This is a genomic window from Nitrospina gracilis Nb-211, assembly GCF_021845525.1.
Lineage (GTDB): Bacteria > Nitrospinota > Nitrospinia > Nitrospinales > Nitrospinaceae > Nitrospina > Nitrospina gracilis_A.
This window is the reverse complement of the sequence record NZ_JAKJKD010000001.1, coordinates 748400-805856: the sequence shown is the minus strand read 5'-3', so window position 1 is coordinate 805856 and position 57457 is coordinate 748400. Positions and strand designations below refer to the sequence as shown.

At 56.2% G+C, this 57457-nt stretch carries 53 protein-coding genes and 2 tRNA genes (2 of these 55 cut by a window edge); 30 read left to right on the top strand and 25 right to left on the bottom strand.

The window, feature by feature from the left end:
* Positions 1-277 carry the 3' portion of an EAL domain-containing protein gene (locus J2S31_RS03795; protein ID WP_237097733.1) on the top strand. 1862 nt of this gene lie to the left of the window's left edge, so 277 of the gene's 2139 nt are visible here — the last part of the coding sequence; its start codon lies off the left edge, out of view; the stop codon is at positions 275-277.
* On the opposite strand, the gene J2S31_RS03790 is transcribed toward J2S31_RS03795, so the two are convergent.
* Positions 270-887, bottom strand: coding sequence for a hypothetical protein (locus J2S31_RS03790; RefSeq protein ID WP_237097732.1), 618 nt, complete (start codon positions 885-887; stop codon positions 270-272). The two genes, J2S31_RS03795 and J2S31_RS03790, sit on opposite strands and share 8 nt — an antisense overlap.
* 342 nt (positions 888-1229) lie before the next feature.
* On the opposite strand from J2S31_RS03790, the gene J2S31_RS03785 reads away from it, so the two are divergent.
* The gene (locus J2S31_RS03785) at positions 1230-1592 is read left to right on the top strand and encodes a cupin domain-containing protein (protein ID WP_237097731.1); all 363 of its coding nucleotides are present in this window, start codon (positions 1230-1232) and stop codon (positions 1590-1592) included.
* 113 nt (positions 1593-1705) lie between these two features.
* Here the strand turns inward: J2S31_RS03785 and J2S31_RS03780 are convergent, their stop codons facing one another.
* From J2S31_RS03780 to J2S31_RS03770, 3 genes are all read right to left on the bottom strand, one after another.
* Positions 1706-2188: a hypothetical protein gene (locus J2S31_RS03780; protein WP_237097730.1), complete on the bottom strand. Its 483-nt coding sequence runs from the start codon at positions 2186-2188 to the stop codon at positions 1706-1708.
* A gap of 290 nt (positions 2189-2478) precedes the next feature.
* A tRNA-Glu gene (locus J2S31_RS03775) sits at positions 2479-2556 on the bottom strand.
* A gap of 28 nt (positions 2557-2584) precedes the next feature.
* Positions 2585-2657: transfer RNA gene (locus J2S31_RS03770), tRNA-Lys, on the bottom strand.
* Positions 2658-2788: 131 nt separating this feature from the next.
* On the opposite strand from J2S31_RS03770, the gene J2S31_RS03765 reads away from it, so the two are divergent.
* From J2S31_RS03765 to J2S31_RS03740, 6 genes are all read left to right on the top strand, one after another.
* Positions 2789-3706 (top strand): branched-chain amino acid transaminase, encoded by a 918-nt coding sequence (locus J2S31_RS03765; protein ID WP_237097729.1) that lies wholly within the window; start codon positions 2789-2791, stop codon positions 3704-3706.
* A 692-nt stretch (positions 3707-4398) separates the two neighbouring features.
* The gene (locus tag J2S31_RS03760) at positions 4399-4812 is read left to right on the top strand and encodes an FmdB family zinc ribbon protein (protein ID WP_237097728.1); all 414 of its coding nucleotides are present in this window, start codon (positions 4399-4401) and stop codon (positions 4810-4812) included.
* Between the two features lie 14 nt (positions 4813-4826).
* Positions 4827-5915 carry a two-component system sensor histidine kinase NtrB gene (locus J2S31_RS03755; protein ID WP_237097727.1) on the top strand — a complete coding sequence of 363 codons (1089 nt, stop codon included), beginning with the start codon at positions 4827-4829 and terminating at the stop codon, positions 5913-5915.
* Positions 5912-7387: a sigma-54-dependent transcriptional regulator gene (locus J2S31_RS03750; protein WP_237097726.1), complete on the top strand. Its 1476-nt coding sequence runs from the start codon at positions 5912-5914 to the stop codon at positions 7385-7387. The genes J2S31_RS03755 and J2S31_RS03750 overlap by 4 nt, the downstream gene beginning before the upstream one ends.
* Before the next feature lie 12 nt (positions 7388-7399).
* Positions 7400-8362, top strand: coding sequence for a M14 family metallopeptidase (locus J2S31_RS03745; RefSeq protein WP_237097725.1), 963 nt, complete (start codon positions 7400-7402; stop codon positions 8360-8362).
* Entirely contained in the window at positions 8359-9330 is a 972-nt protein-coding gene (locus tag J2S31_RS03740) for a succinylglutamate desuccinylase/aspartoacylase family protein (protein ID WP_237097724.1), read from the top strand. The genes J2S31_RS03745 and J2S31_RS03740 overlap by 4 nt, the downstream gene beginning before the upstream one ends.
* 10 nt (positions 9331-9340) lie before the next feature.
* Here J2S31_RS03740 and J2S31_RS03735 read toward each other — a convergent pair whose 3' ends face one another.
* Positions 9341-9607 carry a hypothetical protein gene (locus J2S31_RS03735; RefSeq protein WP_237097723.1) on the bottom strand — a complete coding sequence of 89 codons (267 nt, stop codon included), beginning with the start codon at positions 9605-9607 and terminating at the stop codon, positions 9341-9343.
* 185 nt (positions 9608-9792) lie between these two features.
* On the opposite strand from J2S31_RS03735, the gene J2S31_RS03730 reads away from it, so the two are divergent.
* Both J2S31_RS03730 and miaA read left to right on the top strand, forming a co-directional pair.
* The gene (locus tag J2S31_RS03730) at positions 9793-10524 is read left to right on the top strand and encodes a tRNA1(Val) (adenine(37)-N6)-methyltransferase (protein WP_237097722.1); all 732 of its coding nucleotides are present in this window, start codon (positions 9793-9795) and stop codon (positions 10522-10524) included.
* Entirely contained in the window at positions 10475-13651 is a 3177-nt protein-coding gene (miaA, locus tag J2S31_RS03725; protein ID WP_237097721.1) for a tRNA (adenosine(37)-N6)-dimethylallyltransferase MiaA, read from the top strand. Before J2S31_RS03730 ends, miaA begins: the two co-directional genes overlap by 50 nt.
* A gap of 67 nt (positions 13652-13718) precedes the next feature.
* On the opposite strand, the gene J2S31_RS03720 is transcribed toward miaA, so the two are convergent.
* Positions 13719-14021: an ArsR/SmtB family transcription factor gene (locus J2S31_RS03720; RefSeq protein ID WP_237097720.1), complete on the bottom strand. Its 303-nt coding sequence runs from the start codon at positions 14019-14021 to the stop codon at positions 13719-13721.
* Between the two features lie 68 nt (positions 14022-14089).
* Between J2S31_RS03720 and J2S31_RS03715 the strand changes: the two genes are divergently transcribed.
* The 5 genes from J2S31_RS03715 to J2S31_RS03695 all read left to right on the top strand — a co-directional run bounded on the left by J2S31_RS03715 (position 14090) and on the right by J2S31_RS03695 (position 18081).
* Complete coding sequence (locus tag J2S31_RS03715) at positions 14090-14656, top strand: sigma-70 family RNA polymerase sigma factor (RefSeq protein WP_237097719.1); 567 nt, start codon at positions 14090-14092, stop codon at positions 14654-14656.
* A 43-nt stretch (positions 14657-14699) separates the two neighbouring features.
* Positions 14700-14981, top strand: a complete 282-nt coding sequence (locus J2S31_RS03710; protein ID WP_237097718.1) for a hypothetical protein — start codon at positions 14700-14702, stop codon at positions 14979-14981.
* Between the two features lie 44 nt (positions 14982-15025).
* Entirely contained in the window at positions 15026-16000 is a 975-nt protein-coding gene (locus J2S31_RS03705; protein WP_237097717.1) for a methyltransferase domain-containing protein, read from the top strand.
* Between the two features lie 84 nt (positions 16001-16084).
* Positions 16085-17008 (top strand): hypothetical protein, encoded by a 924-nt coding sequence (locus tag J2S31_RS03700; RefSeq protein WP_237097716.1) that lies wholly within the window; start codon positions 16085-16087, stop codon positions 17006-17008.
* 23 nt (positions 17009-17031) lie between these two features.
* Complete coding sequence (locus J2S31_RS03695) at positions 17032-18081, top strand: molybdopterin-dependent oxidoreductase (RefSeq protein WP_237097715.1); 1050 nt, start codon at positions 17032-17034, stop codon at positions 18079-18081.
* Between the two features lie 36 nt (positions 18082-18117).
* Here the strand turns inward: J2S31_RS03695 and pgl are convergent, their stop codons facing one another.
* From pgl to gnd, 3 genes are all read right to left on the bottom strand, one after another.
* On the bottom strand, positions 18118-18858 hold the full coding sequence (pgl, locus tag J2S31_RS03690) for a 6-phosphogluconolactonase (protein ID WP_237097714.1): 741 nt from the start codon (positions 18856-18858) through the stop codon (positions 18118-18120).
* 6 nt (positions 18859-18864) lie between these two features.
* The gene (gene zwf / locus J2S31_RS03685; protein ID WP_237097713.1) at positions 18865-20397 is read right to left on the bottom strand and encodes a glucose-6-phosphate dehydrogenase; all 1533 of its coding nucleotides are present in this window, start codon (positions 20395-20397) and stop codon (positions 18865-18867) included.
* Positions 20398-20496: 99 nt separating this feature from the next.
* Positions 20497-21393: a phosphogluconate dehydrogenase (NAD(+)-dependent, decarboxylating) gene (gnd, locus tag J2S31_RS03680; protein WP_237097712.1), complete on the bottom strand. Its 897-nt coding sequence runs from the start codon at positions 21391-21393 to the stop codon at positions 20497-20499.
* Between the two features lie 212 nt (positions 21394-21605).
* Between gnd and J2S31_RS03675 the strand changes: the two genes are divergently transcribed.
* Positions 21606-22535 carry a hypothetical protein gene (locus J2S31_RS03675; RefSeq protein WP_237097711.1) on the top strand — a complete coding sequence of 310 codons (930 nt, stop codon included), beginning with the start codon at positions 21606-21608 and terminating at the stop codon, positions 22533-22535.
* Between the two features lie 34 nt (positions 22536-22569).
* On the opposite strand, the gene J2S31_RS03670 is transcribed toward J2S31_RS03675, so the two are convergent.
* From J2S31_RS03670 to J2S31_RS03640, 7 genes are all read right to left on the bottom strand, one after another.
* On the bottom strand, positions 22570-23286 hold the full coding sequence (locus J2S31_RS03670) for a TVP38/TMEM64 family protein (protein ID WP_237097710.1): 717 nt from the start codon (positions 23284-23286) through the stop codon (positions 22570-22572).
* Positions 23287-23444: 158 nt separating this feature from the next.
* Positions 23445-24659: a hypothetical protein gene (locus J2S31_RS03665; protein ID WP_237097709.1), complete on the bottom strand. Its 1215-nt coding sequence runs from the start codon at positions 24657-24659 to the stop codon at positions 23445-23447.
* Positions 24660-24740: 81 nt separating this feature from the next.
* The gene (locus tag J2S31_RS03660) at positions 24741-26315 is read right to left on the bottom strand and encodes a tetratricopeptide repeat protein (protein WP_237097708.1); all 1575 of its coding nucleotides are present in this window, start codon (positions 26313-26315) and stop codon (positions 24741-24743) included.
* Between the two features lie 122 nt (positions 26316-26437).
* Positions 26438-27142, bottom strand: coding sequence for a phosphate ABC transporter ATP-binding protein (locus J2S31_RS03655; RefSeq protein WP_237097707.1), 705 nt, complete (start codon positions 27140-27142; stop codon positions 26438-26440).
* Complete coding sequence (gene pstA / locus J2S31_RS03650) at positions 27139-27987, bottom strand: phosphate ABC transporter permease PstA (RefSeq protein WP_237097706.1); 849 nt, start codon at positions 27985-27987, stop codon at positions 27139-27141. The genes J2S31_RS03655 and pstA overlap by 4 nt, the downstream gene beginning before the upstream one ends.
* Positions 27984-28871 (bottom strand): phosphate ABC transporter permease subunit PstC, encoded by an 888-nt coding sequence (pstC, locus tag J2S31_RS03645; protein ID WP_237097705.1) that lies wholly within the window; start codon positions 28869-28871, stop codon positions 27984-27986. The genes pstA and pstC overlap by 4 nt, the downstream gene beginning before the upstream one ends.
* Positions 28872-28896: 25 nt before the next feature.
* On the bottom strand, positions 28897-29790 hold the full coding sequence (locus J2S31_RS03640) for a phosphate ABC transporter substrate-binding protein (RefSeq protein WP_237097704.1): 894 nt from the start codon (positions 29788-29790) through the stop codon (positions 28897-28899).
* A gap of 214 nt (positions 29791-30004) precedes the next feature.
* On the opposite strand from J2S31_RS03640, the gene J2S31_RS03635 reads away from it, so the two are divergent.
* Entirely contained in the window at positions 30005-30850 is an 846-nt protein-coding gene (locus J2S31_RS03635; RefSeq protein WP_237097703.1) for a class I SAM-dependent methyltransferase, read from the top strand.
* Here J2S31_RS03635 and J2S31_RS03630 read toward each other — a convergent pair.
* Complete coding sequence (locus J2S31_RS03630) at positions 30829-32178, bottom strand: hypothetical protein (RefSeq protein ID WP_237097702.1); 1350 nt, start codon at positions 32176-32178, stop codon at positions 30829-30831. The two genes, J2S31_RS03635 and J2S31_RS03630, sit on opposite strands and share 22 nt — an antisense overlap.
* A 178-nt stretch (positions 32179-32356) precedes the next feature.
* Between J2S31_RS03630 and J2S31_RS03625 the strand changes: the two genes are divergently transcribed.
* Positions 32357-32779, top strand: coding sequence for a tetratricopeptide repeat protein (locus tag J2S31_RS03625; protein WP_237097701.1), 423 nt, complete (start codon positions 32357-32359; stop codon positions 32777-32779).
* Positions 32776-33759, top strand: a complete 984-nt coding sequence (locus tag J2S31_RS03620) for a formylglycine-generating enzyme family protein (RefSeq protein ID WP_237097700.1) — start codon at positions 32776-32778, stop codon at positions 33757-33759. Before J2S31_RS03625 ends, J2S31_RS03620 begins: the two co-directional genes overlap by 4 nt.
* Positions 33760-33874: 115 nt before the next feature.
* Here J2S31_RS03620 and J2S31_RS03615 read toward each other — a convergent pair whose 3' ends face one another.
* Entirely contained in the window at positions 33875-37492 is a 3618-nt protein-coding gene (locus J2S31_RS03615; RefSeq protein ID WP_237097699.1) for a vitamin B12-dependent ribonucleotide reductase, read from the bottom strand.
* 445 nt (positions 37493-37937) lie between these two features.
* The gene (locus J2S31_RS03610; protein WP_237097698.1) at positions 37938-39380 is read right to left on the bottom strand and encodes a transglutaminase-like domain-containing protein; all 1443 of its coding nucleotides are present in this window, start codon (positions 39378-39380) and stop codon (positions 37938-37940) included.
* Positions 39381-39580: 200 nt separating this feature from the next.
* Here J2S31_RS03610 and guaB point away from each other — a divergent pair, with 200 nt between their 5' ends.
* The 3 genes from guaB (at position 39581) to J2S31_RS03595 (ending at position 44185) form a co-directional block, all read left to right on the top strand.
* Positions 39581-41050 (top strand): IMP dehydrogenase, encoded by a 1470-nt coding sequence (guaB, locus tag J2S31_RS03605; RefSeq protein ID WP_237097697.1) that lies wholly within the window; start codon positions 39581-39583, stop codon positions 41048-41050.
* 190 nt (positions 41051-41240) lie between these two features.
* Entirely contained in the window at positions 41241-42800 is a 1560-nt protein-coding gene (gene guaA, locus J2S31_RS03600; RefSeq protein WP_237097696.1) for a glutamine-hydrolyzing GMP synthase, read from the top strand.
* A 131-nt stretch (positions 42801-42931) separates the two neighbouring features.
* Positions 42932-44185 carry a tyrosine-type recombinase/integrase gene (locus J2S31_RS03595; RefSeq protein WP_237097695.1) on the top strand — a complete coding sequence of 418 codons (1254 nt, stop codon included), beginning with the start codon at positions 42932-42934 and terminating at the stop codon, positions 44183-44185.
* 52 nt (positions 44186-44237) lie between these two features.
* Here J2S31_RS03595 and J2S31_RS03590 read toward each other — a convergent pair whose 3' ends face one another.
* Positions 44238-44738, bottom strand: a complete 501-nt coding sequence (locus tag J2S31_RS03590) for a hypothetical protein (protein ID WP_237097694.1) — start codon at positions 44736-44738, stop codon at positions 44238-44240.
* Positions 44739-44954: 216 nt separating this feature from the next.
* On the opposite strand from J2S31_RS03590, the gene J2S31_RS03585 reads away from it, so the two are divergent.
* Together J2S31_RS03585 and J2S31_RS03580 are read left to right on the top strand one after the other, a co-directional pair.
* Positions 44955-45569 (top strand): tyrosine-type recombinase/integrase, encoded by a 615-nt coding sequence (locus J2S31_RS03585; RefSeq protein WP_237097693.1) that lies wholly within the window; start codon positions 44955-44957, stop codon positions 45567-45569.
* 947 nt (positions 45570-46516) lie between these two features.
* A complete protein-coding gene (locus J2S31_RS03580; protein ID WP_237097692.1) occupies positions 46517-46663 on the top strand; it encodes a hypothetical protein in 147 nt (48 codons plus the stop codon).
* Between the two features lie 513 nt (positions 46664-47176).
* On the opposite strand, the gene J2S31_RS03575 is transcribed toward J2S31_RS03580, so the two are convergent.
* Positions 47177-47761 (bottom strand): hypothetical protein, encoded by a 585-nt coding sequence (locus J2S31_RS03575; protein WP_237097691.1) that lies wholly within the window; start codon positions 47759-47761, stop codon positions 47177-47179.
* Between the two features lie 2 nt (positions 47762-47763).
* Positions 47764-48486, bottom strand: a complete 723-nt coding sequence (locus J2S31_RS03570) for an HNH endonuclease (protein WP_237097690.1) — start codon at positions 48484-48486, stop codon at positions 47764-47766.
* Between the two features lie 178 nt (positions 48487-48664).
* Between J2S31_RS03570 and J2S31_RS03565 the strand changes: the two genes are divergently transcribed.
* Positions 48665-49366, top strand: a complete 702-nt coding sequence (locus tag J2S31_RS03565; protein ID WP_237097689.1) for a hypothetical protein — start codon at positions 48665-48667, stop codon at positions 49364-49366.
* A 7-nt stretch (positions 49367-49373) separates the two neighbouring features.
* On the opposite strand, the gene J2S31_RS03560 is transcribed toward J2S31_RS03565, so the two are convergent.
* On the bottom strand, positions 49374-50159 hold the full coding sequence (locus J2S31_RS03560; protein WP_237097688.1) for an endonuclease I family protein: 786 nt from the start codon (positions 50157-50159) through the stop codon (positions 49374-49376).
* Positions 50160-50545: 386 nt separating this feature from the next.
* Between J2S31_RS03560 and J2S31_RS03555 the strand changes: the two genes are divergently transcribed.
* The 5 genes from J2S31_RS03555 to lpdA all read left to right on the top strand — a co-directional run bounded on the left by J2S31_RS03555 (position 50546) and on the right by lpdA (position 56911).
* A complete protein-coding gene (locus J2S31_RS03555) occupies positions 50546-51112 on the top strand; it encodes a formylglycine-generating enzyme family protein (protein WP_237097687.1) in 567 nt (188 codons plus the stop codon).
* Complete coding sequence (locus tag J2S31_RS03550; protein WP_237097686.1) at positions 51091-51828, top strand: molybdopterin-dependent oxidoreductase; 738 nt, start codon at positions 51091-51093, stop codon at positions 51826-51828. Before J2S31_RS03555 ends, J2S31_RS03550 begins: the two co-directional genes overlap by 22 nt.
* A gap of 118 nt (positions 51829-51946) precedes the next feature.
* Complete coding sequence (locus tag J2S31_RS03545; RefSeq protein WP_237097685.1) at positions 51947-53125, top strand: acyltransferase family protein; 1179 nt, start codon at positions 51947-51949, stop codon at positions 53123-53125.
* 116 nt (positions 53126-53241) lie between these two features.
* Positions 53242-55368: a pentapeptide repeat-containing protein gene (locus J2S31_RS03540; protein ID WP_237097684.1), complete on the top strand. Its 2127-nt coding sequence runs from the start codon at positions 53242-53244 to the stop codon at positions 55366-55368.
* Between the two features lie 100 nt (positions 55369-55468).
* Complete coding sequence (gene lpdA / locus J2S31_RS03535; RefSeq protein ID WP_237097683.1) at positions 55469-56911, top strand: dihydrolipoyl dehydrogenase; 1443 nt, start codon at positions 55469-55471, stop codon at positions 56909-56911.
* A 33-nt stretch (positions 56912-56944) separates the two neighbouring features.
* Here the strand turns inward: lpdA and J2S31_RS03530 are convergent, their stop codons facing one another.
* The gene (locus tag J2S31_RS03530; protein ID WP_237097682.1) at positions 56945-57268 is read right to left on the bottom strand and encodes a Rieske (2Fe-2S) protein; all 324 of its coding nucleotides are present in this window, start codon (positions 57266-57268) and stop codon (positions 56945-56947) included.
* An 8-nt stretch (positions 57269-57276) separates the two neighbouring features.
* Positions 57277-57457, bottom strand: partial view of a hypothetical protein gene (locus J2S31_RS03525; RefSeq protein ID WP_237097681.1) — the 3' portion only. The gene runs 92 nt beyond the window's last position; the window shows 181 of its 273 coding nt (coding positions 93-273); its start codon lies off the right edge, out of view — the gene reads right to left on this strand; it ends in the stop codon at positions 57277-57279.

The window sequence follows — 57457 nt, the reverse complement described above, 5'->3', positions numbered from 1 at the left end:
CAGTTACCTGAAAAACATGCCGATCGATTACCTCAAGGTCGACCAGTCCTTCATTCGCGACCTGACCGATCCCACGAACGAAGCCATCACGCGTGCGGTCGTGGCCCTGGCGCAGAGTCTGGGAATGAAAACCATCGCGGAAGGCGTGGAGACGAACGAGCAGAAAAATTTTCTGCAAATGATTCATTGCGACGAGGGGCAGGGTTACCTGTTCAGCAAACCTTTGGAGGCCCACCGGGCGGAAGAATTGTTGAAGAAGGGATTTCAGGTCAATTGAAGCGGGAGGTCAACTGCTTGATGACTTTGTCCCAATCCGTGTTGGCCGCTTCCTTGCCGGTGATGGGACCCATGCCCTGAAATTTTTCCCGCTCGTCGCCGGTCAGTTCCAGATCCTCCTCGAACAACGCCACTTCCTCCTCCTGCAACATCTCCTCGGCATCGTCTATTTCCAGAAGTGATTCGAACTCTTCCTGCGACAGGGTTTCGCGGGAGGCGGATTCCATCTCCTCCTTGCGGTGGCGGGCGCCTTCGTGCAGGGCGTCCAGATACTCCCGGCGCACGTTGTAATGCACAAAACGGTAGGCACTGATTTCGCTGGCCTGCACGAAATCTTCGGAAGCGAGGCGGAACTGCTTTTCGCGCAGATAAATCCGGCCGCGGTACACGCGGGCGAGGAAGTGGTCCGGCTTCAGGCTGAGCACCATGTTCAGGTTCATCAACCCCCCGGCCAGGTTGTGCCGCTCGAGGTTCTTGATGGCCTGCTCAAAGTGCTTGCGCACCTGCGGGCGCAGGTTCTCCATCAGGATGCACACCGGTTCCACGACCGGAAACACCCATCTTCCAAGATGAAATCGAACCGCTTTCACAAACTCCAGGGTCCTTTCCATGCGCGACCTCGGCGGACCCTCTGCCTGCCGGGGCCCGGGGGACATGCGGGCGCGATACGCCCCTAAATTTTTCTCAAACGGATACTCAATCATAACCAAAATCCCTCATACCGTCAAACACAAACCCCGTTTGTGGTGCCTTGTGGAAAGCCCGCGCAAACCTCTCCCATTAAAGGGCTTTTGCGGGGCGGACCCGGTCCGCCCACAAGCCCTTGGAGGCGCGCGTTTCTTGACCTCTTGAGCGTAAGTCTTTATCGTTAACTTTTTTCAATACTTGAGCCCCCTGCCGCAGGCTTTTACAGGCCTCGCAAACGGGCTCCTTCACCCGGAGGACACGCGCGCATGGCCCGATTCATCGACAAACCCACCCTGGTGGAAGCCGCCGGCACCAAGCCGAAAATCATCAAGGAATACATCGGCAACGTCAATTCGAAGACAAAGGATGTGAGCATCGCCTACATGACCAGTCCCGAAGGCTGGGAAGAGCCGGGACAGACGCCGGAGTTCGACGAATACACTCTGGTCCTGCAGGGCATGCTGAAAGTGGAGACGAAAGAAGAGACGTTCGAGGTGAGCGCGGGGCAGGCGGTCATCACGCCGAAAGGCGAGTGGGTGCGCTACAGCACGCCGCGTTCCGGCGGGGCCCAGTACATCGCCGTGTGTCTGCCCGCATTTTCTCCGGACACCGTCCACCGCGACGAGTGATTGCTTACCTGCCAGTCTCGCAATCCAGATTGAGAAGACCGGGCGCGCCAAAAATAAAAAAGGGCGGGGCGAAACGCCCCGCCCTCTTTCGCACCTGAATTTGGTTCCGGCGCTCAACGCTTTTTGGAAAACGCATCCGAGGCCTCATCGAACGCCTTGCCCAGCCGCGAGGTGGCATCGGAGAAGCCGTCGGTGATGTCCCCCCACGCGTCTCTGGAACTGCGCTTCATCTCACCCAGCCACTTCTGCACCTCGTCGCGTTCGCGTTTAAGCGCCTTCAGTTTTTCATTCAACTCCTTTTGTGCCTCGGCGCTCATAGACTTCATTTTATGGTCGGCCTTGTTCTGCAACGCGTCGATGCGGCGGTCGAGATAATCGAGATTGCTCTCCACCTCGGCGACCGCCTCCTCTTTTTCCTGCGCCGAGTAGTTTTTGATCGACTCGGTCAGCGCATCAAACCTTTTGCCGATGTCTTCGGTGGTGGTTTTGTCCTTCGCTTTGGATTCAGCAAGCGATGGCGCGGCGACACCCAGCGCGAAAAACAGAATGGAAAGAATGGATATATATGAAATGCGGGCTTTGAACTGCGTGGACATGGTTCGCTCCTTTCTCTTTTGCGGGTTCCGAAATGCGCAAGCGCGGAACCCTCGATTCAAAAGAAGTCCCCTTCAATCTTAAAAATCGCTCTTTATGTTGAGACAGGAAAGAGGCGGGATCGATTCACTTTCGAGCGCACAAAAACCGGGCACTGATTGTAATTGCGGATTTGGGAGGGGTTTTTAAAGGTACAAATTCAAAATTTGTTTTTGGTAATTGAATAATACCGACAACTTTTCCTGATTTAGGATCAGAATTAGTAAAAGGATGGAGGAAAGGGAGGAAAACTTGGCGTCCCCAGGGGGATTCGAACCCCCGTCGCCGGCGTGAAAGGCCGGTGTCCTGGGCCTGGCTAGACGATGGGGACGCCCTGTTTGTTCTTTGTGGACAAAAAGTGAGCCGCGAAGGGCTCGAACCTTCGACCCACGGCTTAAAAGGCCGTTGCTCTACCAACTGAGCTAGCGGCTCTCGTTCACAAAGGTGTAAGATTTACCAAATGCATTGTATCATGTCAATTGATTTTATTAGGCTTGATTTTGCCCAAGCCGCTACATACAATTATTAGCTTTATTCACCCCCCTTTACCTGGCAGGCAACACGTGGAAAAATCAGAACAAATCTGGATGGACGGCAGGCTGGTCCCGTGGGCGGAGGCCAATGTCCACGTCCTAACACACACGCTCCACTACGGCTACGGCGTCTTCGAAGGCATCCGCTGTTACCGTTCGGGCAAAAAAAAATCCGCCATCTTCCGCCTGCAGGAACACGTCAAACGGCTGTTTGACGGCGCGAAAATACTCGACATCGAAATTCCATACAACGAAAAGCAGATCACGCAGGCCATCATTCAGACCGTGCAGGCGAACAAGCTCGAGGAATGCTACATCCGCCCCATCGTCTTCCTGGGCGACAACAAAATGGGATTGAACCCGACCGGCGTGCACGTGCGCGTCGCCATTGCCGCCTGGCCGTGGGGCACGTACCTGGGCGACGACGGCCTGGAAAAAGGCATCCGCGTCCGCATCTCGTCCTTCAACCGCCACCACATCAACGTCATCATGACCAAGGCCAAAGCCTGCGGCTACTACATCAACTCCATCTTCGCCAAGGCGGAGGCGGTGCGCGACGGCTACGACGAGGCTCTCCTTCTGGACACCAACGGCTACGTCACCGAAGGCTCCGGCGAAAACATCTTCATCTACCACAAGGGCATGCTGATGACGCCGCCGCTATCGACGGGCATCCTAGACGGCATCACGCGCAACGCGGTGGTGCAGATCGCGAAACACCTCAAGATCCCGCTGGAAGAAACCGTCCTCACCCGCGACGAGTTGTACATCGCCAACGAGATCTTCCTCACCGGCACCGCGGCGGAGGTCACCCCGGTGCGCGAGGTGGACAACCGCATCATCGGCGACGGCAAACGCGGCAAGATCACCAAACAGATCCAGGATATGTTCTTCCAGGTCGTCGCCGGCAAACAGGCGAAATTCAAGCACTGGCTCACCGAAGTCTAACCCCGCCTCGCGGGGAGGGAGACTGGGCAATGCTCCCCCTTGAAGACGATGGTCTGCGGGCTCCATTCCGAATTCACCATGTTGGCTCCGGATTCAGCCCGGCCCCTCCACGAGGGGAGGGAAGCTGGGTACTGCCCGGTGGACGAACGATGATCCGTGGGCGCCGTCCTGAATCCACCACGTTGGCTCCGGGCTCAGCCCGGCCCCGCCTCGCGGGGAGGGAGACTGGGCAATGCTCCCCCGTGAAGACGATGGTCTGCGGGCTCCATTCCGAATTCACCCGCGTTGGCTCCGGATTCAGCCCGGCCCCTCCACGAGGGGAGGGAAGCTGGGTACTGCCCGGTGGACGAACGATGATCCGTGGGCGCAATCCTGAATCCACGACGTTGGCTCCGGATTCAGCCCGGCCCCCTCCACGAGGGGAGGGAAGCTGGGTACTGCCCGGTGGACGAACGATGATCCGTGGGCGCCGTCCTGAATCCACGACGTTGGCTCCGGGCTGAGCCCGGCCCGCCACAAACCCATTAAACAAATTGGATTTACCGGCAAGAATGCATTAAAATGCGGCATACAACTTGCCAAGTGCAAATGGGCATCTTATTCCTGAACAGGTTTTGCCGCCACGGCGGCGGGGAGGTGGCCTCCCCACCGAGCCAGGCCATAGATCCCATATAATTCAAGGAGTTATGTAAATGCCCATTTACGAATACGAATGCGAAACCTGCGGCACCACGTTTGAGCTGATGCAGTCCATCAACGCCAAGGCGCCCAAACAGTGCGAAGTGCCGAAATGCAAAGGCAAGCCGCGGCGTAAAATATCCGCCTCCGGCTTCATCCTGAAAGGCAGTGGCTGGTACGCGACGGATTACCCCTCCGAGTCGCGCAAGAAAGGTTGGCAGCAGGAGAGCGGCCAGGGTGCCGGCGCCGAAGCTCCGGCAGCAACTCCCGCGGCAGGCGGCGAGAGCTGTTCCAGCCCCGGTTGCTCCAATCCGGCCACCACCACAGCCCCCAAACCGAAATCGAACCCGGTCGCGGAAGGCAACAAAAACCCGTACTCCGGGGGCAAGAAGAAAGCCAAGAAATCCGGGGCCAAATCCACAAACTGAGGTCCCGCGTTTTTATGGGGGATGCAAACCCTGTTTTCAAAAATATCATCGCCTCCATCGTCGATGGCATCATCCTGATATCCCGGGAGGGGACCCTCCTCCAGGCCAACCTGGCGACGGAGGAGATGTTCCAGCAGTCCCGGGATCATTTTTTGAACCGGCCGGTGGCCGATCTGTTTCCCGGCCAGCCGGAGTTGCAGAAGAAAATCGAAGACACCCTGCACAACGGGGTGGCGTATCACCAGATTGAAGGACAGGGTCACCGCCGCGCCCATTCCACGACGTTTCCCGTGAGCATCACCGTATCGCCTTACATCAACGACCAGAACCAGCCGGAAGGCGCGGTGCTCTACGTGCGCGACTGCACGCTGGCGCAGGAGTTGGAACAGATCAGCCGCCCGTTCGACGCCATCTCCCACCTGGGCACGTTGTCGCTCGGCATGGCGCACGAGATCAAGAATCCACTCGTCTCCATTTCCGGCTCGGCGCAACTGCTCCGCAAAAAACTGCCGGAGGAGCACCACAAATTCCTCGACGTGGTTATCAAGGAATCGGAGCGCATCAACCGCATGATCGACCGCATGCTGAACTTCGCGCGGCCTTTGGAACTGGACCTCGAAACCATCAACATCCACCAGATCCTGGAAGAAATCCTTCTGTTGGAGAAGCAGTCGCACGAAGACGTCATTCGCTTTGAAGCCATTTACGATCCCAGCCTGCCCCCGGTCGAAGGCGACGGCGACCAGTTGAAGCAGGTGTTCCTGAACCTTATCCAGAACGCCATTGAGGCCATGCCGGAAGGCGGCACGCTCAAGGTGCTGACGCGCTATCATACCGATTACGCCGTACGGTCGCAGGCCCGCACCGACCGGCGCAAAACCATCCTGGTCGAGATCGTGGACACGGGCCTCGGCATCACGCCCGAAAACATGAAGCACCTGTTCACCCCCTTCCACACCACCAAAAGCCAGGGCAACGGGCTCGGCCTGCCACTGTCGCTCAAGATCGTCGAGAACCACAACGGCAAACTCAAGGTCATATCCGAACCGGGTTCCGGCACCCGGGTGCAGATTTACCTGCCGGTCAAACAGGAGAATGCATGAACGGTTCGAAAGACATCCTCATCGTGGACGACGAGGAGAACATCCGCTGGCTGTTCACGCAGGCGCTGGAGGATTCGTCCTACAACGTGGACACCGCATGCAGTGGCGAGGAAGCCCTGCAGAAAATCCGCAGTCAGTCCTACTTCATGGTGTTCACCGACATCTTCATGGAAGGCATCAGCGGCCTCGAACTTCTGCAGAAAGTGCGCGACACCGACCACCGCCCGCACATCGTCGTTATGACGGCGCAGGACACGATGAACAACACCATCGAGGCCATGCGTCACGGCGCGTACGATTACATCAGCAAACCGTTCGACTTCGACGAGATTTTGAAGCTCATCGACAAAGTGGAAAAAAGCCGCGGCGTGCAGGCGCCGGAACCCAAGGTGGAACAGAAAACGGAACAAGGACAGGATGACTTTTCGCTGGAAGCCATCATCGGCAAAAACCGGCGCATGCAGGATATCTTCAAAGTCATCGGCAAAGCCGCGTCCACGCAGTTTCCGGTGCTCATCACCGGCGAGAGCGGCACCGGGAAGGAACTCGTCGCACGCGCGCTTCATCATTATTCCGACCGCTCGCACAAACCGTTCATCTTCATCAACTGCGCCGCCATCTCCCGCGAGCTTTTGGAAAGCGAACTGTTCGGTCACGAAAAAGGATCGTTCACCGGCGCGGTGGAAACCAAGAAGGGCAAATTCGAACTCGCCGACGGCGGCACCCTCATGCTCGACGAGATCGGCGACATGGAACTGCCGCTTCAGGCCAAGATCCTGCGCGTCCTCCAGAACAACGAGTTCTACCGCGTCGGCGGCAAGGACTCGATCCGCGTGGACGTGCGCATCATCGCCGCCACCAACCAGCGCCTGCCCGAACTCATGAAGGCAGAGAGGTTTCGCGAGGACCTGTATCACCGCCTCAACGTTATCAACATCCACCTGCCGCCCCTGCGCGACCGCACGGAGGACATCCCCCTGCTTGCCGAGTTCTTCCTGAAAAAATACGGCAAGACTTCGGGGCAGGACCGCATCTACCTCGCGCCGGAAACGGCGGAACTGCTCATGCAGTATCCCTGGCCGGGCAACATCCGCGAGCTGGAAAACATCATCAAACGTTGCCTCGTGCTGGTGGCGCGCGGACCGGTTCTGCCGGATCACCTGCCCGACCCGCTCCTCACCGAAGCCCGTAAGACCCCCAAGGCCGGCAAAACGTGGGAGACGCACCTGGGCAACGTGGTACGCGACTTCCTCACCAAAAACCAGGAAAGCGCCGACGGCCAGCTCTACGACCTGCTCATCCAGGCGGTGGAGAAACACCTGTTCGAGCAGTTGCTGGAAAGCAGGCGCGGCAACCAGGTGGCCACGTCGAAATCGCTGGGCATCAACCGCAACACGCTCAAGCGCAAGATCGACGCCATGGGCATCGAGCCCAAAAAGAAAAACAACGATTCCAACCCTCCCTCGCACTAGAAAGTCCGCACCGTGAAAACGGAAGCCATCGTTTCCATCAAAAATGCACTGGGCGGGCGGCTGGAGATCGTCCGGCAATCCTTCCCCGCCCACAACGGCAAACCCACAAAGCGCATTTCGTTCGTGGCGGGACTGCACGGCGACGAACTGGCGGGACTGTACCTGTGCCACCGCCTGATCCACGCACTTCGCGAACTGGAGGACACACGGCCGGAAGTGTTTCTCGGCGAGATCAATATTTACCCCGCCGCCAACCCCGCCGGAGTTCACAGCGCCAACCGCCTGTGGCCATATTACGGGCTCGACATGAACCGCGTCATCGGCCAGGAAAACGGCCACACCGTCGGCACCCGCGCCGCCTCACTGCTGTACAAGGACCTGCTCAACAACAGCGAATACGCGGTGGACATCCACGCCAGCAACCTGCACCTGCTGGAATTGCCGCAGATCCGCGTGATCGAGGAATTCGCCGTCGACCTGCTTCCTCTCGCGAGCGAAGCCAACGCCGACCTCATCTGGGTGCACCCCATGGCGGGTTTGTTCGAATCGACTCTCGGCTACAATCTCAATCAGGAAAAAATTCCGACCCTCGTCATCGAAACCGGTATCTGCCAGCGCATCCACACGCACCTGATCGATCCGCTGTTTGAAGGCATGATGCATTACCTGCGCCACCTGGGAATCCTGGACGCCAACTACCTGTCGCCGGAGAGTGTGCGCTCGCCGCGCGTGCTGTACCCGAAGCAGGTCATGCAGACGACGGCAAAACATTCCGGCCTGTTTGTCAGCTCGGCGCACCCCGGTGAGTCCGTCCAGCAGGGCCAACTGCTGGGACAGATCGTGGACGTGGTGGAAGGAGATGTGTTGGAAAATGTCACCGCTCCCGCGGCGGGACTGCTGTTCACCCTGCGCGAGCACCCGCTGGTTCACGCCGGCGCCCTGCTGGTGCGCATCGCGTTGGATCCGGAATCGTGAAACAGGAAATTTTTTCCAGCCCCACGCCGCTCGGCGACACCCTCACCCTCTACAAAAATTTGTGGAAGGGACCTGAGGACGGGCAGACGCTGTCCATCGTCGCGGGCATTCAGGGCGACCGGTTGAACGGTGTGCTCGCCGCAGGCCGTATCGCGAAATTCTTGCAAAGCGTCGCCGACGGCAACGAACCCGGCTTGAAACTGTCCGGAACCGTGCAGGTGTTCCCGGTGGTCAACCACCGCGCGCTCGAATCCGGCTCCGCCACGTGGTCGTACGACAACCTCGACGCCGATCTCGCTTTCCCCGGCAGTGAGGAGGGCGACCTCACCGAAACCCTGTGCAACCGCCTGCTTCATGAAACCGCCGGGTCCGATTACGGCATCATCCTGCAAACCGGCTCGACGCATTTCGAAGACGCCCCGCACGTGCGCGCCTACCGTCCCAGCCTCACCATGCGCAAGGCCAGCCGCCGTTTCAATCTGGCGGTGATCCGCGAGGTGCCGGACATCCCGTCGGTCAACCTGCAACTCAGCCGCCAGTGGCACGACATGGACATCCAGACCTTCACCCTGTCCGCCGGGCGGCCACAGGTGTGCGATCCTTCAGCCATCGACGCCCTCTACAAATCAGTGGTGCATTTTCTGCGCGAAATGGAGTTTATTTCCTGCGAAAACGAGGAAGATGCCACCATGACGGAGGCAATGTTCTACAAATCCAAAAACGAAGTGTGGGTGAACACGAAACAGGCGGGATTGTATCTGCCCTGCGGCAAGGTGGGCGTGACGGTCGAGGCGGGACAAAAACTGGGAGAAGTGTTTGACCTGTACGGCGGCCAGTTGCTGGAAACCGTGATCGCGCCGCAGGCCGGTTACCTGGTCAGTCAACGCGTGCATCCGATGGCGCATGAACAGGAACCCGTGGCCATCCTCCTTTCCGGCGGTCACTCGAAATGGTTCTGGCCTTTCTGATCCGCGGACATCACTTCATCGTGGAAAAATGGATGACCAGGATGATGAATCCCCACAGCGAAAACCCCGCTCCCGCCAGCGCCATGAGGGTGCCGCGGATCGAACGCTTTTTCACTTCATCCTTTTTTTGACCGTCCAGAAAGCCCCATTTTTCGCGGGGATCGGTGCGGGCAATGTATTCCTTGTGTTCAATGCGGTTGCACCAATTCAACAAGCCGATTCCCAAAAGCATGATGACCGCACCCATGATCGACTGTTCCGTAATGATGCCGTCCAAGGGTCCCCCTCCTCAAAAGAGAATCCGTTATCATTGATTTACAACAAATGTATAACAAAAGTATAGCAGAATGTCCGTTTAAAAACAATTAGATCGATCATTATTCACTTTCTGGAATCTTGCCGCAAAGGCAGGTTTGGGATAGACTGGAACCGGTTTCTAAACGTCGCGGGGGGCGCGGTCCGATGTCCCATTCCATATCAATCGAGCAAAATCCAACGGGTTACCGTTATTCCGTGGAGCCGTTCCTGCTCGCGAATTTCGTAGATCCTTATCCGGGCCAGCGTGTGCTGGAGGTGGGAACCGGTTGCGGCATATTGCCCCTGCTCCTCACCAGCCGCGAGCCGGGTCTCGACATCACCGCCGTGGAGATCCAGGAATCGCTGGTGCGCCCTGCCATTCGCAACGTGGCGCAGAGCGGCCGGGCGGGCATCCGCATCCACCATGCAGACTTCCTTGAAATGGCGCGGGACCTGCCGCCGTCGTCGTTTGACTGGATCGTCAGCAATCCGCCGTACCGCAAACGCAACAGCGGCCGCATCAACCCCGATCCGGAAAAAGCCATCGCCCGGCACGAGCTCAAACTCTCATTGCCGACGCTCATCGCCGCCGCCGCGCCGCTTCTGAAACCGGAAGGAAAACTGGTGCTGGCCTACCCGCCTCTTCGGCGCGAGGAATGGATGACGGAATTGGAGCGCAACGGGCTCACACCCCGGCGCCGCCTCACGGTTCACGGGCATCACGACACCGAGCCGCGCATCCTCCTGGTGGAGGCCACGCGTACCGGAAACGCGGGCCGGTGCGAAGACCGCACGCTGGTCATGTACAACCCCGACGGCTCGTACACCGGGCCGATGCAGGCCATTTATGAACGCTTTGATTATTCTGGCCGGTCCCACCGCCTCCGGGAAAAGTGAAACGGCGCTCGCGCTGGCGGGGCAACTGGATTCGGAAATCATCAGCGCCGACTCCATGCAGGTGTACCGTCATTTCGACATCGGCACCGCCAAGCCGTCTCCGGAAATCCGCGCGCGCGTGCCGCATCACCTGATCGATATTCTGGACCCGCACGAACCGTTCACCGCCTTCGACTTCAAACAACGCGCACAGGATGCGGTGCGGGATATCCTGGCACGCAACAAAACGCCCGTCATGGTGGGCGGCACCGGGCTGTACCTCAAGACCTTCATCGAAAATTACGAGTGCGCCGTGGAGCCCGATCCTGAAATCCGCGAGCAGGTGCGGCGCGAGATCGAAGAGCGCGGCCCCGCCGCCCTGCACGAGGAGTTGCGGAAGGTCGATCCCGAATATGCAGCTCAGATTCAGCCGAACGATCCCATCCGCATCGGACGCGCACTCACCGTGTTCCGCCAGAGCGGCCGGCCGCTCTCCAGTTTTCATCGCATGGACACGGCGGCGGTGGAGGCGGCATACGATTTCGACATCCACCTGTTTCTTCTCGAACGCGAACGGCAGGACCTGTACACGCACATCAACCGCCGGGTGGAGAGGATGATCGACGATGGATTGAAGGAAGAAGTTCAAGGACTCCTCGCCCGCGGTTACAAAAAGGAATGGAAACCGTTTGCCTCCATCGGCTACGCGCAGATGGTGCGTCACCTGGAAGGCGAGATCACCCTCGAGCGTGCGTGTTATGAAATCCAGCGCGAGACGCGCCACTTTGCCAAACGGCAGATCACGTGGTTCAAAAAAATGGACGCCACCCGCCCGGTTCCGGTGAACGCGGCCGACACGGGCCTCGACATCATGGAAAAAATCCTGCGCCTTCTGCCGAAGACCGTGGCGTTGCTCCTCGCCTTCTGTCTCACCGTGTTGCCCGCGGGCGCAAAAGCCGGGGAAGCGCAGGAGGACTACCGTCAGGCGGTGGAAGCAGTGCAATCCGGGAAATGGGAGCGGGCGCTCGAAACCCTCCTGCCGCTTGAACAACAGACACTGGAAACCACAACCCGCAAACGCGTCACGTATCTCCTCGCGCGGGTGCTGGCGCACGGGCAGGATCATGAACAGGCGCTGAAATTTTTCGAGAAAAGCCTGACCCTGTACCCGGAGGTGGAAGACGACATCCGTTACCAGCGCGCCCGCTCCCAGACCGCGCTGGGACAATATGCCGAAGCGCTGGCAGAACTGGACCGGCTGGCGGTGCGCTTTCCGCAATCGCTCCTCCTGCCGCGCGTTCACTTGTTGAAGGCGGACATCCACCACCTGCAGAACCATCCCGAACCCGCCCTGCGTCATCTGAAAGAAGCCTACCGGCTGATCCGTTCGCAGCCCAGCATGGAAGATTACATGGAGACCCTGCCCGGCATCGTGGCCCAGCAAATCGAGCTGTACGAGAAGACCGGCGATGTTCAAGGTGAGTACGACGCCTGGCGCACGTTGTACGTGACTCACCCCGACCACCCGAAAGCCGAGGAGGCCGAAGCGGCGCTCGCACGCCTCGCCAGGCAGGAAGGAGTCACCGCAGCCCCCTTGTCGCTTCGTGAGCGCGCGCGCCGCCTGCGCAAACTGCTCGGCCAGGCGCGGTTCGAAACCGTCATCGATGAGGTGCGGTCCTTGATGAACGCATCGAAGCACGCCCTGCCCGGCCGTTTTTATTTCATTCTGGCTGACGCCCACCAGGGACTGCGCGACCGCGCCGCGGCGAACGAAGTGTTGAACGAATTCATGCGCCGTTACCCCCTGCACGCCAAGGTGCCGAAAGCGACGTTCATCGTCGGACGCAACCTGTGGAACCTGGGCGACCGCGACGGCGCGCTTCTGCATTTTCAGAAGGTGGTCAAGACCGCCCAACGGCGGGACCTCAAAACCGAGGCGGGGTTCATCGTCGGCAAGATATATGAAGAAGCGCAAAACGAAGACGCGGCGTTGCCCGCTTACCGCCTGCTGGTGAAGGACCACGAAAAAACCGAGTTCGGTCAGCAGGCGGCGTGGCAGATCGGCTGGGTGCATTACCGCGCCGGGCGATGGGACGAGGCGACGGATCAGTTCCGCACCAATCTCCAGCGCCTGCCGGAAGGCGACATCGCCGACAAAAACGCCTTCTGGCTGGCAAAGTCTCTGGAAAAACAGAACACGCCGGACAAAGCCCGGCAGGTGTTCGCGGACCTGGCACACCAGTACCCTTATACCTACTACGGCGTGCAGGCAAAAAACAAACTGGGCACGCAGGCCAACCCCCACAGCCTCACTCCCATCTCCACCACCACGGTGGTCAAAACCGGCCTGACCCCGGAGGCCGAGTCCCCCGCCGACCCCGGCCGGCCACTGGACGACAGCGAGCTGTTTCACTTCTCACGTGCGATGGAGTTGATTGAGCTTGGCTTTCACCGCCGCGCCCGCGAGGAAATGCGGCAGGTGGCCGGATCGGTGCGCAAGGATTACGACGGGGTGATGTGGCTGTCGCACTGGTTCAACCGCGCGCATGCGTTTGCCGACTCCCAGCGCGTGCTCGGTTTGTACCGCAGTTTCAAATCGCCCCACGGGGAAAAGGAACTGCCGGAGGCGTTCTGGAAAAATTATTACCCACCCGCGTACTTTCAGAAGGTGCGCAACTGGGCCAAGGCGTTTGACGTGGATCCGTTGCTGGTGATCAGCCTCATGCGCCAGGAAAGTCTTTACGACACCTGGTCGGTGTCACCGGCGGGCGCGCGCGGGCTCATGCAGTTGATGCCGAAGACCGCCTCGCGCATGCACCGGCAGGCGGGAAGTGACGAAGACCTGGACGTCGAAGCGCTGTTCGATCCCAACCTCAACATCCGCCTGGGCGTGCGGTATCTCAGCCGCCTCATGCAGGAGCACGCGGGCAATCGCATCCACATCCTCATCGCCTACAACGCCGGGCCCCACGTGCTCGCGGCGTGGCAGGAACGGTTCCGCCACCTGGAGGATCCCGACGCCTTCATCGAATCCATTCCCTACCCGGAAACGCGCGAGTACGTCAAACGCGTTTCACGCAACCACGACCTGTACAAACGCCTGTACGCCGAGGCTCCTCCACAGGAGGCGGACAATAAAACCTTTTAGGTTTGTTTGGGAAGGGTGAGAACGGGTATAATGCCCATTCTGGATTGGAAAGAGCGGGAAAAGCCATTCAAAAGGTGATCGAACAGCATCCCAGATCCAGGCTCGGTTCCTTTTTATTCAACATGGACCGGATTTCGGGATCGATGAAATTGATGATGCGGTTGCCTTCACGGCGCGTGCTCACCAGCCCGCATCCGCGCAGGATGGCCAGGTGATGCGATACCTGCGGTTGCGCCATGTTGAGCGACTGCACCACTTGCGACACACTGCATTCTCCCTGCAATAAAAGCTGGACGATTTTAAGGCGGGATTCGTCGCCCAGGGACTTCAAGATGCGTGCACATTCGGCGGTGTCCGGTGTCTTGTCCATACCCGGAAGTATAGGGAATCCAGCGGATCGAAGTCAACTTGCACCACAAACGGCAACCCTGAGGTGGCGTGGATAGCAAACCGAATATAGACAGCGAACAATGGGTCGACAAGTACGGGGATACCATGTACCGGTTTACCCTGGTCCGGGTAAAAGACCCGATGATCGCGCACGATATCATCCAGACCACCCTGCTCGCCGCCCTGCAGGCGCAACACACCTTCGCCGGAAAATCCTCGGAAAAAAGCTGGCTGTTCGGCATCCTGAAGCACAAGATCATGGACCACTTCCGCAGTCAGAAAAGTCAGCGGACCTATGAATTGACGCCGGACGACGATGCCGATCCCTACGAAAATGCTTATAATGAGAGCGGCCACTGGGTTTCGCCGCCGCGCAACTGGGAGATCAATCCAGAGAAGGCGGTGGAGAACACACAGCTTATGGAAGCGCTCAACCAGTGCATGGACGGGTTGTCCGGCAAGTTTCGCGACATCTTTGTGATGAAAGAAATTGAGGGAATGTCGTCAGAAGATATCTGCAAGGAAATGGGAATCAAACCGACTAACCTGTGGGTTATTCTGCACCGGGCCCGGAACCAACTGAAAAAGTGCCTGGAAACCCACTATTGGAGGTAGGAATCTGAGCTGGATTCCTGTCTGCTATATGGAATGCAATTGAATGGACACCTTGACGCGACTCATAATAATGCGGTGTGAAGACACCTCTCCGCTCATCTCGGAGATGATGGACCACACTTTGCCTCTCTCCAAACGACTGCGTTTGGGCATACATCTGGCCATTTGCAAGATGTGCCGCGCCTACCAGCGCCAGTTGGAGACCGTGCGCACGCTGGCACGGAATCTGGGTCGGGAGGACACGCCGCTCGGCCCGGAAGTGAAGATGTCCGAGGACTGCCGCGAAAGCCTCAAGGCGGCTCTGAAAAAACACCAGGGTTTGTGATCGAGGCGGAAGCCACTCCGCCCGGCTTGGAAAGGATGATTTGAATGAACGAACGGCGATCGGAAATGGATATGGAAGCGACGGTTTCCCGCGACGACGTGCGGGAGTATTACTCCAAGGCCGCGGCGGCCACGCAGGAAAACCTGTGTTGCCCCGTCAAGTACGAACCCGGCGACCTCTCCCACATTCCGGAAGAAGTGCTGGGTATTTCCTATGGTTGCGGCAGTCCGGTGGGCCGCGCCGATATCCAGCCCGGTGAAACGATGGTGGACCTGGGTTGCGGCGGCGGCATCGACTGCTTCATCGCCGCGCGGGGCGTCGGCAAAACGGGCCGCGTCATCGGCGTGGACATGACCGAAGCAATGCTGAACGTCGCCCGCAACAACGCCGGCCGCGTGGCGGAGAACCTGGGCTACAACAACCTGGAGTTCCACCACGGCTTTCTGGAATCGATCCCGGTGGAGGATAACTGCGCCGACGTGGTCACCTCCAACTGCGTGGTCAACCTGTCTCCCAGCAAACGTGACGTGTTTCAGGAAATCCGCCGCATCCTGAAACCCGGCGGACGCTTCGTCATCGCCGACATCATCTCCGACCAACCCGTCCCCACCGCCATGCGCGAGAACCGCGAGCTGTGGGGCGAGTGCGTCTCCGGCGCGCTCACACTCGACGAATTCCTCGACTATTCCCGGCAGGCCGGGTTCTACGGTTTTCAGGTCATCAAAGACTACCTGTGGAAAGAGGTCGAGGGCATCAAGTTCTATTCGTACCTGCTCACCGCCTACAAACCGCTGGACGTCGAAGAATCCTGTTGCAGTGGCAACGTGCTCGCCGTTTACGCCGGGCCGTTCAACGAAGTCACCTGCGAGGGGATCACGTTTCCGGTCGGAAAGGTCGTGGAGATCAAGGAAGAGTTGGGCGAGATTTTGAGCCACGGTCCGTACCGCGGCCTGTTCAACATCACCGACCCGGAAACCGAACAGGTGGAAGACAGCGGCGACGACTCCTGTTGCGGTTGATCGAGCCCGATTGCCTCCCTCCCGCAGGGACGCCTTCGGCTCCATTCAAAAGAGGCGGCAGGGGTTTTTCTCCAAGGAGGGATTATGCGGTATCCATTCCGGTTTGCCCCGTTTGGTGTCCGGGCGTTGGCAACGATTCTGTTTTTCTTGACCTCCTTCGTGGTTTCCGCGCAGGCGGGAAGCTGGAAGACCTTCAAGCATCCTGCCGGGATTCAATTCGACTATCCCGGTGACTGGCTCCTGAAGGAAGACGAGTCCGGCATCTACGTCATCCCGCAACCGGTGCAGTTCAACCCGCAAGGCATCCCGGAAGAATTCCTGCTGTTCCAGAGCGTCGCCGCCGAAGGCATCACCGATCCCAAAGACCCGCGCGTGGCTGAATTCTTCGACCAGATCTGGACCGCCAACTTCCCCGGCATGAAACGCACCGGCCAGCCGAACGCGTTCACCACCAAGCTCGGCGCGGCGACGGTGATGACCTTCCAGGGCAAACTGCCGGCGGGCGTGACACACAAGCACGTGGTGTTCCTCACCATCCATCAGGACCAGGGCATCTACATGATTCATCTCGCGCCGCAAGACAGCAAACGCGGTCTCGAAAATACGGCGCGCAAGGTGTTCGCCAGCCTCGCGGCCACGCCGCCGTCCATCGACTCCGCCCTGCTCCGCAGTTGGTCGAGAAGCACGACGGAAGGCAGTGTGGGTCTTGGTGCCTCGGTGTTTTCCAACTCCACCGTCACGTGGACGTTCAAACCGGACGGCACCGTGTTGTATTCGTCACAGACCCGCGTGGATGGCAACACCGCAGGGCTCGGCGTGAACGCGCATTCGGAAGGCGGTCCGAATGTTTCGACCGGACGCTACTCCGCCGCCAACGGCCAGTTGTTCATTTACTGGGAAGGCGGGGCTACGGAACGCTACACGTACAAAGTGTTCCTCGATCACGAAGGCACGCCTTCGCTTAAACTCGTGCTCTTCGGCGAGAAGAAGGCGAAGTATTACCAGTAACCCGCCGGAATGATTTTCGCGTCATGACCCGCAGTGCTTTTATACGATTCATGCTCGCGTCGCTGGCGCTGTGTCTGCTCGCGCCTTTGCGCGCGCTGGCGCGTCCGTGGCGGACGACGCACAAAAGCGCCCGGCGCGGATCGGTCCTGCACGTCTCCGACATGACGCCGGACATCGCCCGCCCCACCGGCAAACTCTCCCCCATCACGCCCGTCAAACGGTTTTACGTGGAAGACATCTCCGGCCCGCCGGATGCGCTTCCCCGCAACGCGTCTTCGTGGACCCTGCGCCTTGCAGGCGACATCACCAGACCGCAATCCCTGCGCTACGATGACATTATCCAACGGCCGTCGGTCACGCGCATCATCACCCTCAACTGCATCGGCAATCCCATCGGCGGCTATGCCATCGGCAATGCGGAGTGGACGGGCTTGCCGCTCGCCCGGTTGATCGAAGACATGGACCCGGACTTTCTCGCCGACACGATGGTGCTGAAAGGCGCGGACGGCTACCACGACAGCCTGCCCCTCAGCGCCGCCAAACACCCCGGCGCGCTTCTGGTGCACGGCATGAACGGCCAACCGCTGACGCGCGACCACGGTTTTCCCCTGCGCGTGCTGGTGCCGGGCTATTACGGCATCAAGCAGGTGAAGTGGTTGCAGGAAATCCGCATCCAGAACGGACCGCACACGGGATACTGGCAAAAACTCAATTGGACGCAAAGCGGGAAAGTAAAAATCTTCAGCCGTATCGATCACCCGCAACAGGGGCAGTGGCTGGAGTCGCGACGCACCACCCTGCGCGGCGTGGCGTTTGCAGGGGACCGGGGCATCCAGTATGTGCAGGTGTCGCTGGACGGAGAAAAAAACTGGTCGCTGGCGAAGCTCGAAAAACCGTTGTCGCCGTACTCCTGGGTGTTCTGGTCGTATCCCGTCACCTTTCCGCGTGCGGGACGTTACCGCATCGCCGTGCGTGCGGCGGATCAGTTCAGCGGCATACAGCGCGACGACCACCGCAACCCGTTTCCCGCCGGCGTCTCCGGCATTCACCGCGTCGATGTCAACGTGATGTGAGTTGCTTCGGCGAGGCCCGTCGAAAACCGCAACTCATCATTCAGGCCGTGACGCCGCCGCTTTATCCACCCACCACTCGATGCGCTCCGCTTCCACACGCGAGGCGGGGTAACGTTGCTTTCGATCCGGGGCCCGGCGCACCGCCACCAGCCGTTCCGCCTTTCCCGCGCCTGTGACCAGAAACGACACGCAAAGAGCGGCATTCAATACGGGAAATGTCAGCGTGATGCGCGCCTGGCCGTTCTTCGGTTGACGCGCCACCGCGCACAGGTCGCGGCATTCCAGAACGTCCGTCTGCCCGGGAAAAAGCGAGGCCGTGTGCCCGTCCGCCCCCATGCCTAGCAGAATCCAGTCGAAACGCGGCACCGCATCCGCAGAAACGTCGAACACACGCCGAAGTTCTTCTGCATAGCGCACCGCTTCCTTGTGTGGGTCATCCTCGCCGCGGATGCGGTGGATGTTTGCGGAAGGGATCGGGATGCGGTCCAACAACGCATCCTTGGCCATGCGGTAGTTGCTTTCGGCGTGATCCGGCGGCACGCACCGCTCATCACCCCAGAACAGATGCACGCGCGACCAGTCGATGGCCTTCGCGTTTTCCGTCTGCGCAACCACCTCCATAAGGCGTCGCGGAGTCGAACCGCCGGGAAGCGCAATGCGAAACGGCAGACCGTTGGACGCCGCCACCCCGGCGCGGCGCACCCATTCCTTCGCCAACGCACGCGCGGTGCTCTCCGCATCCTCGCGCACGAACCAGTGAGCTTGCGAATCCGTCATGGGCGGTTACAACTCGCAGAACAGGCCGTCTTCGACCAGGTTCCTGCAGGGGCAATGCCAGTCCATACCCGCCTGGGAGAACAGCGCGCTGGCCTGACGCGGACCCCAGGTGCCGGCGGGATAACCGTAGATGGCTTCGCCGGGCTTGGCGGCCCAGTGTTTGAGGATGGGATCGACGAACCGCCAACAGGACTCCACCGCATCGCCGCGCGCGAACAGGGTGGGATCGCCCTGGATGCAGTCCAACAGCAAGCGTTCGTAGGCATCGGCCAGGCTGGTGTCGCCCAGTTCCGAGTAATGAAAGTCCATGTTGACCTTCTCGACGTGAAAGCCCGCGCCGGGGCGTTTCATGCCGAAGTTGAGCAGAATGCCCTCGTCCGGCTGAATGCGGATGATGAGCTGGTTGGGCACGGAGACGTGTTCGCCCTTGTGCCGAAACAGGATGTGCGGCGTGCTTTTGAAATGGATCACCACCTCCGTCACGCGCGTCGGCAGGCGCTTGCCGGTGCGGATGAAAAAAGGCACGCCGCCCCAGCGCCAGTTCTCGATGAATACTTTCATCGCAACGAACGTCTCCGTTCGCGAAAAAGGAGGGACGTGTTCCTCCTCGCGGTAACCGGGAATGATCTGCCCGTTGATCTGCGATTTCGTGTACTGGCCGCGCACGACCAGGTCTTCCACCTTGTCTTCGGTGATCGGCTTCAGTGACTGAAACACCTTCACCGTTTCGTTGCGCACGGCAAACGAATCGAATGAAGGCGGCGGCTCCATGGCGATGATACCGAGGATCTGGAGCAGATGGTTCTGCACCATGTCGCGGAGCGCCCCGGAGGCGTCGTAATACCGGCCGCGCGTGCCCACGCCCACGGTTTCCGCGGCGGTGATCTCCACGTGATCGACGAAGTTGCGGTTCCACAACGGTTCGAAGATGCCGTTGGAAAACCGGAACACGAGAAGGTTCTGCACGGTTTCCTTGCCGAGGTAGTGATCGATGCGGTAAATCTGCGGTTCGCGGAACACCTTGAGCAGTTTCTTGTTGAGCATCTGCCCGGAAGCGAGATCGTAGCCGAAAGGTTTTTCGACAATGATGCGTTTGTAGGCCTGGTCGTGTTTCTTTTCCTTTTGCAGGCCCGCCACGCCCAGATTTTCGACGATGACTTCATACATCGACGGTGCGATGGACAGGTAGTAGATGAAATTGCCTTCGGTGCCAAGACTCTCGTCGAGCTTCTTCAGACGCTTGACCAGCTTGCTGTAGTCGCTGGCTTCCCCGGGATCGATGGAAAGATAATGAAGGGCTTTGGCGAATCTGCGGAAATCGTCGGGGTCCGGCTTTTCGTCCGCGTCCTCCACGCCTTCGGCGAGGGATTTGCGGAAGGAGGCATCGGTCATTTTGGTGCGGCTGACGCCGAGCACGGCGAACTTTTCCGGAAGCATATCCTTCTGATACAGATTGAACAACGCCGGAACGAGTTTGCGCCGGGTCAGGTCGCCGGACGCGCCGAAGATGACGAGGATGCAGTTATCGAGTTTGACCATACCCTTGTCCGCCTGGAAACGTGATTGGAATTTTCCGGAAAAGCTGGATTGTCTCCCATTATAAAACGGGAATCCCTCCCGGAAACCATCTCATTGCGATTATTTGCCTTTCACCGCGTGCCCGCCGAACTGGTTGCGAAGCGCCGCAAGCAGTTTCATGGCGAACGAATTCTGCTGGCGCGACTGAAACCGCGCGAACAGGCTTTGCGTGATGACCGGAGCGGGGGTGTCGAAATCGATCGCCGCCTGTACCGCCCAGCGCCCTTCGCCGCTGTCCTCGACATACGGTTCCAGCTTCGACAGGTTCGGGTCGTCCTTTAACGCCAATGCCGCCAGCTCCAGCAACCACGACCGCACCACGCTTCCTCTCTGCCACACTTCACTCACCGCATGGAGGTCGATGTCGAACGGCGAGTTGTTCATGAGCTCGAATCCTTCGGCGTACGCCTGCATCATGCCGTATTCGATGCCGTTGTGCACCATCTTGACGAAATGCCCGGAACCGCTCGCGCCCACGTGCAGGTAGCCGTTCTCCGGCGCCAGGGCTTCGAAGACGGGTTCCACATACCGGCAGGGTTCGTCGTGTCCGCCGTACATCAGACAGTAGCCTTCTTTCAATCCCCACACCCCGCCGCTGGTGCCGCAGTCGATATAATGCAGGCCGCGGTCGTGCACTTTCTCAGCCACCTTGCCCGTATCCCGCCAGTTGGAGTTGCCGCCATCGATGATGATGTCGTTCGGGCCCAGCAATCCCAGCAGTGCCTCCACCGTCTCCCACACCGGCACCCCGGCGGGCACCATGATCCACACCACCTTTCTCTCCGGAAGCTGTTTCACCAGTGTGCTGAGCGTATCGGCGGACTGCGCGCCCTGCCGCACCGCAACCGCCATTCTCTCTTCGGAACGGTCGTGCGCCACCACCTCGTGCCCCTCGGAAATCAGGCGCTGGACCATGCTGGCGCCCATCTTTCCCAACCCCACAAATCCGATCCTCATAATCCCTCCTTTTGGTCGATCCAGGTTCCGTCCCTGAATGCCCTTATTATATACCCTGCACGGTCTGCGCCGGAAAAGCAGGCTTTGAATTTTCCCTGAAAACAGAATACAATCTCGGAACCCGAATCCGTACAGATAGCACGACTTCGCATTCCACGTTCCAGTGCATTCGATTGCCAAGTCCAAGTTCAACCGTAAGCCGACAGGTATTGATGGAACTGATCCCCACATCCGGGCCGGTATTCACCGAAGACCAGCACACCAATCTCTATCATTTGAATGAACTGTATGGCAACGTCGCCCAAACGGTTTCGGCGGTCATGAAAAGCCGTTACGGGATGGACCTCCCCATCACTTCCGGAATCTGGGGCGGCACCTATTTCATCGCCAGGCCCGACGGCAAATCCAAGCGGCGCATCTGGCGTTACTACTGCATCGTCAACCTGCCATCCGGCGGCCCGCTGGAAGTGCACGAGAATCTGGAAAAACTGGTCAGCGTGTACTCCTCCACACTGAGGCAGGCATTCCAGCCGGAGGGACTCGACCTCAAACTCAAGATGTGGGGCGGCCGCCTGCCCTACACCAACAAGCTCAAGCCCAACATCACCATGCACATGGAGGACGCCACCGAAACCGTGCGCTGGGTGCGGCCCATCTTCGTGTGGAACACGGCGACATGGGAGCAGTCGATCATCTACGACACACTCCGCCTGGTGAAGGAACTCAAACAGAACCTGCACCGCGACCGCAAGCCGCCGCTCAAGGATCCGCAACAGATCAAGTACCTTTTGCAGGACATCATCATTCTGTACAAAACACTGGAGCAGGCGCACGATCCCGATTTCATCGAGCACGCCGAAGGAATCATTAAAGACATGACGCAGGCGTTCCTTCAAGGCTTGTCCGAGCCGGATGACATTCTGAACTGGTACCACAAAGTGCACCAGTATCTCCTGATCTACGGATACGAGCAGACGCTGGAGATGCATTACCAGCCGTACCGGCTGGACGTGCGCGCCCTGGAGCACTGGCCGGTGGACAAGATCAACTTCGTGCCGGACGAATTGCAGGCCAAGCTCATCCCGCCCATTAAGGATATTTTCGCCGCCTTCCGCCAAAACCTGAACAACCATGCGGCTTGAGGCCGTAGTCCATCGGAAAACTCCGGCACCGATATCACGCGTCGTTCGCGTTTTCGGCTTCCTTCACATCCGGCGGCAGATTCTTTTTACCTTTGAATTGTTTGTATAGTGTTGGGATGAGGGCGAACAGACCGAGCAGGGCGAACGATCCCAGCACCTGCGGCGAGGCGATGTCGCCCAGCTTATCGATGGAGGCGAGGTTCGCCCCGGCATTGGCGTACACGAACGAACCCGGCATGATGCCGAACATGGTGCCGAAGAAGTACGTGCCGAGCCGCACACGGGTGAGGCCGGAGACGAGATTGATGAGGAAGAACGGAAACAGGGGAACCAGCCGCAGGAATAAAATGTACCCCAGCGCGTTGTTGGAAAAACCATCGTTGAACGTTTTGATGCGATCGCCGAACTTCTTTTCCACCCAGTCCTGAAGCAGAAACCGCGCCGCCAGGAACGCCAGCGTCGCCCCGACCGTCGCGCCGACGTTGACGATGAGCGTCCCCGTCCACGCACCGAAAATGGCGCCCGCAGTGAGGGTGAGGATGGTCGCACCGGGCAGGCTGAGCGCCACAGTCACGATGTACACGGCGATGAAACCGAAGATCATCGATCCCGTGTTGGCCTCATAAAGCGCGTACAACTGCTCCCGGTGCGTTTTCAAACTTTCCAGAGACAGAAACCGCCCGAGATCGAAAACATAAAATGCGGCGATGGCCAGCGCGAACACCACCAGCACCGCGATCTTTTTTTTCATGATAGCCGTTCAGTCACTTCGACAGGGTTCAACAGGTTGAGACCGATCCAGTATAACAGACGCTGGAAAAGTGGATCTGCCGCACGATTGGTCGCAAGGACGGAGCTTCCCTTACAAATGGGTGAACAAGAAAGAGGAGAGGCCGGCGGCAGACGCACTCAGCAGCCGTGTTCTGCCGACATGCGTTTCAAACGGTTGTAGAACACGTCCTGAATTTCCCGGCGGATTTTGGCGGACTGGTATTCCACCATACTGCCGCCTTCCTCAATGAACCGGATCTGCGCCGTGACGCCCGCGCACAAAGGGTTGGGTTTCCGGGCGAGGTTCACGGTCCGCTCCAGCAGCATGAGGTCGCAGAATTCAACACCCGCCTGCACCGTGGCCAGGTATTTGGGATTGACCTTCAAGCCGCGCTGATCGATGAGATACCGGCTGACCTCAAGGGCTTTGGAGAAATGCTCCTTCGCCGCGCGGTAATCCCCGTCCAGCACCGCCTGGATGGCGCGCATCATTTCAAATCCCTTGTTGCCGGGAAAGTCTTTTACCGGTACGTCAACGAAGTAACGTGTTTCATATTCCTGCATCAGCGCCAGCGCGCGGCGGCGTGCGGTTTTGGGCGACAACAAATCGCTGTCGGCGAGGCCTTCATTAGCGGGGTTGATCTGCTCGGAGATGTAAAACCAGATGAGTGTCTTGAGCGCCAGCGGCCGGGACAGAATTTTCGTTTCCAGCGCACGCTCGATGTGCTTGAGTCCGGTCAGCCGCAGGTCGCGTCCGCCCTGCAGGATGAAGTTGCCGAATCCGCCCAGCCGCGTGTTGCCATAACGATACACCCCCAGCCCCACATGTGCGTCGGCGTGTTGCGGATCGAGACTGAGCGCATCTTCAAGGTGATTGTCGGCGCGCAGCCCATCGATCAGCGCCGAAAGAATGTGCCCTTCCCCGTATTCGAGAAGCGCCGCATACCCTTCCGCCACACCGAGAAAGAAAAACGCATCAGCGCGATCCGACTGCTTCAGCTTTTCACGATCCAACAGTTGGTTGGCGATCTCGATGGTCTTTTGCGAATTGGACTGAAACGCCTTGCGGATGGACTCGACCTGGTAATCCTCGGTGAACGACAGCGTGTGCGTAAGTTCGGCATACAACGCGGCGGAATAAAAATACAGCTTCATCAACTCGAGGTGGTTGGGAATGCTTCCCGGCTGCGATTCCAGTTCGCGGATGCGGTGGGCGAAACGGTCGAACCACGGATCGTAACGGTAATACAGGGTGTCGATCACCGCCTGCTCCGCCATCTCGTAAGCGGACATCGACGCGGGAGCTTCTTCCGCGCCCATCGAAACCGGAGGAAACCAAAGCGCGGATGCCATCAGCACCAACATGCAGATCGTCACGGATTGTCGGAACAAAAAACGCATGGGGCACAGGAGAATATTCATTCAAGCAGGGGGTCACTCACTTGCGGCTTCCAGCAATTGGTGGATTTTAGCGACGCGTTCGTGATCTTTTAATTTGACGTACAGCCTTTCGGCTTTTTTCAGGTGTGCCACCGCCGGCTCTTCCAACCTGAATATTTCGCGGTACAAGTAACCCAGAAGGTAATGCGCATCCGGAAAATCGGGTTTGATGCGCAGGACCTCGATCAACGCATCGCGCGCCGCATCATGGTGTCCGCAGTCCATGCAAGCGAGTCCCAGAGAAAACCGAACCTGCAATGAATCCGGCGCCAGCCGCATGGCCCGTTCGAACATGTCGAGCGCCGTCTCCAACTCGCCTTCCAGCCGGTATGCCGTGCCCAGGTAATAATACACGGTGTGGTTGTCGGGATCGATCTCGCGCGCTTTCTCCAGCACATAAATCACATCGCGGTTCTCCCCCCGCCGCAGGTACGCCGCGGCCAGGGCGATGTGCGCGTGAATGAAATCGGGCTTGAGACGGATCGACTGTTTGAACGCGCCGATGGCGCTGACCAGCGTGTCCATGCCCTGCTCTTCCAGACTGCCGTAGGCGACGCCCATGTTGTAATACGCATCCAGGAACTTCGGCTCGAAGGAGATGGCCATCTTGTAGGCGTCTATGGCGCGCTGGTACAGGCCCAGCGTTTGCAGGCGAAGTCCTTCCTTCATCCATTCCTCAGCGGAGTCTTCCTCCTCTGGAGCGTCGTCACGCAACTGGTTCAACTGCTGTGCCATCGACGCGCGCAACAGGTCTCCCTTGCGCACATAGAGGCGTTCCGCTTCCTCCAGGTATTTTTTACGCCGTTCCTTGTTGCGCAGTTTCTTGACATGGAGCGCCCCCAGCTCGTAATACGCATCGGCGAACTTCGGTTGAATCCGCACCGCGTTTTTGAACGCCGTGCGCGCCGCGGCGTTCAGCCCATATTCGACGAACGCATGGCCGAGCATGTAATACGCCTGCGCCAGGCACCGCACCTTTTCGCCTTCTTCCTTTTCCGCCAGCGTGTCGGGATCGATGTACCGCCCCAGGTTGTCGGAGGCGTAAGTCAGCCAGTGATCGGCCACATTGAAATCCTGCACGCGCTGAACGCTGTCCTTCATTGCGGCAAAGGCTTTCTGATCTTTTCCCATCAACCAGCAGGCGATGGCGAGATCGTAATACACCTGTACCGCGTCGGGTTTCAGCTTCAGCGACTTGCGGTAGTAATCCGCTTCCATCTTGTGCTTGCCCATGGTCCCGCACACGTAACCCAGCATGTGATAGACAGGGTAGGCTTCCGGTTCTTTCTCCATGATGTCGGAGAACACGCCGAGCGCGCCCAGGTAGTTGCCGCGCACGCAGTGCATCACCCCATCCAGAAAATACTCCGGGTCCTGCCAGTCGTAGGGAAACAACTCCAGCACCCGTTCGGCCTTGCGCCGCACCGCCTTGTCCGTGCGGTGAAAACGCTCGACCTTCTCCAGCATGTCGGGGTACTTCTTGAGCAACTCCTCGCCCAGCGTCGAAAGCGCCTCATCTCCCGAAGAAAGCGCAAAATGCGGTTTGCGTGCGGTATGTGATTTTTTCATGACGGCCAGGCATTCCGGTCGGGTTTTCGATCACCCCGATTATAAAAGGAAGTGGAAGGCTTTAAAAGCACAACGCGGCGGGCCCCGCGGGTTTCCGTGAAAAGGAGAAGATTTGAAGGGATTTAGAGAGGCTGGCCTTTATCCGCCACCACGCCGCCGCCCTCCACGCGCAGAATGCAGTCGGCGGTGCGCCGGGCCTGTTCCACCTGATGCGTCACCCACACCACGGTGTGCTGGGATTTGAGGGACAGGATCAACTCCTCGATGGCGCGGGCCGATTTGGGATCGAGCGCCGACGTGGGTTCGTCCATCAGCAGGATGTCGGGATCCACCGCCAGCGTGCGGGCAATGGCCAGGCGCTGTTGCTGTCCCTGCGACAACGTCGGCGCCGGGTCATCGAGGCGGTCTTTCACCTCGTTCCACAGAAACGCCTTTTTGAGCGCCTGCTCGACGCGGCCGGGAAACTCGTTTTTCTTGTCCGGGTGATGGTGACGCAACCCGAACACCACGTTGTGATAAATGCTTTTGGGAAACACGCAGGGTTTCTGAAAAATCAATCCCACACGGCGGCGCAAGGTGTACACATCCACCCCCTCGTTATAAATATCCTGTCCCATCACCGAAACGGTTCCTTCCACGCGAAAACCGGGCAACGCGTCGTTCATCCGGCAGAACGTGCGCAGGAGCGTGGACTTGCCGCTCCCCGAAGCGCCTGTCAGCGCGCACACGGAGTTACGCGGAAACGCGCCGTACACGTTGTCGAGCACCACGCGCTCTCCGTAGCGCAGCGTGACCGCCTCCAGCGACAGCACCGGTTGATCGCTCATCGCTCGGCCTCCATGCGCAGGCGCGTGCGCCAGACCAGCGCCAGCGCGATCAGCACCATCACCCCCATCAGCAGAACAAACGCCGCACCCCACGCCTGCGACACGGCATTGGGATCGAGCGCCTCCTGCGCCAGCACCAGGATATGCGTCTGCAGGGTGGTGACGGGCTCGGTGAACGAACGCGGCACGGTGACGCCGGAGAACACCGTGGCGGTGAACATGATGGCCGCCGTCTCCCCCGCCGCGCGGGCAAGGCCCAGCAAGGTCCCCGTCACCAGGCCGTACATGCTGTGCGGCAGGATCACCGAGCGGATGAGCTGCCCCGGCGTCAACCCCAGCGCCAGCCCGGCCTCGCGGTAGTGGCTGGGAATCGATTCCACCGCCTCCAGCAAACTCACGTGCAGGGTGGGCAGGATCATGATGGCGAGGATCAACGTGCCCGTCAGCCACGACACGCCCGTGTCCAGAAGAACCCCGAACACGATGTAACCCATGAGGCCGAACAGCACCGTCGGCACGGCGTTCAACGAATAAATGAGGGAACGGAAATTTTTCTTCAGGCGCGGCGAACGCACGAACTCGGTCGAAAACAACACCGATCCCAGCGCCACCGGCAGGCACGCCAGGGCCGCGCCCGTCATCAACAGCACCGTGCCCAGAATCTGGTACCGCACGCCGCCGTCGTGACCGAACCCGGACGCCGGAGCGGTGAAAAAATGCCAGTCCAGCACCGGTGCGCCGCGCATCCATACCGTCACGAGGATGAACACGAGGATCAGGCAACCGAAAAGAGCGAGGGCCCCGGAGATGCCGATAGCCAGCTTTTCAAACGCGCGCCGGTTCATACTCTCACCCTTTTAAGAAGGCGGTTGCCGATCCACGACAGCATCATGACCATGACGAACAGGATCAATCCCAGCCCGATGAGCGCGTGCCATTGCAGGCCGAATCCCAACGACTCCGCCGCTTCGCGTCCGATCTTGGACGGGATGCTCTGCCCCGGCAAAAACACGTTGAACCAGGGATTGGGGATGCGGTCGAGCCCACCGATGACCAGCATCACGGCGATGGTCTCCCCCATGGCGCGCCCCATGCCGAGAAACACCGCACCCGCAATGCCCGGAGCCGCCTGCGGCAGGACCGCGCGTTGCAGTGTCTCCCACCGCGTGAGGCCGAGGCCCAGCGCCGTGTCGCGCACTTCTCCCGGCACCGCCTGCAGGGCGTCTTCGGAAAGCGTCATCACCGTAGGCAGGATCATCACCGCCAGCAGGAGGCCCGCGGTGAACAGCGTGTTGCCGTCGATCAGACCGAACGCATCCCGCACCCACACGGCAACCAGCGTGACGCCCATCAGGCCATAGACGATGCCCGGCACGCCCGCCAGCAGTTCCATCACCGCCTTGACGGTGAGACGTGCGCGGGGGGCAAGGAACTCGGAGGTGAACACCGCCGCCCCCAAGGCCACCGGCAGGGTGAAAAACAAGGCGATCGCCGTCACCCATAAGGTGCCGATGACCATCGGCAGTGCGCCGTACACTTCACCCGAAAACCACTCGGTGCCGGTCAAAAACGAAACACCCCGCTGTGAAAAAACGGGAAGGCTTTCCCAAAAGAGGAAGGCGAACAGCACCGCCACCGAAACCACCGCCACCAAAGCCATCGTCCCGGTCAGCCAGAACGCCGGACCCCGGTAAGGAGAAATAACGGAGGACAGGGAGCGGGATTTCATGCAGAGAGCCTCCTGCGATAGGTATTCAGTTGACGGGCACCGGGCCGTTCACCGGAATGTAACCGGACTCCTGCACGATGACCTGTCCCTCCGGCCCCAGCAGGTAATCGATGAACGCCTTCACTGCGCCTTCGGGCGGTCCGGCGGTGATCAAATTCAGATCGCGCGCGATGGGGAACGATCCGTTCCGCACATTTTCGAGCGTGGGGGCGATGACGCGTCCCTCCATGCGGATGCCGACGCCGGCAACGTCGTCATTGATCCACGCCAGGGACAACATGCCAATGGCGGCGTCGCTCTGCGCGACCTTGACCTGCTCTTCGTTGTTCGATCCGGTCACCAGGCGCGCGCCCGGAGCCCGCGCTTTTTCATCACCGAATACGAATCGCATGAACACATGCCGCGTGCCGCGATGCGGTTCCTTGTCGATGACGATGATCGGCCGGTCGGGTCCGCCGACCTCTTTCCAGTTGGTGATACGGCCGCGATAAATGCTGGCGATCTGGTCTCGGCTGAGCGACGTCACTCCGGCCTTGTACACTTCCGACGAGATGACGCAGGCGACGGCGTCACGTCCCACCACATGCGTCCGCAATTTCGATCCGGCATACCGCTCCATCTCGTCCCGCGTGATGGAGCGCGACGCCATGCCGATGTCGAGCCGCCCGGAACCGATGCCGTGGATGCCGACGCCACTGCCGCCGGCGTTGACCGTGATGCGCACCTCCGGATGCAACTGCTGATAACGCTCGGCGGCGACGGTGACGATGGGCAACACCGTGGTCGAACCGCCGACGCGGATGAGCGTCGTTTCCTGCGCCTGCGGGGAGGTGGTTGCGGTAAAAAACACCGCCAGCATGCCCGCAAATACACGCAGGCTCCGTGAGCCCGCCTTTTTTTGAGACCTCTCAGGTTTCATAAGTCTGCCGATCCCAATCTATATCGGTATATTCATATATTCAGATATATGAGGCAACCCATTTTTCGTCGGGCGTATCGGGGAGCCCTTACACCCTTTTCCCCAAACCGGGCCGTTTCAAAATCCGCCTCCAGCAGGGGAGACGGCGCGGCTTGCAAAATCCCGCTTTGTGATTATGATGAAAGGCCATTGATCTGAACGAACCCTTCACCCCATGTCCGCCGTGCCCACACCCTTCGAACTGTTCACTCCCGACTCGGAATTCCTGACTACCGACACCCGCGCCGCGCGCTGGGCCATTCCCTACAACCACGCCTGCCTGAACGCACGCGCCGATGTGTTGCTGAACCGGAACCGCGACACGCTTGCAGGCGCACGGGTGCTGGACCTCGCTTCGCATATCGGCACGTTCTCCTATGCCGCGCTTCAGATGAACGCGGCGTTCGTGCACGGCGTCGATACCGAAGCGGACACGATCCGGCGTGCGGAGGCTCTGTTTGCGAACCATTCGGTGCCACCGGAACAATTCCGGTTTGAGGTGCGGGATGCATTCGAACTGCTGGAGTCTTGCGGCGAGGGGGTGTACGACACGATTTTCTGTTTCGGCATGCTCTATTACACCGCCGAGCCGTACCGCCTGCTCACCTTGATGAAACGCGCCGCGCGCCGGTGCATTCTGCTCGACACCTTCACCGCCGCGTATGCGGCCCTGCAGGGCAAGGACGCGTTGGGCATTCACCCACACGTGACCGACGAGGTGCTGAACCTTCCCATCCTGTTCACCACGCTCACCCAATCGGAGAAAAAGGATTACACCCTGCCCGAATCGTTTGCGCACAAGGACCGCAACCTGAGCCTCACCACGTTTCCCAGCATTCCGCTTCTTGAAACCTGGTTTGCATCGCTTGGCCTGAGGGCCGTGGCAATGGACTGGTCGGCGTACATCGAAAAGCCGTGCCACTGGAAAGAACTGTGGACGCCACAGCAGAAGAAGGCGTCGCACTGGGCGGACGTGTATTCCGCGGGGGTGCGTGTTGCTTACCGGCTGGACGTGGCGTGAGCGGGCTCTTCGGCGGGTGAAGGCGGAGAGACGGGCGGCACCGGCGCTTTTTCGCGATAGATGAAATGCGCCTGTACGGCCAGCTTGCCATGCAGGTACACCATGAGCCATCGCTTCAACCCTTCCTGCGCGATGGTGAAGGCGAAATCGCGGAACAGAATGCCTGGATGCCCGCGGCGGAACGCCTTGTAGATGAGGGTCGAATACTTGACCGCCGTGCCCACCTTGTATTTGCGCACGAGATTGAAGATCTGGCTCTCCAGAATCCAGTCGGTGGTGTCTTTCATTCTCAGTAGGTGCGACAGGCGCAGGTCCATGAGTTTGCTCAGCACCGGCTGGTCCCGCAACCGGGCCACCTGCTCGGCGAACCGGGCCAGTGCCAGCAGGAGGTCATACGGGCGCGCCTCCCATAAAGGATCGTCGGAGTGCGGGTGGTGATACCGCGCGATATCGGTTGCCAGTTGTTGATACACGGCGCGCGTCTCGTTCCACTTGAGCGGCCGCGTGTGATACAGGATCTGCTTGCGCGAGGCGCGCACCAACTCCTTCACTTCGGCAGGCAAAGGACTTTCCGCCACGGGTTCGGGTTCCGGCAGGTCGTCCATATCTTTCAGCACGTCTTCATCGGGTACCGCGGAGTCGGGATCGCGGTCGCGGTACACCCGGATGGCCAGTTCGCCCACAGTCAGGTACCAGCGCAGAAGCAGGACCCGGAAGGCGATGTCGTACACGAAATAAAACGCCATCTTCGCCGACCAGAAGGCGAGGTCCATAAACCGCGCCGCCATCACCACCCAGCGCGTGATGAGAAAAAATTTGAACCGCCGGGCCGCGCGGCCCACTTTCGATTCGTCCCACCGCGTTTTCTGTTTCCACACACGCAGGAAAGCGCGCAGGTGGCGCAGGCGGAACCGGGTGAAGGGACGCACGCCGCGCTGGCGGGCGAGCGCTTCCGCCTGATCGCGGATTTCGAGAAACGCATCGAGCAACCGTCCCAGCCGCGCTTCGCGCAAAGGGTGATGCGATTTCGGATGAAACGGCGCGGCGACCGATTCCAACAGCGCACGGGTGTGGCCCCACACCTTCAACTCCGATTCATCCAGCACCCAGCGGGCGCGCAGGGTGTCGCATCGGTTCAGCACCGCAGTCAGCGCCGTCTTCTCCGCTACGTCGGTGCTGGCATTCAGGTGTTCGCGCAGGCGTTTCAGGCGTGACAGGTTGAGCCAGCCGATGCGCAAGACGCCGTACCCTTTCAGCGTCAGCACCGCGAGAAAGACGAGAACGAGCGCCGCGCCTCCCGCACTCAAACCTGTCACCCATTCCGCCATCGTGTTCCCTCCACACCGCGCTCCAGCGGCAAACCTCTTGAAACCGGGTCGATTGCGCCCGGCGGGTCTGGCGGTTGCCACCGGACAATGCTATGATGAAATCAGCCTTTCGGTTGAGAAACCGGTACAGACGCAAACGCCGGCTTCTTCTTATCTTCTCTTTTAAAAGGAGAGCACGATGCGTGCCCTCACCCGCATTTTCCAGCTTCTTGGGTTGTTGCTTCTGCTTGCGATTCTACCCCAATGCACCGACAAAAAAAGCAATGAATACGTGAAGGAAGGGCTGGATCACATCGAAGCGCAGGACTTCGGCCGGGCGGAATTGTCGTTCAAACAGGCGCTGGAAAAGAACCCCAAAAACGCGGAAGCGCATTACAATCTGGGCGGCGTGTACAATTATCAGGGCCGGTACGAGGAAGCCGAAAAATCCTTTCAGCTCGCACTGCGGAACGATCCCGCGCACATGGACGCACATTACAGCCTGGGGTACACGTACGAACAGATGGGTGACATGGAGAAAGCACAGAAGGAATTCACCACCTACAAGCGGCTCAAGCAGCGGTACGACAAAATCATGAAAGACGAGCAGGCGAAGCGTTGAAGCCCCTCATATCCAGAGTACTGATCGTGGCCCTGTTGGGCGGGTGCGCCTCGGTGGACCTGCAACCGGCACACAACCCGCGCACGAAAAAGAAAAACTCCACACCGGTCCTGCCCGCCAACGGCAATTCCAATCCCGTCAATCCGGTGACGACCGAACCGGTCGTCCAGCCTCCCACGCCGCAACCCGAGCCGGTGAAGAAAAGCGTGAAGGAGTTGAAACCCGCACCGGTATTGCAAACCAGGCTGGTGCCGCCGACGCGCCTCAACCGTAAGGACGGGTCCATCATGGTGCACGTGTCTGCGGGCGAGTACCTGGTGCCGCTCGATCCCCCCGGCCAGCACCGGCTGACCGACAACTCGCGCGGCCTCGCAAGGAAAATGCTTCCCGGTTTTTACATGGACCTGACGGAAGTGAAAGTGAAGCAGTTCAAATTATTCCGGCCGGACTATGACGAAACCGCGCACACCGATGGCGGCGACTGCCCGGAGTGCCCGGCGATGGGCATCGACTGGGCCAGCGCGCGCGACTACTGCCTGTGGGCGGGAAAACGCCTTCCGACGGAAGAGGAATGGGAAGCCGCCGCGCGTGGACAAACCCAGCGGCTGGTGCCGTGGGAAGGCGAGTCCACCCCCAAACGCGCCAACCTGCTGGGTGAGGAAGACGGGTTCATCGGTGCGGCGCCTGCCGGGTCGTTTCCATTGGGAGCCAGCCCCACCGGCGCGCTGGACATGATCGGCAACGTGTGGGAATGGGTGGCGACGCCCGTGCCCAATCCCACGGGCACCCCCAAGCCCGTGTCGAATCCAGAGGGCGCGGCCCCGCTCAAGTCCGCCACCCCTGAGCCGCAGTCATACCTTCTGAAAGGCGGAAGCTGGAGCAGCCAGACCCTGCTCAGCGCCATCTCCATCCGCAACCCGGTGGATGGAAGCATCACCAACTCCACCTTCGGCTTCCGTTGCGCCAAATCGGCGAATTGATCCGCTAAAAAGTTTCAGACTGAAAAAAGAAAGGCCGGAGCCTCATCCTGGCAGGGTGGATGAGAACTCCGGCCTTACGCAATACGGTGACCCGGGGCGTTTTGGCGGGCGAGGATTAGGAACACCCCGAAGTGGCACCGCAGGAAATACATTTGAGACACGTGCCGTTGCGCACCAGCGTCAACTGACCACACTCGCCGCAGGGATCGCCTTCATACCCTTTCATCTTGGCGATGGCGGCGGAGTTTTTCGTGTCCTTACTGAGTTTGAGCGCCACCGCACCGAGTTTCTTGGTCGTGGTTCCGGCCAGCGGCGTGGTGTGACCGTTGCCGCCGTTGCCGAACGAAGTGGGCGGCTCGTCTGCATCACCCGGCTCCTCCGCACGTTTGCCTTTCGCCTCAGTGGACGGTTTGGATTTCTCGCTGTCCTCTTCCGCATCCGGGGACACTTCCGCTTCCTTTTGCAAAGCGTCGGAACGCAGATCTTCCGGCGTCACGTGCGCGAGGTCATAGCGGTCGAGGTAACTGATCGCCAGTTCGCGGAAGATGTAGTCGATGGTGGACGTCGCCATGGTGATGGTGTTGTTGCCAGTCACCATGCCGTTCGGCTCGAACCGCGTGAAGACAAAGGCATCGACGAATTCCTCCAGCGGCACGCCGTGCTGGAGGCCAAGGGAGATGGAGATGGCGAAGCAGTTCATCAGGCTCCGGTACGCCGCGCCTTCCTTGTGCATGTCGATGAAGATCTCGCCCAGCGTTCCGTCCTCGTATTCGCCGGTGCGCAGGTACACCTTGTGGCCGCCGACCACCGCCTTTTGCGTGTAGCCTTTTCGGCGGAACGGAAGCGGCTTGCGCTTCTTCTGCTGATCGATGAACACGCGCGTCAGCTTCTCCGCCACCTTCAGGGTGTCGCGTTCGGTCTCGTCTTCCAGGTCCTCGAGGTTGAACTCGGCGGCGACAACGCTGTTGAGCGGCTGGCTCAGTTTCGATCCGTCGCGGTACACGGCGGTGCCCTTCACCATCAGTTTCCACGACAGCATGTGCGCCTTGTCCACGTCTTCGATGGTGGAACTGTTGGGCATGTTGATGGTCTTGGAAATCGCGCCGGAGATGAACGGTTGCGCCGCCGCCATCTTGCGGATGTGCGCTTCGTGGCGGATGTAGCGTTTGCCGTACTTGCCGCACTTGTTGGCGCAGTCGAACACCGGATAGTGTTCTTCCTTCAGGTGCGGCGCGCCTTCGATGGTCATGGTGCCGCAGATGTGATCGTTGGCTTTGCTGATCTGCTCGTCGGTGAAGCCGATGTGCCTGAGCAGGTTGAAATCCGGCGCGTCCAGTTGATCGCCGTCGATGCCCAAGACTTCCGTGCAGAAGTTCTCGCCCAGCACATACTTGTTGAAGGCGAAGGTGATGTCGAACACGCGCGGCAGTTCTTTCTCCACCGCGCTCAGCACGTGGTCGGTGAAGCCCTTCGCTTTCAGCGCTTCATAATTGATGTACGGCGCGCCTTTCAGGCTGGCCGCGCCGACGCAGTGATCGACGATGGCCTGAATCTGTTCCTGCGGGTAACCGAGGTTCTTGAGCGCCAGCGGCACCGCACGGTTGATGATCTTGAAATAACCGCCGCCGGCGAGCTTCTTGTACTTGACCAGCGCGTAGTCGGGCTCGATGCCCGTCGTGTCGCAATCCATGACCAGGCCAATGGTGCCGGTGGGCGCGATGCAGGTGGTCTGCGCGTTGCGGTAGCCGTGCTGTTGCCCCAGCTCCAGCGCCTGCTTCCACGCATCGAGCGCCGCCTCGTGCAGGTACACCGGGCAGTGCATGGGATCGATGCCCCGCGGGTACACGGTGAGGCCCTCGTACTCGCGCGCGTCGGCGTTGTGCGCGGCGCGCTGGTGGTTGCGCATGACGCGCAACATGTCCTCAGCGTTCTCCTTGTATCTCGGGAACGGACCGATCTCGCCCGCGATCTCCGCCGACATGGCGTAACTGATGCCGGTCATGATGGCGGTGATGGCGCCGGTGATGGCCTGCGCCTGCTTGGAATCGTACGGGATGCCGGACACCATGAGAAGCGTGCCGAGGTTGGCGTAACCGAGACCCAGCGTGCGGTACTCGTAACTTTTCTGCGCGATCGCCTTGTTCGGGAACTGCGCCATGGTGACGGAAATTTCCAGGGTCAGCGTCCACAGCCGGCAGGCGGCGATGAATTTGTCGACGTCAAATTTTCCCGTCTCCGCGTCGTGGAACTTCATCAGGTTGATCGACGCCAGGTTGCACGCCGTGTCGTCGAGGAACATGTATTCCGAACACGGGTTGGAGGCGTTGATGCGGCCGCCCTGCGGGCAGGTGTGCCATTCGTTGATGGTGGTGTCGAACTGCACGCCGGGGTCGGCGGACGCCCACGTCGATTCGTTGACCAGACGCCAGATGTCGCGCGCCTTCACCGTCTTGACCACCTTACCGGTGGTACGGGCAACCAGGTTCCAGTCGCCGTCGCATTCCACCGCGTGCAGGAATTCGTTGGTCAGGCGCACCGAATTGTTTGAGTTCTGGCCGGAGACGGTCTGGTAGGCCTCGGACGTCCAGTTGGTGTCGTATTCCTCGAACTCGACGTCTTTGACGCCCTGCTCGGCCAGCTGAATGACGCGATAGATGTAGTTCTGCGGAACGAAGACTGCCAGTGCATCCCGCACGGCCTTTTTTAGTTTCTTGTTCTGTTTGACGTCGAAGCGCGTGCTGGCCTGGTCCCAGTCCCAGCAGGCGTCGAGCACGGCTTTCAGGTGCTTGCGGCACAGCTTGCTCCCCGCCGCCAGGGCCGCCACCTTGCGTTCTTCTTTCACCTTCCACTGAATGTATTCCTCGATGTCCGGATGATCGACGTCGAGCGTGACCATCTTCGCCGCGCGGCGCGTGGTGCCGCCGGACTTGATGGCGCCCGCGGCGCGGTCGCCGATCTTCAGGAAGCTCATCAGGCCGGAGGACTGGCCGCCGCCGGAAAGCGACTCACCGCCGCTTCGCAGTTTGGAGAAATTGGTGCCGGTGCCGGAGCCGTACTTGAACAGCCGCGCTTCCTGTTGCCACAGGTCCATGATGCCGCCCTCGTTCACCAGGTCGTCCTCGATGGACAGGATGAAGCAGGCGTGCGGTTGCGGGCGCTCGTAGGCGCTCGGCGATTTTTCGGTCTTGCCGGTCAGCTCGTTGAAGAAGTAATGACCCTGCGGCGGGCCTTCAATGCCGTACGCCCAGTTGAGGCCGGTGTTGAACCACTGTGGCGAGTTGGGGGCGCCGCTCTGCCGGGCCAGCATGCAACACATCTCGTCGTAATAGTTGAGCGCCGCTTCCTCGTTGCTGAAGTAGCCGTGCTTCCAGCCCCAGTAGGTCCAGCATCCCGCCAGGCGGTTGAACACCTGCCGCGCGTCGGTTTCGCGTCCGTACCGCTGGTCTTCGGGCAGGTTTTCGAGCGTTGCGTGATCGGGTTCCGACGGGCACAGCCATTCGGGCACGTCGTGCTCGTAGCGTTTTTTGGTGACGGCCGGGACGCCCGCCTTGCGGAAGTATTTCTGCGCGATGATGTCCGCGGCCACCTGCGACCACGAATCCGGAACCATAACCCCCGCTATTTCAGAGACTACCGACCCGTTTGCGTTGGTGATTTTGGAAGACCGTTCGACAAAATTCAGGCCTTCGTACGGGTCCTTGCGACTCTTGGTAAATATGCGGGGGATATCCATATGCTCTTCTCCAGACTCAAAAGGTGGGTGACTGTCTTCCCCTAATTCTCAATGTAATGCCAATGGACCAAGTTTCAATGCCTTGAACCCATTTCCACTATATTTAGTAGTGGAGGCTCTAACTTAGCACTATATATTGTGATGTCAACGGAAATTTGGAACGCCATTGTCGGAGTTTTCCGAACTGCCCAAGAAATCAGGATTTAGCGTAACAAGGTTTTTAAAATCTGATAGATAGGAAGCCTTCTCCAAACCGGGGTGGGTCCATTACCAACGCGGAAAACCGCGCGTTTGCGTATTGTACCGGGATTTCCTACAGGCGGGGCTTGGGTTTGCGGAATCGAAAGGCAAAATCACAGCATGAAAATTGGCAGATCGGCGATATGGGGTGGGTAACTCCGCTTCCATAGCGGGTTTCCGGCGGGGTCCGGGTTCTCCACAGGGGCTAATTTTCGAGGATATCGATGTCGAGCCGACCGACGAACTCCATCAACTTAAGCGAACCGTCGTTGTTGCCCTCGGAGAGCTTGATGTGCGTGGCGTCCACCCCTTCCTGCCCGAGGGTCGGGTCGAGCGCGCGCCACTCGCCGACAAACACTTCCGGCCAGGCGTGATAGACGAAGCCCTGGAAGTCCTCCGAGTACACGATGCCGTTGATCACGCGCGTCGGGATGCCTGCGGCGCGGGCCAGCGCGGTGTACAGGTTGGTGTGCGACTGGCATTCGCCGCGCCGGGAGTTCAGCGCGTCCACGGCGGTGAAGGCGTCCACCAGCACCTTCTCCAGATTCGAGTACACCCATTTATTGATGGCGAGCGCCACCTGCCACGGGTCGGTGCTCTTTCCCTTCAGCTCGCGGGCCAGGGCGCGGATCATGGGGTGTTGCGACTGGATCTGCGACGTGTCCTCGAGGTAAGGCCGTATCGCCTCATCATTGAAGGGGAACGTCACCTGCCGGGCCGGTACCGGGGATTCCTGCTCGATCAACAGTGTCGCCTGGTAGTCGCCGCCCTTCATCTTTTCGGCGTTCAATACCTTCTGCCGGTGGTCGCTGGGGATGGAATCGGGCGCGGTGAGGTTGTGGAGCGTCAGCTTGAGCACCTTCACTGTGCGCGGCTTGGCGATCGGCTTGTTCGCCTTGACCAGGCTCAGCGTGATGAAGTTGCTGACCGACATCGCCTCCGGCGGCAGTTCGCGGGCCACGGAGGCGGGTTCCTTGATCGACTCAAAGCCCTGCACGGTGCGCTCGCGCAGGACCGTGCCGTCCGCCGTCGCCCAGGTGAACGTCTTGATGCCGGAATACTCCTGCTTGATGACGAAGGCCTCCACCGGCTTGCCGCGGTGGTCGATGGTGTCTTTCCGCAAAACTTCGTACTTGAGCGGGGCGGTCATCTGGAACGGCTCGATCAAGAGGATCATCGTGCCCTTTTTGCCGACTTCGAGACCGGCGTGGATGAGGTTCAGCCACGCGGTGGAGGCAGGCACGGCGTTCTCCGGCAGGTCCAGTTCCTTGTCCTTGCTGTAGCCCTGCGTGGTGATGTTGTAGAGGAGCTTGCCGCCTTCCACCCGCGCCTCGATCCTCTGACGGCTTCCCATGATTTCCTGGAGCAGGCTGAAGGTCTTGAGCTTGAGGTCCGGGGTGAGGCGCGTGTCCTGCGAGACGGAGGTGATCTGCTCGATGCCACCGGCCTCCAGCCGCAGGAACATCTGCGTGTGGACGCGGATCTCGTCGTCCTCCACCTCGACCACGGCGCGGTTGAAGCCCAGCTTCTGGCCGTTGAAGTAGGTGCCGGACCAGTCGTCGCGCTCCACGATGGGCGCGGCCCCGGCGGACCCGGCAACCAACACCGCCAGCAGACAAATCGCAATCCATGCAAATCGTTTCATCATGGGGCAAGAGTAACACAGGCAATCCGAACCGGGCACAAAATCACAGGCATAGCCAACCCGACCGCCCTCTTCTCAACGCATTCCATTTTTCCTGTGAAAACCCGATTCGCACCGTGCTAAGATAACCTCTTTACACACGGCGCCCGGCATCGGGCCGCCGGTTTTGGACTGTTCGGCAACCACACTCTCCCCCCGACTCCATGGCCAGAAAACAAAAGGAAATCGAAACCTATCTTACTTTTGACGACGTTCTGCTCCTGCCCGCTTACTCCAAGGTCATGCCTTCGGAGGTGAGCCTGAAGACGCAGTTGACGCAGACCATCACCCTCAACTGCCCGCTGGTGAGCGCGCCGATGGACACGGTGACGGAAGCCGACCTCGCCATCGCGCTGGCGCAGGAGGGCGGCATCGGCATCATCCACCGCAACCTGCCGCCGGAGTTGCAACGCAAGATGGTGGACAAGGTCAAGCGTTCGGTCAGCTACATCATCCCGGACCCCATCACCATGGAGCCGGAGCAGAAACTGCACGAGGCGCTCGAGGTGATGGAAAAATTCCGCATCACCGGCATCCCCATCGTCAAAAACAAAAAACTGGTCGGCATGCTGACCAACCGCGACATCCGCTTCGAAACCAAGACCGACAAACCCATCTCGCAGTTGATGACGAAGGACAACCTCGTCACCATCCACGAAAACACGCCGCTCGACAAATCGAAAAAGCTCCTGCACGACAACCGCATCGAAAAACTGCCGGTGGTGGACAAGAAGGGCAACCTCAAGGGCCTGCTCACGCTGAAAGACATTCTGAAGGTCACCGAGTTCCCCAACGCGGCGAAGGACAGAAAAGGCCGCCTGCTGGTCGGCGCGGCCCTGGGCGCGTCCACCGATTACATGGACCACATCCAGGACATGGTGAAGGTCGGCCTCGACGTTCTCACCATCGACAGCGCGCACGGCCATTCGGAAAAAGTGCTCCGCACCATCCGCGAGATCAAAAAGTCGTTCCCCAATTTGCAGGTCATCGGCGGCAACGTGGCGACGGTCGAAGGCACCGAGGCGCTCATCAAGGCCGGGGTGGACGCGGTGAAGGTCGGCATCGGGCCGGGCTCCATCTGCACCACGCGCGTGGTCACCGGCGTCGGCGTGCCGCAGATCACCGCCGTGCGCAAGTGTTCGTCGGTGGCGGCGAAGAAGAACATCCCCGTCATCTCCGACGGCGGCATCCGCCACTCCGGCGACATCACCAAGGCCATCGCCGCGGGCGCGCATTCGGTGATGATCGGCTCGCTGTTTGCCGGCACGGAGGAAAGCCCCGGCGAAAAAATCCTGTATCAAGGACGGAGTTACAAGGAGTACCGCGGGATGGGATCGATCGGCGCCATGCAGAAGGGGTCGAGCGACCGCTACTTCCAGGAGTTGGGCCTCAACGAAAGCAAGCTGGTGCCGGAGGGCGTGGAGGCGCGCATTCCGTATCGCGGCCTGCTGGCGTTCAGCGTGCATCAACTGATGGGCGGGCTGCGCGCGGGCATGGGCTACTGCGGATGCAAGACCATCGACGCCCTGCGCAACGATTCGCAGTTCATCAAGATCACCATGGCGGGCCTGAAGGAAAGCCACGTGCACGACGTCATCGTCACCAAGGAATCGCCCAACTACCACATCGAATGAACCGGGCGGCACGCCGCCCAACGCCTCTTGATTGCCCCTCCCCTTATCAAGGGGGCACTCACGAAGTGACAGGCCGGGTGAGGTAAAGGAAGAAAACTTCAATGCCTCCCCTCAATCCCCTCCCTGGAAAGAAGGGGAAGAACAAAATTTACGAATCGACGCTTTCATCAATCCATCAACGAACACCACAATGACCATCGGCGAAGACATTCACGCACAACGCATCCTGATCCTCGATTTCGGGTCGCAATACACGCAGAACATCGCGCGCAAGGTGCGCGAGTGCCAGGTGTACTGCGAAATCCATCCGTGCACCATCGGCATCCAGAAAATCCGTGAGTTCAAGCCGAAGGGCATCATCCTCTCCGGCGGACCCGGCAGTGTGCTGGTAAAAGACGCGCCGGTGCTCGACCCGGTGCTGTTCGATTTCAAAATCCCCGTGCTTGGCATCTGCTACGGCATGCAGTTGATCACCTACCTCAACGACGGTGAAGTGAACCCGGCGAAGGAACGCGAGTTCGGCCGCGCCGAGCTGGTGCTTAAAACCTTTTCGCACCTGTTCAGCAACGTCAACAACAACTCGATCGCATGGATGAGCCACGGCGACCGCATCACCCGCCTGCCCAGCGGATTCAAGGTCACCGCGTTCACCAACAACTCGCCGGTGGCGGCGATGGAAGATCCCATCCGTAAAATCTACGGACTGCAGTTCCATCCGGAAGTCGTGCACACGCAGGAAGGCAAAAAGATTTTCGAAAACTTCCTTTATAAGATTTGCCGGTGCGATCCCGTCTGGAAAGTCGAATCGTTCGCCGAGTACGCCATCGAAAAAATCCAGGGCCAGGTGCAAAACGGCAAGGTGCTGTGCGCGCTGAGCGGCGGCGTCGATTCCTCGGTCGTGGCGGCGCTCCTGCACAAGGCGGTGGGCAACCGGCTGATCTGCATCTTCATCGACAACGGTCTGCTCCGCCTCGGCGAACGCGCCAAGGTGGTGGACACGTTCCGCGAACATTTCCATATGAACCTGTACGTGGTGGACGCGTCGAAAACGTTTCTCGACCGGTTGAAGGGCGTCACCGACCCGGAACAGAAACGCAAGATCATCGGCAACACCTTCATCGAGGTGTTCGAGGAGGAGGCGCACAAGGCGGGCGACTTCACCTACCTCGCGCAGGGCACGCTGTACCCGGACGTCATCGAGTCGGTGTCATTCAAGGGCGGACCGTCGGCGGTGATCAAGTCGCACCACAATGTGGGCGGCCTGCCGGAGAACATGAAGATGGAACTGGTCGAGCCCCTGCGCGAACTGTTCAAGGACGAGGTGCGGAAACTCGGACGCGAACTGGGTCTGCCCGACGAGATCATCAACCGCCAGCCGTTCCCCGGCCCCGGTCTCGCCATCCGCATTATCGACGAGATCACGCGCGACCGCATCCGCATGGTGCAGGAAGCCGACAAGATCATTCTGGAAGAGATCAAGGGCGCGGGTCTGTACAACGAGATATGGCAGTCGTTCGCCGTGCTGTTGCCGGTGAAGACGGTGGGCGTGATGGGCGACGCCCGCACCTATGAGAACGTGGTGGCGCTCCGCGCCGTGACCAGCACCGACGGCATGACCGCCGACTGGGTGCACCTGCCTTACGAACTTCTTGGTAAAATATCAAACAGGATTATCAACGAAGTCCAGGGCGTCAACCGTGTTGTGTACGACATCAGCTCCAAACCCCCCGGCACCATCGAGTGGGAGTAGTTTATACACCCCTCAAAATATATAACCTTATTTTTTACAATAAGTTATATTTTTCACTCCAGTTGCAACAATTCTCCAAACCATGATATAACCCCCACCACACCTTGCTAATTGCAAGGATTTTACAATCTATGGGTTCTATCGCAATGAGTAAATCCAAGGGTAAAAAATACCATACAGAGGAATTTGAATTATTTGATGGTGAGGTTCTTGTTTATAGAACCAAACATTCAGGGAAAGTATGGCAATTTCGTACATGGATCACAGAAAACCAAAAATATTTCCGACAGTCACTAAGGGTAAAGGACAGGGAACTTGCAAGGGACAAGGCAAGAGAATTATTTTTTGAACTTCACGCAAAAATCAGAATTGGTCACCAACTTTTTGATACAACAGTCAAAAATATGTGCGAAACATATCTTTCCGAGCAAGAAAAACGGATCAGAAAAGGTGAAACTGGAAAAGGTGGGATAGGAATTACTGAGGGAAGGTTTAAAACAATTAAAACTCAAGTCATTCGTCATCTAATTCCCTTTCTGGGAGAAAAGACAAAACTCCAAACCATTAAGGGAGATCAGTTCAAATACAGCTATACTCAATATAGAAAGAAGAAAAACCCAAAAGTCCAGAACGTAACAATAATTAATGAACGTGCAACCATAGGAAGTGTGTTTAATTTTGCCTTTGATAAGGGATGGATAAAACAATATCAACTTCCCAAGTGGGAAGAAATGCATAAAGATGCAAGATCCAGAGATGCTTTTACCTTAGAGGAATGGAAAGAATTTTATAGTTACATTAGGTCCTGGACAAAAAATGAGACAAATAAAAAATTAATTGAACAAAAGAATTTTATTAGAAATTTCATACTCATTTTAGCAAACACAGGTCTTAGATTTGGAGAACTAAGGTCCCTTCAGTGGAAAAACGTAAAGGTTAGAAAGGATGGGAAAAATAAGTATGCTTCCATTGATGTGGATATTTCAAAAACAGGAAGGAGACTTGGGGTAATTGGGAGACGGGGAGATATTTTTGAAAGAGTCAAAACTCTATCAAACTACACAAAACCAGGTGACTTGATTTTTGTGGACAATGACACTGGAGAAGCAATCCGAAAGAAAACTTATTATAAACTATGGAATGAAATAATTGATAATACCTCCCTCAAAACCAAATTCCCAAAACCATCCTATTATTGTCTAAGACACACATACGCAACCTTTCGACTATACGCAAACGTTCCGGTCTTTGATCTAGCTAAAAATTTAGGATGCTCTGTTAAATTTATTGAAGATCATTACGGTCATGTCGATATCTCTAAACGAGTTAAAATTTTAACAAAGGATTTTAGAAAAGAGGAGATTGCCATATTAATAGAGGAATAATGATTCCACTCAAAAACTTTCAAACAAATAATTCGGTATTATGTTTTTAAAATTATATTTTGATTTTTTGAAGCACTTTTTGGAGTGTTTTTTTATTCTTATGAATCTCACCTTTTTCATAAGAAAATTTTCTTTGAAACTCGCTATGCTCAATTGTATTTGAATTTCTTTGCACGCTTATATTATTCACATAATTTTCAGATTGAATTGTATACCTGGGCATCAAGTCAACAATATTTAAAATATCGTCATCATCCAGATATTTCCCGACCATACCCTCTTCGTAAAACTTGTTTAAAAAAAACCATCTGAATAATGAAAGCTTCAAATAAACATTGATTTCATTATTTGCGTTACTCGCGTTTATCGCAGATTCAATTTCCTTTTCAAATTCCTCTAAGAGTTTTACATTAAAGACCAATTCTCTTTCCAAGTTTTTCCTAATATTTTTTTCTTTTCTTTTATCTCGAAACACCTCCTGAAAGAAAAACAATACAAGCGCAAAACAAAATCCCAAAAAGCTCCCCCAAAAACTCCCTGAAAAGTTCTCCATGAACTCTCCCTTAAAAATAATGTTAAATAATTTCCCCAGCTCACTATTCGGTTTACAAAAATATACAATAAAAAATGTCGAAATTTTCCGAATTTACAATATTCTTCATTTAAATTACTAATTTTAAAGGGTTTTTTAATTCGTTTTTCACTTGACATTTAATATAAAATGATGTAAAATAGGTTTATTATTATATTTTAACAATATTTTTTGGTCATGAAACCCCGAAGACAGGGTAAATCCCGACTCATTGAAAATCACGAACTAAGAAGGATTCTGAAGATCCAGAAGGATAATCCCAAGCATGGGTTGAGAAACTCCTGTTTGGTGGTTATGAGTCTTTATTTGGGTCTGAGAGTCTCAGAATTAGCAAACCTGAGGATTGGGGATGTGGTAACAGAGGATGGTCAAATAAAGGGATCTGTGGACCTTAAAAAGGAAAACACCAAGGGAAATAAATCCAGACCCATCTACCTGGTCCACCCTGAGGTCATTCAAGTTTTGAGGAAGTATTTGGACCAAAGGAAAGAAAGGGAACGGAATTTAAACCCGGACCGACCCCTCTTTAAGAGTCAAAAAGGGGATGGGTTTTCACCGAGGTCCCTTCAAAGGTTGTTTAAGTTGATTTACATGGATGCGGGATTGGATGATATGGTTTCTTCCCATTCCGGGAGAAGAACCTTTGCTACTAATTTAATTGAATCGGGGATCGACTTAAAAACGGTGTCATTTTTAATGGGTCATGCATCCATAAAAACGACTGTGGATGTATATGTCGAACCCAATCCCAAAAAGATGGAAAATGTGAGTAGAAATTTACAAATTAGATAATTTTTATTTTTAGTATTTTTGATTTTTTCTTTTGCCATGACTGGGGTGAAAAACCCTTTCATGGCATTTTTTGTTTTGGGACTTTTTAAGATTTCAAAACGTATAAATAGGTATGGGGAGTTAATAATTTTTAATTCTCTATTAAACGGGGGTTTTTAATTCATTCAATGTGGTAGATCCGCTTGAAGATTAATAAACCTTTTACATTTTACGATTTTAGGGGAGAGGTGCGTCTATTAACCATTTTTTTACGGTTAGGGATGCCCCTCTTAGTACTCCCAGTTTGTCTTTAAGAGGTTATTTATATATGTACACAAGAACACTAAATCAGGAAGAGTTAGTTGATTGGTTGGAAAACTATCAAACTGATTATTTTTGCACCCTTACATTTAGATTTCCCAGGAATTTTAATTCTTACGGCAGGGAAAAGGTGAGCAAAGTTATTCGAAAATTCAGAAACATTCTTTCAAAAAAACTATTTGGCAGACAACCCTTTCGTTTAAATTTTATTCCCTTCATTGAGGATCAGGCAGTATCAGGAAGACCGCAACAGATCCACGTCCATTTATTGATTTCCAAACCCGATAATGATTCCCGTCTACCATCATTAGGGACTTCTTTTAAAACATTAATCAAGGAAACCTGGTCAGATTCAGACAAACATTGCTCTAAACACATTACATGGGTTAAGGATTCATTCATAACTTACAAATCTCATTGTTCTAAATCAGTATTAAAAATCCATAATCAAAAGGGTGCTCTCATTTATGCTTCAAAATTAACAACAAAAACAAATACCGAATGTCTTGACGTAAATAATTTAATTTTAATAACTGGTTATTGCTAAACACTTTTTATCGAATCCTTTTCGGTCATTCCATTCATTTAAGAATTTATTTTTTATAAATAATACATATAACTTAATAACATTTACCAAAGGAAGTTTTATGGATCGATTAGACGAAATGAAATACTGGGTAGAAAAAACTTTAACTCACCCAGATGGCACCACAGAAAATGAAAGAGAAGGAATTGAAATGGACCCAGAGGAAGTTGAAAGACTTATCCTGGACCGGGAAGAAGAGGAGGAGTAATTTTTATGAAACAACCACCAAGCAAGGTAATTTCATTCAAGGTTCCAATCGACTTGCTAGAGAAATTAGACCGCTTGACAGAAAACGACTTCTCAAACAGAAGTAGCACAATCAGGAAATGCATCAATAGGTATTATTTGATAAAAAAAGGAGATTTGGAAAGACCTGATTTTATTGGAATGAATTTCTAACTATTGGATATTTTATGCCTAGGGTGAAATCTTCTAAAAAAAGTCCTTAAAAAGACAGAAAAAAGAAACCCCAATAACCATTGCTTTTTGGAAGTTTTTGGGGAAAGGGACGTTAATCCTAGAATACCCTATTGTTAAAAGACCAAGACCAATAGTCAAAGGAAAGTTGACGGGATAATTCTCCAAAAAGACCATTTAAAAGAAATGTGCCGGGGAATTATCCCTCCCTTGGAGGGACACCTTTTTAATTTCAAACTCAAGAAAACTCATTTTAAAATTATTTTTCTTATCTTGATTTCAAAAGGTAAATCTTTTTATAAATTTACTTCATTAACATATTTTCAAACTCCAATCTTTCTCTTTCCGAGATTTCAATAAATTTTTTATACTTTTTAGCATTTTCAATACTTTCTACTTTTTCCATTTCCAAAAGAATCTCACTGGAATAATCTTTTTTCTGCAAAAGCTCAGCGTATTTTAGTTTTATTTTTCCACCATTTTTTTCAAATGGACCTACCTCCCCGTAAAATTTCCACCAATCAAAACCCACCTCGAACAATCTATCTTTTCCAACATTTTCTTGAAACCTAGATAGGAAAAATAAACTCTCCTTTAATGATTCATCATTTGTCCGCTTATAGCATTTAACAATTGCATTTAAAATATCTTCCTTTTTGTATGGTAATTCAGACACATCACAAATACTAAAATTATGAGCTCCCTTAATGTTAATTTTATAATTTCTATCAAAGATCTGAGATCCTATTTTCCCATATCCTTTCTCTTCTTCACACAATGTTAAAAATTCCATAAGAATTATTTGTTCATTGGATATTACCTTTTTTAATTTTTGCTTAATTTCATTAATTATTCTACAAATAGATTTAATATACCTTTCCTTACCCATTCTTACCCTTTCTTTATTAGGGATCTTAACTGACTATCAGTCAACCAGGGTTTTCTTCTATGGATTATCCTATGACAATTGGAACACACTAAAACCAAATCCACTAAACGAGTCTTATTAGATTCATCTCTCTCGGACAGAAATTGTGTGTGATGACATTCTATAAATCCTTCCCCTCTTTCCCCATATTTTTCCTGAAAATCAAACCCACATACTTCACAAAACAATCTTCCATTTGCTTTTAAGAACTGCTTCTTTTTTTTCTTAACCAATTCTGGGTCCCTTTCTCTCACCCGATGCAATCTTGAAAGGACCTTACCTTCTTCGGACTCTTCCTCCTCCAATTCTTCTTCGTAAGGGTTGGTTAAATCAAATTCTGTATCTATCGAACTCTTTATCTGAATTACAATTCTTTTGAGTTTTTCAGGATCATTAGAAAACAAATCCCAAACCACTTGCTCGTCACCATTTCTATGGGAAAGTCCTTTTCCCTTATAACCTGGATCACTTGCTCTAAAATTCATTAGTTTTTTATAAATTCCATTTTCATTTCGGAATTTATGGTCCCCGGTTCTCCCTAATTTTTCATTCAAACTTCGTATAAGTGTACTCATTTCGCGTACTTCCCTACTTGTTTTACTAGGGATCTGAGGACGAGACGATAGATATAAATCGAGAACCAAAAGATGCTCATCTCTAGTCCAATCTGGGTTTTTCTTTGTCATATATTAACAATCCGCTTTATTAGGCATATTGAAAATGATAGGGTATATTGATTTTAATAAAAATATTTAATTTGGGAAAATTAAATTCCAGGTCCTTTAAGTTCAGAATTTTCAACTAACCAAATAATATTTCTAGAAACACATGCGCAGGATTATTTAAATAAACACGGGGGGGTATATGAATATCCATAAAGTCATGTTTTTAATTTTCTTTTGCTTTATTTCTATTCATTCTCCAGTTTTTGGATTTGAGGATGAAATAGATTCATCAATCCAAGGTTCTTTTGGATACACCTTAAACCAAAAATTAAACACTTTCCCCGCAAACTGCAAAAAACTTCGCTATGTTGATTTGGGAGGAGGACCAGCAAACTTTCTTTTAGAACTAATGCCCCCAGATCAAATGAGAATGGAGTATGTCCCTTTCCATTGCTATGTATCCCCCTCACAAAAGCACCCACTTTTTCAAAATTATGCAATTGGAATTGATCCAGATAGTTTAAAAATTTTTTCCATTTATGGTTTTACCAGGAGGGAGTTTAAAGGGGGTTTACAAGGTATAAAAGAGGATTTAGAGGGAGTACTCTATTGTTCTACCAAGGGAGAGAATTTGATTAAACTTTTAAAGGAAAAATACGTTGAACCCCATGATTTTGGAGGGTTCACTCCCGAGAACAGTCCAGAACATTTAAGAATTGAAGGAAAAACCAAATCATTAGAAGCACAATGCACAGAAAGACCTATTCTTAACCCAACTCATAAGATTTTAATTATTCATTATGCAGACGAATCGATTAAAAATGACATAATAAAAAAATGGGAGGAAAAGGTAAAACGAAAACAGGAAAAGGAAAATGAGGGTTTGAAAGAGGGGTTATAATTTTTATTTAAAAATCATTAACATCTCTAATCAAAATTTCGGGGAAATCAATAAAAGGATTCCTGTTCCCCTGTTCCTGCTCTATTAGTGTATTTTTTTCTCTTTCCCATTTGTCCGGGGGATCTGAAAAATGCCATTCCCTCAACATGTCTTCTAAACTGTCAGAAAGTTTAATCTGATACTGGATAGACATATAAAAATAAGACCTGGCAATATCCCCTCTAATTGATTCCTGTGGTTCAACACTTCCATTTTCTTTTTCAAAATCGCATTTTCCGTATTTTCTTTTCTCACCCTCTATAATTCCATAAGGTAAATTTGATCTATCCCCATTAATTTCCCCCACCGAAGGGACCAGGTTGTGCATATCTGCTTCCATTTTTTTAAATTTCTCCGACTGTTTCCTGCAACATCTTCTTCCCTTATATCTCTCACCGTTCCCTTTTATACATATTTTCTCAATCCAGCATTGAAGGTTTTTTCCAAAAAAGGATGCAGGAACAATATGCTCCCACTCCAACCTGGTGCTTCGGGGATTGGTACTTTTTCTAGCAATATATCCACAAACTTGGGGATCTATTTTTTTGTCCTCTGAAAACGTGCATCCGCAGTAAAAAGTTTTATTGTGACCCGACTTTAGATAAATTTTATTAAGAATTCTTTTGGATGCGGAAAAACTGAAACATTTGGTGGGTTTAAGTGGATTATTACCGGGTGGAATCGGTTGGGGTTTGGACTCTAATTGAAGAGTTAAAGAAAAAGAGATAAAGAGCAGGATTGTAAATATTTTCATATCTCAAGGAGGGATACGGGTCCCCAAAAGACAATCAATTCTAGAGATCCGGTAGAACCTTATGTTTTATCTACAACACAGATTCAAAGTAAGAAATTCTTCTATACCTTCCAATTGAAAAAAAAGGTCTTTTACCATTTGGAACTATTATTTGTTTAATAAATCGATAGAACACGAATGAATGTTAAAATTCAATAATTTTGCACCTTTTTCCGTTGTTTTCTCATCATTTATCAATACAAATATTTTACAAAGTTTTATAAGTTATTGAAAAATTTGTGTTTAAAATATTAAAACTATTGAGTGGGAATAGGTTTTCCACGTTAGTCCTCGCCTGCTTTCCATTCCTTCTATTCGTATTCACTGTTCCCGCGTTTGCCGAAACCATGATCGAAATCCCCGCCGGGGAGTTTGTGATGGGCGCCGATGATGATCGGCGCACGGCTGCGACCCAAGCGTTCTTCATCGATGAGCATGAGGTGACGAATAAGGAATACGCGGATCTGGTACCCGGTTACACCTACCGCGAGGGGGCTGGGGGGCACCCGGTGACGCACGTCACCTTCCACGAGGCACAAAGTTACTGCAAACAACGTAAGGCGCGCCTGCCCACGGGCGACGAATGGGAAAAGGCGGCGCGCGGCACCGACGGCCTCCTCTACCCGTGGGGCAACCGCCCGGCCCGGCGCAAGCCGCACCCGTTCTACTCCGGCGTGGTCAAAAAAAACGCGGGCAGTAACCGCAAGGACGTCTCACCCTACGGTGTGCGCGACATGGCGGGGTCGGTGTGGGAATGGACCGACGCGGGCGACGGCGAGCAACGCGAAACGCGCGGCGGGTTGTGGAACCTGCACCTCGACTTCGAATACAGCAAAACCTTCGACCGCAACCGCCTCCCCGCGGATGCGCGGTTCATCTTTTTAGGATTCCGATGCGCACGCTCGGCCGACTGACACGCAGACGTTTCTTTAAGATCACCGGCATGCTCGCCGCGCTGATGGCGAGTCTCGTGCGACCCCTCCGCGCCGCCGCCACCGAACCCGATTATTTCTCGGGCACCGATTTCGTCGGCAAGACGCGCGCCGGACGCTACCGCGATTTCTACATCAACTACTGGCAACCCATGCGGCGCATCGATCCGGCGACATGGACACTCACCCTCGACGGCCTGGCGGAGGGGTCGGCCTCCCTCACCTTCGATAACCTGAAAGATTTCCCGATGCAATCCATGAACTCGCGGCTCAAGTGCGTCGAGTGCTGGTCGGCGCGCGCCACGTGGACGGGCTTTCCCTTCTCCGAGTTGGAGAAACTCGCGCCACCGAAACCGGAAGCCGTCGGCGTGCTGTTCCACTGCGCCGACGACTATAAGGAATACCTGCCGCTCGACGCCCTGCGCCATGCACGCACGTTGCTGGTGACACACATGAACGGCCAGCCGCTCACCGATGAACACGGCTTTCCCCTGCGCGTCATTTGCCCGTTCAAGTACGGCTACAAAAACCCCAAGGCCATCCTGCGCATGGAGTACGTGGACCGCGTGACCTACGGCACGTGGAGCAAGATCGGTCCGTACTCCCCCGACGGCACCATCCTGCCTGGCACCGATCACCCACTCGAGTTCGGCAAACGACCGCGCCGCATCCCCGGCGGCGAGATTTTCGACTACTGATTTTCGCGGCGCACCGCCGGACACGCCCCTCGCCCTTCCTTAAAAGCATGACAAGCCGCACCCCGGCCCTTACACTGGATGGAAGCGCCGCTCCCCATCAAGGAAGGACCGCACTCACTTGCCGACCACATCCGAGACCAAAATCCCTGTGCCTCAGTCCCCGGCCAGTCCGCCCACACCGGCGGCATCTCCCGTCGCCCGTTTCTGGACGCTGGATGTGTTGCGCGGCATCGCCGCGCTGGGTGTGGTGGTGTGGCACTACCGCCACTTCACACCGTTCGCGCCGTCGCTCGAAACTGAGCGCCCCTTCAACGCCCCGCTCCTGTTCTTTTACAACTCCGGCTTCGTGATGGTCGATCTGTTTTTCTGCCTGTCCGGATTCATCTTCTTCTGGAAGTATGCCGAGAGCATTCAAAGGCGCGAGATCGGGTTCCGCAGATTTCTCTACCTGCGCTGGACGCGGCTGTACCCTTTGCATCTGGCGACGCTGTTGTTCGTCGCCACAGCGCAGTTCTTCATCCATTCCAGCCACAACGCCTACTTCGTGTACCCGTTCAACGACGTGCGGCACTTTGTGCTGAACCTGTTCATGGTGTCGCAATGGGGATGGGAGGAAGGCCTGTCGTTCAATGGCCCGGCGTGGTCGATTTCCGTCGAGATGTTTCTGTACATTGCGTTCTTCGGCGTGGTGTTCGCCTTCGGGCGGCGCAACGCATTGGCGGCGGTTCTGCTGGCGGCGCTCGGCTGGTTTCTGTACGCCAACTATTACGACTGGATTTTATTGAAAGCGACGATCGGCGAGGGGCTGGTGTCGTTTTTCATGGGCGGGTTCGCGTACAAGATTTACAACCGCGCAACCCAGAGCGGCGAACGGCCAACCGCCATCGCGTTCACCGCATCCGCCGTTGCCATGCTGGCATTCTGGACGATCATCTATTTCATCACCTACCATCCCGGACCGTGGGCGGCTTCCCTCGGCAACTGGTTTTTCTGGACGGTGATTCTCGGATTTCCCACAACGGTGCTGTTCCTCGCCCTCATCGATCATTCCAAAACCGTCGAGGCCGTATTTCGCAGGCTCGCGTTTCTGGGCGACCTCTCGTACGCCGTGTACCTCCTGCATTTCCCCGTTCAGCTTCTTTTCTTTTTCGCCGTGCAGAGGATAGCGATCGACTTCACCCATCCCGCCGTCTTCTTGTTGTATGTCGGCGGCACCGTGGGCATCGCGTGGCTGGCGTACCTCGGATTCGAAGTCCCCGCCCGCCGGTATCTGCGCAAGCGGTTTTGCAAACCATAACTATCCCCGGCTGTTTCCTCGCGAAAGCGCCCCCAAAGAGATTCAACTTTTTGCCCTTTCCAACTGGATTCTGCTAGAATTTGATATCGGTAAGCCAAAGACGAGAGGCCGCGATCATGTCCTCCCCGAAGATGCCCCACAACGATGCCGGCAACAATGCCGAAGCCATTCCCGCCGAGGTTCCCCAGGAACTGGAGGACACGTACGAAGCCATCAAGGCGCGGCACGATGAAATCTCGCGCAACATCCGCTCGGTGGCGCTGGCGCTCATGTCCTATGCGCTGTTCTGTTTCCTCACGCTGGGCCAGTCGGACGACATCGTCTTCAGGGAAACCGGGAAGATCCAGATTCCATTTTCCGGCGGCATTGCTGTCAACTTCAGCACCTTTTTCATTGTGGGCCCGATCATCCTGATCGTCCTCACCTTTTACCTGCACATCTTCATCCACGAACTGCAACGCTGCGAATTGGAAGCCTCGCGCAAACTGCCGTTCGTGTTCAACCTGGACAACTGGTTCGCCAAAGGCATCACCTTTTTCATTTTTTATTTTCTGACTCCGCTGGTCTTTCTTTCGTTCATCTGGTCGATCCGCGCGTCGGAGCATGTGACCTTTTGGTCGTTGGTGGCTCTTGCGGTGTGCCTGACCCTAGTGTGGCTGTTTCACTGCGCCACCCAGATGAAAGGACAATCCCTCCGGCGCCAGCCCATTCCACTGATGATCCTGCTGGCGGTGTTCATCGTCTCCGCGGTGCCTGGGAACCTCACGTTTTTCGGCCCCATCAAGCTGGTCAAATCCGACCTGAAAGACGTCAGCTTTCAGAATTACATATTGAACCGGATGAACGCCGATTTCGCACACCTGGAGCATTCCGACTTCAGCCGCAACCAGAACGTGAAGAACGCCCTGTTCAACAACGCCTATCTGAACAACACCAATTTTTCCGGCACCAACCTGACCCAATCCATATTCCGAAAATGCGATCTCACCGGCACCCGTTTTCGCGGCGCGAACCTGAGCGGCGCCATGTTTCAGGAGGCGCAACTGACTGGGAGCGACTTTTCCCCGTTCATCGCCCCCGCCGAACCCGAACCGGCCGGTTTTTCCTGGCTCAACCTGTTCTGGAGCGACAGCCGGAAATCGAAAGCGCCCGGCCAAGTGGCCTCCGAACTGCAAGCCGGCAGTCCCGCACCTTTCTCCGCGCCCACGGAAAGTGAAAACGGAGGAGACAGCCCGATCCAACCCGACACCGCCAGCAACCAATCGGAAAAACTCGCGTCCAAGTCCAGCGTTCCTCAGCGCACTCTGATAAAGAACGCAGACTTCACCCTGGCACAGCTGAGCGAGGTCAATCTCAGTTCCGCCGACATGGAAGGCGCGCGTTTCAACAATGCGCTGATCGAAGGCTCCATCTTCTCCAGCGCTTCGCTGACTCGCGCCGACTTTTCCGGGGCCCGGATCAATGATTCCATCTTTCAGAAAGCGCAAATGAGTTCCACGCAATTCGTGCGCACCGAGATCCGGGACAGCCGTTTCAATGACGCGCCGCTCAAGCAATCGGTGTTTCAGAACGCGTTCCTCACCAACGTCAAATTCAACGGCTCCGACCTCGGCCATTCCAGCTTTTCGGAGACCGATTTCGACCGCGTCGACTTCAGCCACGCCAGCCTGGAGGGTTCCGATCTCTCCGGCAACAACTTTTACGAAGTCATGTTTGAAAACACCAACATGGCCTATGTGCTCCTCAACCTGGCGGACCTGACCCACAGCACCGCACTGGACACGGATTTCAGCGGGGCGGACCTTTCCGGCACGCTGTTTTACCAGGCCAACCTGACGGGATCGCGTTTTCAGAATGCGGACCTGGATTCCGTCGATTTCACCGGAGCCAATCTCAAATTCGCGGATTTCCGCAATGCGCGCAACCTGCGCGATGCGAAGGGCCGCCTGCAATCCACCCTCACAACAGCCGAGAACTGGAAGAAAGCATTGTGGGACGACGACATCCGCAAGGAGATGGGCATCGACGACTCGACGCTGGACCGTTCCATCATGCTGTTTGTCGACCATCATTTCGGCAACGAGTCGCAGGAAGAAAGGAGCCGGATCACCCGGAGCATCCGGGAATTTTACGGGCTCGTGCCGGCTCCCGCACAACAGAAGGCGCTCTCCATCAAGGCATTGGGACGAAACCCGGACGGCACCAGCCAGAACCGGCCGCTTCCCCCCACCGGCAATCGTTGACCCCGCCTCCACGTATTGGCGTTTGTAAGGTCCCTGCGGTTTCTTCCGACATGGCCTGCGATTCGCACTAAATTGTGGTTTAATGAATCCGGGAGTGGACATGTCGAAAAAAGATTACAACCTCATCGTGATCGGCGGCGGCTCGGCGGGCCTGGTTTCGGCCTATATCGGCTCCGTGCTGAAAGCCAAAGTGGCGCTCATCGAAAAACACAAGATGGGCGGCGACTGCCTGAACACCGGCTGCGTGCCGAGCAAGGCGCTCATCCGCAGCGGCAAAATCCTTTCTTACATCCAGCGCCATGAAAAGTTCGGGTTGAAATCCGCGAATGTGGAGTTCGATTTCGCCGATATCATGGAACGCGTGCAGTCCATCATCAGCAAAGTCGAGCCGCATGACAGCATCGAGCGCTACACGCGGCTGGGCGTGGACTGCTTCACCGGCGAGGCGCGGATCCGCTCCCCGCACGAAGTGGAAGTGAACGGCAAGGTCCTCACCACGAAGAACATCATCATCGCCACCGGCGCGCGCCCGGCGGTGCCGCCGATCCCCGGCCTCGATCAGGTGGAACCGCTCACTTCCGAAAATTTATGGAACCTGCGCGAACTACCGAAGCGCCTGCTGGTGGCGGGCGGCGGTCCCATCGGCTCCGAGCTGGCGCAGGCATTCGCCCGCGTCGGGAGCCAGGTGACGCAGGTGGAGATGTTGCCGGACATCTTGAGCCGCGAAGACGCCGAAGTCAGCAGGACCGTGCGCCAGAAATTCCTCGCCGAAGGCATCGACGTGCGGGTGAACACGAAGTGCAAGGAAGTGGTGAAGGAAGGAAGCCGCACCTTCATGCAGGTGGAAGGACCGCAGGGCATGGAGAAAATCGAGTTCGACCGCATACTCATCGCCGTCGGCCGGGCGGCGAATGCGAAAGGATTCGGGTTGGAAGAGATCGGCGTGAAGCTCGGTCCGCGCGGCACGGTGGAGGTGGACGAATACCTGCGCACCACCACACACAAGAACATCTACGCCTGCGGCGACGTCGCGGGACCGTACCAGTTCACCCACACCGCCGCGCATCAGGCGTGGTACTGCGCTGTCAACGCGCTGTTCAGTCCGTTCAAAAAGTTCAAGGTCGATTACCGCGTCATTCCGTGGTGCACGTTCACCGATCCGGAAGTGGCGCGCGTCGGCCTGAACGAGATGGAAGCGAAGGAGAAAAACATTCCGTATGAAGTGACGACTTACGGCATCGACGACCTCGACCGCGCCATCGCCGACAGCGAGGACCACGGTTTCGTGAAAGTGCTGACACCGCCGGGCAAAGATAAAATTCTAGGCGTGACGATCGTCGGCTACCACGCGGGGGACCTCATCGCCGAATACGTGCTGGCCATGAAGCACGGCCTCGGCCTGAACAAAATCCTCGGCACCATCCACATCTACCCCACCATGGCGGAAGCCAACAAGTTCGCCGCCGGCGCCTGGAAACAGGCGCACGCGCCCACGGGCCTGCTCAAGTGGATTCAGAAATTCCACACCTGGCGGCGGGGATGATATGTTCCCGCGCGCCCAGTCATTGTTGTGTTTTCAGATTTCGATGTAGAGTCCGTCGTCGCGCACCTGCACGCGGTAGGTCGGCTGGGACTGGGTGCGGTCGAACTTGCACAGTCCCGTCTTGATGTGCCACGGGTGGCCTTCCATCGAGCAGGCGGCATACATGCCCTTCAGCGTGCCGCGGCCGAGGCTCGACCCGCACATCTTGCAGGAATCGGTGATGACGTAATAACGGCCGCCACTCTGGTACAGGGCCAGCGTGTAAGGGTAGTCCGTAAACGGATGGTTGAACTGGACAATGCGGCCTTCATTTTCGGCGGGAGCTTCCTCCAGCCCGGAGATTTTGACGTCGGACATGAGTTCGGTTAGTCCTTGGGCAGATAGGGACCGAAATGGTCGCGGAAGTATTTCTCCAGGTCCCAGCGAAACCGGCCCTTGAGGTGCGGCAGTTTCTCCGCCACTTCGTGGTCGAACTTCACATACTCTTCGGAAAGGGTTTGGACCTCGTCCGCGCGCTTCACGTTGGGGTCCAGGTAGGAGTCGCCC

Bases quoted from the DNA above. Each gene is read 5' to 3' on its own strand.
- J2S31_RS03790 (WP_237097732.1), bottom strand. From the start codon at position 887: ATGGAAAGGACCCTGGAGTTTGTGAAAGCGGTTCGATTTCATCTTGGA.
- J2S31_RS03785 (WP_237097731.1), top strand. From the start codon at position 1,230: ATGGCCCGATTCATCGACAAACCCACCCTGGTGGAAGCCGCCGGCACC.
- J2S31_RS03780 (WP_237097730.1), bottom strand. From the start codon at position 2,188: ATGTCCACGCAGTTCAAAGCCCGCATTTCATATATATCCATTCTTTCC.
- J2S31_RS03760 (WP_237097728.1), top strand. From the start codon at position 4,399: ATGCCCATTTACGAATACGAATGCGAAACCTGCGGCACCACGTTTGAG.
- J2S31_RS03755 (WP_237097727.1), top strand. From the start codon at position 4,827: ATGGGGGATGCAAACCCTGTTTTCAAAAATATCATCGCCTCCATCGTC.
- J2S31_RS03750 (WP_237097726.1), top strand. From the start codon at position 5,912: ATGAACGGTTCGAAAGACATCCTCATCGTGGACGACGAGGAGAACATC.
- J2S31_RS03730 (WP_237097722.1), top strand. From the start codon at position 9,793: ATGTCCCATTCCATATCAATCGAGCAAAATCCAACGGGTTACCGTTAT.
- miaA (WP_237097721.1), top strand. From the start codon at position 10,475: ATGAACGCTTTGATTATTCTGGCCGGTCCCACCGCCTCCGGGAAAAGT.
- J2S31_RS03720 (WP_237097720.1), bottom strand. From the start codon at position 14,021: ATGGACAAGACACCGGACACCGCCGAATGTGCACGCATCTTGAAGTCC.
- J2S31_RS03710 (WP_237097718.1), top strand. From the start codon at position 14,700: ATGGACACCTTGACGCGACTCATAATAATGCGGTGTGAAGACACCTCT.
- J2S31_RS03705 (WP_237097717.1), top strand. From the start codon at position 15,026: ATGAACGAACGGCGATCGGAAATGGATATGGAAGCGACGGTTTCCCGC.
- J2S31_RS03700 (WP_237097716.1), top strand. From the start codon at position 16,085: ATGCGGTATCCATTCCGGTTTGCCCCGTTTGGTGTCCGGGCGTTGGCA.
- J2S31_RS03695 (WP_237097715.1), top strand. From the start codon at position 17,032: ATGACCCGCAGTGCTTTTATACGATTCATGCTCGCGTCGCTGGCGCTG.
- pgl (WP_237097714.1), bottom strand. From the start codon at position 18,858: ATGACGGATTCGCAAGCTCACTGGTTCGTGCGCGAGGATGCGGAGAGC.
- zwf (WP_237097713.1), bottom strand. From the start codon at position 20,397: ATGGTCAAACTCGATAACTGCATCCTCGTCATCTTCGGCGCGTCCGGC.
- gnd (WP_237097712.1), bottom strand. From the start codon at position 21,393: ATGAGGATCGGATTTGTGGGGTTGGGAAAGATGGGCGCCAGCATGGTC.
- J2S31_RS03675 (WP_237097711.1), top strand. From the start codon at position 21,606: ATGGAACTGATCCCCACATCCGGGCCGGTATTCACCGAAGACCAGCAC.
- J2S31_RS03670 (WP_237097710.1), bottom strand. From the start codon at position 23,286: ATGAAAAAAAAGATCGCGGTGCTGGTGGTGTTCGCGCTGGCCATCGCC.
- J2S31_RS03665 (WP_237097709.1), bottom strand. From the start codon at position 24,659: ATGGCATCCGCGCTTTGGTTTCCTCCGGTTTCGATGGGCGCGGAAGAA.
- J2S31_RS03660 (WP_237097708.1), bottom strand. From the start codon at position 26,315: ATGAAAAAATCACATACCGCACGCAAACCGCATTTTGCGCTTTCTTCG.
- J2S31_RS03655 (WP_237097707.1), bottom strand. From the start codon at position 27,142: ATGAGCGATCAACCGGTGCTGTCGCTGGAGGCGGTCACGCTGCGCTAC.
- pstA (WP_237097706.1), bottom strand. From the start codon at position 27,987: ATGAACCGGCGCGCGTTTGAAAAGCTGGCTATCGGCATCTCCGGGGCC.
- pstC (WP_237097705.1), bottom strand. From the start codon at position 28,871: ATGAAATCCCGCTCCCTGTCCTCCGTTATTTCTCCTTACCGGGGTCCG.
- J2S31_RS03640 (WP_237097704.1), bottom strand. From the start codon at position 29,790: ATGAAACCTGAGAGGTCTCAAAAAAAGGCGGGCTCACGGAGCCTGCGT.
- J2S31_RS03635 (WP_237097703.1), top strand. From the start codon at position 30,005: ATGTCCGCCGTGCCCACACCCTTCGAACTGTTCACTCCCGACTCGGAA.
- J2S31_RS03630 (WP_237097702.1), bottom strand. From the start codon at position 32,178: ATGGCGGAATGGGTGACAGGTTTGAGTGCGGGAGGCGCGGCGCTCGTT.
- J2S31_RS03625 (WP_237097701.1), top strand. From the start codon at position 32,357: ATGCGTGCCCTCACCCGCATTTTCCAGCTTCTTGGGTTGTTGCTTCTG.
- J2S31_RS03615 (WP_237097699.1), bottom strand. From the start codon at position 37,492: ATGGATATCCCCCGCATATTTACCAAGAGTCGCAAGGACCCGTACGAA.
- J2S31_RS03610 (WP_237097698.1), bottom strand. From the start codon at position 39,380: ATGATGAAACGATTTGCATGGATTGCGATTTGTCTGCTGGCGGTGTTG.
- guaB (WP_237097697.1), top strand. From the start codon at position 39,581: ATGGCCAGAAAACAAAAGGAAATCGAAACCTATCTTACTTTTGACGAC.
- guaA (WP_237097696.1), top strand. From the start codon at position 41,241: ATGACCATCGGCGAAGACATTCACGCACAACGCATCCTGATCCTCGAT.
- J2S31_RS03595 (WP_237097695.1), top strand. From the start codon at position 42,932: ATGGGTTCTATCGCAATGAGTAAATCCAAGGGTAAAAAATACCATACA.
- J2S31_RS03590 (WP_237097694.1), bottom strand. From the start codon at position 44,738: ATGGAGAACTTTTCAGGGAGTTTTTGGGGGAGCTTTTTGGGATTTTGT.
- J2S31_RS03585 (WP_237097693.1), top strand. From the start codon at position 44,955: ATGAAACCCCGAAGACAGGGTAAATCCCGACTCATTGAAAATCACGAA.
- J2S31_RS03580 (WP_237097692.1), top strand. From the start codon at position 46,517: ATGGATCGATTAGACGAAATGAAATACTGGGTAGAAAAAACTTTAACT.
- J2S31_RS03575 (WP_237097691.1), bottom strand. From the start codon at position 47,761: ATGGGTAAGGAAAGGTATATTAAATCTATTTGTAGAATAATTAATGAA.
- J2S31_RS03570 (WP_237097690.1), bottom strand. From the start codon at position 48,486: ATGACAAAGAAAAACCCAGATTGGACTAGAGATGAGCATCTTTTGGTT.
- J2S31_RS03565 (WP_237097689.1), top strand. From the start codon at position 48,665: ATGAATATCCATAAAGTCATGTTTTTAATTTTCTTTTGCTTTATTTCT.
- J2S31_RS03560 (WP_237097688.1), bottom strand. From the start codon at position 50,159: ATGAAAATATTTACAATCCTGCTCTTTATCTCTTTTTCTTTAACTCTT.
- J2S31_RS03555 (WP_237097687.1), top strand. From the start codon at position 50,546: ATGATCGAAATCCCCGCCGGGGAGTTTGTGATGGGCGCCGATGATGAT.
- J2S31_RS03550 (WP_237097686.1), top strand. From the start codon at position 51,091: ATGCGCACGCTCGGCCGACTGACACGCAGACGTTTCTTTAAGATCACC.
- J2S31_RS03540 (WP_237097684.1), top strand. From the start codon at position 53,242: ATGTCCTCCCCGAAGATGCCCCACAACGATGCCGGCAACAATGCCGAA.
- lpdA (WP_237097683.1), top strand. From the start codon at position 55,469: ATGTCGAAAAAAGATTACAACCTCATCGTGATCGGCGGCGGCTCGGCG.
- J2S31_RS03530 (WP_237097682.1), bottom strand. From the start codon at position 57,268: ATGTCCGACGTCAAAATCTCCGGGCTGGAGGAAGCTCCCGCCGAAAAT.